The organism is Aminobacter niigataensis, assembly GCF_014200015.1.
GTDB classification, from domain to species: Bacteria; Pseudomonadota; Alphaproteobacteria; order Rhizobiales; family Rhizobiaceae; genus Aminobacter; species Aminobacter niigataensis.
The window spans coordinates 1-56167 of the sequence record NZ_JACHOT010000007.1 but is presented as its reverse complement, the minus strand read 5'-3'; the positions used below and the strand labels follow the sequence as shown (position 1 = coordinate 56167).

General features: G+C 63.9%; 55 protein-coding genes, 1 tRNA gene and 1 riboswitch (1 of these 57 cut by a window edge). Of the genes, 35 read left to right on the top strand and 21 right to left on the bottom strand.

Annotated elements, in window-relative coordinates; all coding sequences use genetic code 11:
• The 6 genes from GGQ99_RS20985 to GGQ99_RS20960 form a co-directional block, all read left to right on the top strand.
• Nucleotides 1-26 carry the final stretch of an acyl-CoA dehydrogenase family protein gene (locus tag GGQ99_RS20985; protein ID WP_183264056.1) on the top strand. 1147 nt of this gene lie to the left of the window's left edge, so only the last 26 of its 1173 coding nucleotides appear in the window; its start codon lies off the left edge, out of view; its stop codon occupies nt 24-26.
• A gap of 31 nt (nt 27-57) precedes the next feature.
• Nucleotides 58-1266: an acetyl-CoA C-acetyltransferase gene (locus GGQ99_RS20980; protein WP_183264055.1), complete on the top strand. Its 1209-nt coding sequence runs from the start codon at nt 58-60 to the stop codon at nt 1264-1266.
• 22 nt (nt 1267-1288) lie between these two features.
• On the top strand, nt 1289-3508 hold the full coding sequence (locus tag GGQ99_RS20975) for a 3-hydroxyacyl-CoA dehydrogenase NAD-binding domain-containing protein (RefSeq protein WP_183264054.1): 2220 nt from the start codon (nt 1289-1291) through the stop codon (nt 3506-3508).
• 6 nt (nt 3509-3514) lie between these two features.
• The gene (locus GGQ99_RS20970) at nt 3515-4063 is read left to right on the top strand and encodes a thioesterase family protein (protein WP_108609367.1); all 549 of its coding nucleotides are present in this window, start codon (nt 3515-3517) and stop codon (nt 4061-4063) included.
• Nucleotides 4064-4174: 111 nt separating this feature from the next.
• Nucleotides 4175-4825: a S24 family peptidase gene (locus tag GGQ99_RS20965; protein WP_183264053.1), complete on the top strand. Its 651-nt coding sequence runs from the start codon at nt 4175-4177 to the stop codon at nt 4823-4825.
• Nucleotides 4826-4831: 6 nt separating this feature from the next.
• Nucleotides 4832-5671 carry a thermonuclease family protein gene (locus GGQ99_RS20960; RefSeq protein ID WP_183264052.1) on the top strand — a complete coding sequence of 280 codons (840 nt, stop codon included), beginning with the start codon at nt 4832-4834 and terminating at the stop codon, nt 5669-5671.
• Nucleotides 5672-5707: 36 nt separating this feature from the next.
• Here GGQ99_RS20960 and GGQ99_RS20955 read toward each other — a convergent pair whose 3' ends face one another.
• Nucleotides 5708-7357, bottom strand: coding sequence for a lysine--tRNA ligase (locus GGQ99_RS20955; RefSeq protein WP_183264051.1), 1650 nt, complete (start codon nt 7355-7357; stop codon nt 5708-5710).
• Nucleotides 7358-7515: 158 nt separating this feature from the next.
• Between GGQ99_RS20955 and GGQ99_RS20950 the strand changes: the two genes are divergently transcribed.
• Nucleotides 7516-7929, top strand: a complete 414-nt coding sequence (locus GGQ99_RS20950; RefSeq protein WP_108610050.1) for a tellurite resistance TerB family protein — start codon at nt 7516-7518, stop codon at nt 7927-7929.
• 6 nt (nt 7930-7935) lie between these two features.
• Here the strand turns inward: GGQ99_RS20950 and GGQ99_RS20945 are convergent, their stop codons facing one another.
• A complete protein-coding gene (locus tag GGQ99_RS20945; protein WP_183264050.1) occupies nt 7936-8778 on the bottom strand; it encodes an ABC transporter substrate-binding protein in 843 nt (280 codons plus the stop codon).
• 432 nt (nt 8779-9210) lie between these two features.
• Between GGQ99_RS20945 and GGQ99_RS20940 the strand changes: the two genes are divergently transcribed.
• Nucleotides 9211-11154 (top strand): glycosyltransferase family 2 protein, encoded by a 1944-nt coding sequence (locus GGQ99_RS20940; protein ID WP_183264049.1) that lies wholly within the window; start codon nt 9211-9213, stop codon nt 11152-11154.
• A 3-nt stretch (nt 11155-11157) separates the two neighbouring features.
• Here the strand turns inward: GGQ99_RS20940 and ppk2 are convergent, their stop codons facing one another.
• Complete coding sequence (gene ppk2, locus GGQ99_RS20935; RefSeq protein ID WP_108609355.1) at nt 11158-12096, bottom strand: polyphosphate kinase 2; 939 nt, start codon at nt 12094-12096, stop codon at nt 11158-11160.
• 98 nt (nt 12097-12194) lie between these two features.
• On the opposite strand from ppk2, the gene GGQ99_RS20930 reads away from it, so the two are divergent.
• From GGQ99_RS20930 to GGQ99_RS20920, 3 genes are all read left to right on the top strand, one after another.
• The gene (locus GGQ99_RS20930) at nt 12195-13472 is read left to right on the top strand and encodes an ATP-binding protein (protein ID WP_108609354.1); all 1278 of its coding nucleotides are present in this window, start codon (nt 12195-12197) and stop codon (nt 13470-13472) included.
• Nucleotides 13473-13612: 140 nt separating this feature from the next.
• A complete protein-coding gene (gene phoU / locus GGQ99_RS20925) occupies nt 13613-14338 on the top strand; it encodes a phosphate signaling complex protein PhoU (protein WP_183264048.1) in 726 nt (241 codons plus the stop codon).
• A gap of 73 nt (nt 14339-14411) precedes the next feature.
• A complete protein-coding gene (locus GGQ99_RS20920; RefSeq protein ID WP_108609352.1) occupies nt 14412-15425 on the top strand; it encodes a magnesium and cobalt transport protein CorA in 1014 nt (337 codons plus the stop codon).
• 134 nt (nt 15426-15559) lie between these two features.
• On the opposite strand, the gene GGQ99_RS20915 is transcribed toward GGQ99_RS20920, so the two are convergent.
• Nucleotides 15560-16078 carry a GcrA family cell cycle regulator gene (locus GGQ99_RS20915; RefSeq protein ID WP_108609351.1) on the bottom strand — a complete coding sequence of 173 codons (519 nt, stop codon included), beginning with the start codon at nt 16076-16078 and terminating at the stop codon, nt 15560-15562.
• Nucleotides 16079-16431: 353 nt separating this feature from the next.
• On the opposite strand from GGQ99_RS20915, the gene GGQ99_RS20910 reads away from it, so the two are divergent.
• From GGQ99_RS20910 to GGQ99_RS20900, 3 genes are all read left to right on the top strand, one after another.
• Nucleotides 16432-17625 (top strand): aspartate aminotransferase family protein, encoded by a 1194-nt coding sequence (locus GGQ99_RS20910; protein WP_108609350.1) that lies wholly within the window; start codon nt 16432-16434, stop codon nt 17623-17625.
• A 14-nt stretch (nt 17626-17639) separates the two neighbouring features.
• Nucleotides 17640-18557, top strand: coding sequence for an ornithine carbamoyltransferase (gene argF / locus GGQ99_RS20905; RefSeq protein ID WP_183264047.1), 918 nt, complete (start codon nt 17640-17642; stop codon nt 18555-18557).
• A 116-nt stretch (nt 18558-18673) separates the two neighbouring features.
• On the top strand, nt 18674-19666 hold the full coding sequence (locus GGQ99_RS20900; protein ID WP_183264046.1) for an Hsp33 family molecular chaperone: 993 nt from the start codon (nt 18674-18676) through the stop codon (nt 19664-19666).
• Nucleotides 19667-19670: 4 nt separating this feature from the next.
• Here the strand turns inward: GGQ99_RS20900 and apaG are convergent, their stop codons facing one another.
• Together apaG and GGQ99_RS20890 are read right to left on the bottom strand one after the other, a co-directional pair.
• Nucleotides 19671-20063, bottom strand: a complete 393-nt coding sequence (gene apaG / locus GGQ99_RS20895) for a Co2+/Mg2+ efflux protein ApaG (RefSeq protein WP_183264045.1) — start codon at nt 20061-20063, stop codon at nt 19671-19673.
• A gap of 180 nt (nt 20064-20243) precedes the next feature.
• Nucleotides 20244-21437, bottom strand: coding sequence for an O-succinylhomoserine sulfhydrylase (locus GGQ99_RS20890; protein WP_183264044.1), 1194 nt, complete (start codon nt 21435-21437; stop codon nt 20244-20246).
• Nucleotides 21438-21482: 45 nt separating this feature from the next.
• Nucleotides 21483-21560, bottom strand: a riboswitch (SAM riboswitch).
• Nucleotides 21561-21703: 143 nt separating this feature from the next.
• Between GGQ99_RS20890 and GGQ99_RS20885 the strand changes: the two genes are divergently transcribed.
• A complete protein-coding gene (locus GGQ99_RS20885; protein WP_108609345.1) occupies nt 21704-22792 on the top strand; it encodes a 2'-deoxycytidine 5'-triphosphate deaminase in 1089 nt (362 codons plus the stop codon).
• Between the two features lie 107 nt (nt 22793-22899).
• The gene (locus GGQ99_RS20880) at nt 22900-23676 is read left to right on the top strand and encodes an ABC transporter substrate-binding protein (RefSeq protein ID WP_183264043.1); all 777 of its coding nucleotides are present in this window, start codon (nt 22900-22902) and stop codon (nt 23674-23676) included.
• A gap of 62 nt (nt 23677-23738) precedes the next feature.
• Here the strand turns inward: GGQ99_RS20880 and GGQ99_RS20875 are convergent.
• A tRNA-Gly gene (locus tag GGQ99_RS20875) sits at nt 23739-23812 on the bottom strand.
• A gap of 135 nt (nt 23813-23947) precedes the next feature.
• Between GGQ99_RS20875 and GGQ99_RS20870 the strand changes: the two genes are divergently transcribed.
• Complete coding sequence (locus GGQ99_RS20870) at nt 23948-24211, top strand: DUF6460 domain-containing protein (protein ID WP_108609343.1); 264 nt, start codon at nt 23948-23950, stop codon at nt 24209-24211.
• 2 nt (nt 24212-24213) lie between these two features.
• On the opposite strand, the gene GGQ99_RS20865 is transcribed toward GGQ99_RS20870, so the two are convergent.
• On the bottom strand, nt 24214-25110 hold the full coding sequence (locus tag GGQ99_RS20865; RefSeq protein ID WP_183264042.1) for a histone deacetylase family protein: 897 nt from the start codon (nt 25108-25110) through the stop codon (nt 24214-24216).
• 118 nt (nt 25111-25228) lie between these two features.
• On the opposite strand from GGQ99_RS20865, the gene GGQ99_RS20860 reads away from it, so the two are divergent.
• Nucleotides 25229-26587, top strand: coding sequence for an MATE family efflux transporter (locus GGQ99_RS20860; protein WP_425486846.1), 1359 nt, complete (start codon nt 25229-25231; stop codon nt 26585-26587).
• Here the strand turns inward: GGQ99_RS20860 and GGQ99_RS20855 are convergent.
• Both GGQ99_RS20855 and GGQ99_RS20850 read right to left on the bottom strand, forming a co-directional pair.
• Nucleotides 26563-27639, bottom strand: a complete 1077-nt coding sequence (locus tag GGQ99_RS20855) for a quinone-dependent dihydroorotate dehydrogenase (protein WP_183264040.1) — start codon at nt 27637-27639, stop codon at nt 26563-26565. The genes GGQ99_RS20860 and GGQ99_RS20855 overlap by 25 nt on opposite strands.
• Nucleotides 27636-27983, bottom strand: a complete 348-nt coding sequence (locus tag GGQ99_RS20850) for a DUF952 domain-containing protein (RefSeq protein WP_183264039.1) — start codon at nt 27981-27983, stop codon at nt 27636-27638. Before GGQ99_RS20850 ends, GGQ99_RS20855 begins: the two co-directional genes overlap by 4 nt.
• Before the next feature lie 112 nt (nt 27984-28095).
• On the opposite strand from GGQ99_RS20850, the gene GGQ99_RS20845 reads away from it, so the two are divergent.
• On the top strand, nt 28096-28530 hold the full coding sequence (locus GGQ99_RS20845; protein ID WP_183264038.1) for a hypothetical protein: 435 nt from the start codon (nt 28096-28098) through the stop codon (nt 28528-28530).
• A gap of 153 nt (nt 28531-28683) precedes the next feature.
• Nucleotides 28684-29340 (top strand): response regulator transcription factor, encoded by a 657-nt coding sequence (locus tag GGQ99_RS20840; RefSeq protein ID WP_108609338.1) that lies wholly within the window; start codon nt 28684-28686, stop codon nt 29338-29340.
• A 3-nt stretch (nt 29341-29343) separates the two neighbouring features.
• Here the strand turns inward: GGQ99_RS20840 and GGQ99_RS20835 are convergent, their stop codons facing one another.
• Entirely contained in the window at nt 29344-32838 is a 3495-nt protein-coding gene (locus tag GGQ99_RS20835; protein ID WP_183264037.1) for a NahK/ErcS family hybrid sensor histidine kinase/response regulator, read from the bottom strand.
• Nucleotides 32839-33048: 210 nt separating this feature from the next.
• On the opposite strand from GGQ99_RS20835, the gene mscL reads away from it, so the two are divergent.
• Together mscL and GGQ99_RS20825 are read left to right on the top strand one after the other, a co-directional pair.
• Nucleotides 33049-33471 carry a large conductance mechanosensitive channel protein MscL gene (gene mscL, locus GGQ99_RS20830; RefSeq protein ID WP_108609336.1) on the top strand — a complete coding sequence of 141 codons (423 nt, stop codon included), beginning with the start codon at nt 33049-33051 and terminating at the stop codon, nt 33469-33471.
• Between the two features lie 123 nt (nt 33472-33594).
• Nucleotides 33595-34761, top strand: coding sequence for a pyridoxal phosphate-dependent aminotransferase (locus GGQ99_RS20825; RefSeq protein WP_183264036.1), 1167 nt, complete (start codon nt 33595-33597; stop codon nt 34759-34761).
• 77 nt (nt 34762-34838) lie between these two features.
• Here GGQ99_RS20825 and hemA read toward each other — a convergent pair whose 3' ends face one another.
• Nucleotides 34839-36116: a 5-aminolevulinate synthase gene (hemA, locus tag GGQ99_RS20820; RefSeq protein WP_183264035.1), complete on the bottom strand. Its 1278-nt coding sequence runs from the start codon at nt 36114-36116 to the stop codon at nt 34839-34841.
• Nucleotides 36117-36353: 237 nt separating this feature from the next.
• Between hemA and galE the strand changes: the two genes are divergently transcribed.
• From galE to GGQ99_RS20805, 3 genes are all read left to right on the top strand, one after another.
• Nucleotides 36354-37349 carry a UDP-glucose 4-epimerase GalE gene (gene galE, locus GGQ99_RS20815; RefSeq protein ID WP_183264034.1) on the top strand — a complete coding sequence of 332 codons (996 nt, stop codon included), beginning with the start codon at nt 36354-36356 and terminating at the stop codon, nt 37347-37349.
• 134 nt (nt 37350-37483) lie between these two features.
• Nucleotides 37484-38734, top strand: a complete 1251-nt coding sequence (locus tag GGQ99_RS20810) for a D-amino acid dehydrogenase (protein WP_183264033.1) — start codon at nt 37484-37486, stop codon at nt 38732-38734.
• A 9-nt stretch (nt 38735-38743) separates the two neighbouring features.
• The gene (locus GGQ99_RS20805; RefSeq protein ID WP_183264032.1) at nt 38744-40570 is read left to right on the top strand and encodes an alanine racemase; all 1827 of its coding nucleotides are present in this window, start codon (nt 38744-38746) and stop codon (nt 40568-40570) included.
• A 9-nt stretch (nt 40571-40579) separates the two neighbouring features.
• On the opposite strand, the gene GGQ99_RS20800 is transcribed toward GGQ99_RS20805, so the two are convergent.
• From GGQ99_RS20800 to GGQ99_RS20790, 3 genes are read right to left on the bottom strand one after another with little or no spacing between them, the layout of a single operon-like run.
• Complete coding sequence (locus GGQ99_RS20800) at nt 40580-41233, bottom strand: amino acid ABC transporter permease (protein ID WP_183264031.1); 654 nt, start codon at nt 41231-41233, stop codon at nt 40580-40582.
• Entirely contained in the window at nt 41230-41874 is a 645-nt protein-coding gene (locus GGQ99_RS20795; protein WP_183264030.1) for an ABC transporter permease subunit, read from the bottom strand. The genes GGQ99_RS20800 and GGQ99_RS20795 overlap by 4 nt, the downstream gene beginning before the upstream one ends.
• A 27-nt stretch (nt 41875-41901) precedes the next feature.
• A complete protein-coding gene (locus tag GGQ99_RS20790; protein ID WP_183264029.1) occupies nt 41902-42705 on the bottom strand; it encodes a substrate-binding periplasmic protein in 804 nt (267 codons plus the stop codon).
• 154 nt (nt 42706-42859) lie between these two features.
• Here GGQ99_RS20790 and GGQ99_RS20785 point away from each other — a divergent pair, with 154 nt between their 5' ends.
• Together GGQ99_RS20785 and GGQ99_RS20780 are read left to right on the top strand one after the other, a co-directional pair.
• Complete coding sequence (locus GGQ99_RS20785; protein ID WP_183264028.1) at nt 42860-43774, top strand: ABC transporter substrate-binding protein; 915 nt, start codon at nt 42860-42862, stop codon at nt 43772-43774.
• A gap of 106 nt (nt 43775-43880) precedes the next feature.
• The gene (locus GGQ99_RS20780) at nt 43881-44330 is read left to right on the top strand and encodes a universal stress protein (RefSeq protein WP_183264027.1); all 450 of its coding nucleotides are present in this window, start codon (nt 43881-43883) and stop codon (nt 44328-44330) included.
• A gap of 74 nt (nt 44331-44404) precedes the next feature.
• Here the strand turns inward: GGQ99_RS20780 and GGQ99_RS20775 are convergent, their stop codons facing one another.
• Nucleotides 44405-45463: a D-TA family PLP-dependent enzyme gene (locus tag GGQ99_RS20775; RefSeq protein WP_183264026.1), complete on the bottom strand. Its 1059-nt coding sequence runs from the start codon at nt 45461-45463 to the stop codon at nt 44405-44407.
• A gap of 160 nt (nt 45464-45623) precedes the next feature.
• Here GGQ99_RS20775 and GGQ99_RS20770 point away from each other — a divergent pair, with 160 nt between their 5' ends.
• The 8 genes from GGQ99_RS20770 to GGQ99_RS20735 all read left to right on the top strand — a co-directional run bounded on the left by GGQ99_RS20770 (nt 45624) and on the right by GGQ99_RS20735 (nt 51771).
• The gene (locus GGQ99_RS20770) at nt 45624-46460 is read left to right on the top strand and encodes a transporter substrate-binding protein (RefSeq protein ID WP_183264025.1); all 837 of its coding nucleotides are present in this window, start codon (nt 45624-45626) and stop codon (nt 46458-46460) included.
• Between the two features lie 68 nt (nt 46461-46528).
• Nucleotides 46529-47191 (top strand): amino acid ABC transporter permease, encoded by a 663-nt coding sequence (locus GGQ99_RS20765; RefSeq protein WP_108609319.1) that lies wholly within the window; start codon nt 46529-46531, stop codon nt 47189-47191.
• 5 nt (nt 47192-47196) lie between these two features.
• Nucleotides 47197-47859 carry an amino acid ABC transporter permease gene (locus GGQ99_RS20760; protein ID WP_183264024.1) on the top strand — a complete coding sequence of 221 codons (663 nt, stop codon included), beginning with the start codon at nt 47197-47199 and terminating at the stop codon, nt 47857-47859.
• Nucleotides 47860-47869: 10 nt separating this feature from the next.
• Nucleotides 47870-48640 (top strand): amino acid ABC transporter ATP-binding protein, encoded by a 771-nt coding sequence (locus tag GGQ99_RS20755; protein ID WP_108609318.1) that lies wholly within the window; start codon nt 47870-47872, stop codon nt 48638-48640.
• Between the two features lie 16 nt (nt 48641-48656).
• Nucleotides 48657-49049: a RidA family protein gene (locus GGQ99_RS20750; RefSeq protein ID WP_108609317.1), complete on the top strand. Its 393-nt coding sequence runs from the start codon at nt 48657-48659 to the stop codon at nt 49047-49049.
• Nucleotides 49050-49083: 34 nt separating this feature from the next.
• Nucleotides 49084-49905 carry an IclR family transcriptional regulator gene (locus GGQ99_RS20745; RefSeq protein ID WP_108609316.1) on the top strand — a complete coding sequence of 274 codons (822 nt, stop codon included), beginning with the start codon at nt 49084-49086 and terminating at the stop codon, nt 49903-49905.
• A 42-nt stretch (nt 49906-49947) separates the two neighbouring features.
• Nucleotides 49948-50871, top strand: coding sequence for a sugar kinase (locus GGQ99_RS20740; protein ID WP_183264023.1), 924 nt, complete (start codon nt 49948-49950; stop codon nt 50869-50871).
• Between the two features lie 204 nt (nt 50872-51075).
• Complete coding sequence (locus tag GGQ99_RS20735; RefSeq protein WP_108610045.1) at nt 51076-51771, top strand: helix-turn-helix domain-containing protein; 696 nt, start codon at nt 51076-51078, stop codon at nt 51769-51771.
• Between the two features lie 110 nt (nt 51772-51881).
• On the opposite strand, the gene GGQ99_RS20730 is transcribed toward GGQ99_RS20735, so the two are convergent.
• The 5 genes from GGQ99_RS20730 to GGQ99_RS20710 all read right to left on the bottom strand — a co-directional run.
• On the bottom strand, nt 51882-52922 hold the full coding sequence (locus tag GGQ99_RS20730; protein WP_183264022.1) for a heme-dependent oxidative N-demethylase family protein: 1041 nt from the start codon (nt 52920-52922) through the stop codon (nt 51882-51884).
• A gap of 42 nt (nt 52923-52964) precedes the next feature.
• Nucleotides 52965-53930: a PDR/VanB family oxidoreductase gene (locus GGQ99_RS20725; protein WP_108609313.1), complete on the bottom strand. Its 966-nt coding sequence runs from the start codon at nt 53928-53930 to the stop codon at nt 52965-52967.
• Nucleotides 53927-54520 (bottom strand): dimethylamine monooxygenase subunit DmmA family protein, encoded by a 594-nt coding sequence (locus GGQ99_RS20720; protein ID WP_108609312.1) that lies wholly within the window; start codon nt 54518-54520, stop codon nt 53927-53929. The genes GGQ99_RS20725 and GGQ99_RS20720 overlap by 4 nt, the downstream gene beginning before the upstream one ends.
• A 19-nt stretch (nt 54521-54539) precedes the next feature.
• Complete coding sequence (locus GGQ99_RS20715) at nt 54540-55673, bottom strand: aminomethyl transferase family protein (RefSeq protein WP_183264021.1); 1134 nt, start codon at nt 55671-55673, stop codon at nt 54540-54542.
• 326 nt (nt 55674-55999) lie between these two features.
• The coding region (locus GGQ99_RS20710) for a formate--tetrahydrofolate ligase (RefSeq protein WP_183264020.1) at nt 56000-56167 on the bottom strand (168 nt) is incomplete at its 5' end.

Genomic DNA, 56167 nt, shown 5'->3' with positions numbered 1-56167 from the left:
AGTTGCTGATCGCGCGCTCGCTCTGAGCCGCCGGTCCGGAAACCAAGGAGCAGAAAAATGGCTGACGCTTTTGTCTATGACGCCGTGCGCACGCCGCGCGGCAAGGGCAAGAAGGATGGATCGCTGCACGAAGTGCCGGCGGTACGCCTCGGCGCCAAGGTGCTGGAAGCGCTGCGTGACCGCAACGGGCTCGACACCGCGCAGGTCGACGACATCATCTTCGGCTGCGTCGATCCTGTCGGCGAAGCCGGCTCGGTGATCCCGCGCTCGGCCGCCTTCGAAGCCGGCTACGACAACAAGGCACCGGGCATGCAGATCTCGCGCTTCTGCGCGTCGGGTCTCGACGCCATCAATTTCGGCGCTGCCAAGATCGCCCAGGGCGCCGACGAGATCGTCATTGCCGGTGGCGTGGAATCGATGTCGCGCGTCGGCATGGGCATGTCGGGCGGCGCCTGGTTCATGGACCCCTCGGTCGGCATTCCGGCCTGGTTCATGCCGCAGGGCGTTTCCGCCGACCTGATCGCCACCAAGTACGGCTTTTCCCGCGACGACGTCGACGGCTACGCGGTCGAGAGCCAGAAGCGCGCCGCCAAGGCCTGGGAGAAGGGCTACTTCAAGAAGTCGGTCGTGCCGGTCAAGGACCAGAACGGCCTGACCATCCTCGACCATGACGAGCACATGCGCCCGACCACCGACATGCAGTCGCTGGGCCAGCTCAACCCGTCCTTCGTCATCCCCGGCGAGATGGGCGGCTTCGACGCGATTGCCGTCCAGCGCTATCCCGAGTTGGAAGAAATCAACCACGTCCACCATGCCGGCAATTCGTCCGGTATCGTCGACGGTGCCGCCGCAGTGCTGCTCGGCTCGAAGAAGGCCGGCAAGACGCTTGGTCTCAAGCCGCGCGCCCGCATCCGCGCCTTCTCCAACATCGGCTCCGAGCCGGCGATGATGCTGACCGGCCCGGTCGACGTCACCGAGAAGCTGCTCAAGCGCGCCAAGATGAAGCTCTCGGACATCGACCTGTTCGAGCTGAACGAAGCCTTCGCCTCGGTGGTGCTGCGCTACATGCAGGCCTTCGACATCCCGCACGACAGGATCAACGTCAACGGCGGCGCGATCGCCATGGGCCACCCGCTGGGCGCCACCGGTGCGATGATCTTCGGCACCGTGCTCGACGAGCTCGAGCGCCGCGACCTTAACACCGCTCTCGTGACGCTGTGCATCGGCGCCGGCATGGGCACCGCAACGATCATCGAACGCGTTTGATTTCGCCCGGAAGGAGACAGACATGACCTACACCAACTTCACGGTCGAAACCGATGCCGATGGCATTGCGCTCGTGACCTGGAACATGCCCGACCGCTCGATGAACGTCTTCACCGAGGAGGTGATGAACGAGCTCGACAAGATCATCGACCAGGTCGTTGCCGACGCCGGCATCAAGGGCGCCGTCATCACCTCCGGCAAGGAGACTTTCTCGGGCGGTGCCGACCTCACGATGCTGCAGAAAATGCTGAAGCTCTACGCCAAGGAAAAGGCCAAGGACCCGGAAAAGGCGGCGAAGCTCTTGTTCGACAATGCCGGCCGCATGGGCGCGTTGTGGCGCAAGCTCGAGACCTCTGGAAAACCGTGGGTTTCGGCGATCAACGGCACCTGCATGGGCGGCGCCTTCGAGCTGTCGCTGGCCTGCCACGGCCGCGTCGCGGCGGACTCCGACAAGGTCAAGATGGCCCTGCCGGAAGTGAAGGTCGGCATCTTCCCGGGCGCCGGCGGCACCCAGCGCGTGCCCAGGCTCGCTGATCCGCAGTCGGCCCTGCAGATGCTGACCTCGGGCCAGACGCTGTCGCCGCAGAAGGCGAAGGGCATGGGCCTGATCCACGAGATTGCCGAGCCGAAGAAGCTGATCGAGACCGCCAAGGCGATGATCAGGAACGGCCTGAAGCCGGTCCAGCCGTGGGACGAGAAGGGCTTCAAGTTGCCGGGCGGTCCCGTCTATTCGGCGGCGGGCGCCAACCTCTGGCCGCCGGCAATCGCCATCCTGCGCCGGGAGACCTATGGCAACTATCCGGCCGCGACCGCGATCCTGAAATGCGTCTATGAAGGCCTGCTAGTGCCGTTCGACACCGGCCTGCGCATCGAGCAGCGCTACTTCACCGAGATCATGCAGACCAAGGAAGCTGCGGCGATGATCCGCTCGCTGTTCGTGTCGCTGCAGGAACTGAACAAGGGCGCCCGCCGCCCCGAGGGCATTGCCGACACCAAGTTCAAGAAGATCGGCATCATCGGCGCCGGCTTCATGGGCGCGGGCATTGCCTTTGTGACGGCCAAGGCCGGCATCCCGGTGGTGCTTGTCGACCGCGACCAGGAAGCGGCCGACAAGGGCAAGGCGCATTCCGACAGCCTGATCTCCGACCAGGTCAAGAAGGGCCGCGCCAAGGCCGAGGATCGCGAGAAGCTTCTGTCGCTGATCACGCCTTCCGCAGACTATGCCGATCTCGCCGGCTGCGACCTCGTGGTCGAGGCGGTATTCGAGGATTCGGAAGTCAAGAAAGCCACGACCGAGAAGGCGGAAGCCGTGATCAAGTCGTCGGCGGTGTTTGCCTCCAACACCTCGACCATCCCGATCACCTCGCTGGCCAAGAACTCGGCCAGGCCGAAGAACTTCATTGGCATCCACTTCTTCTCGCCGGTCGACAAGATGATGCTGGTCGAGATCATCATGGGCAAGAAGACGGGCGACAAGGCGCTTGCGGTTGCGATGGATTTCGTCCGTGCCATCAAGAAGACGCCGATCGTCGTCAACGACACGCGCGGCTTCTACGTCAACCGCTGCGTGCTGCGCTACATGTCGGAAGCCTTCAAGATGCTGATCGAAGGCGTGCCGGCGGCGATGATCGAAAACGCCGCCAAGGCTGCCGGGATGCCGGTCGGCCCGCTGGCGCTGACCGACGAGACGGCGGTCGACCTCGCCCAGAAGATCATGAAGCAGACCATCAGGGACCTCGGCGAAAAAGCCGTTGATCCGCGCCAGATGGCGCTGATCAACACCATGGTCGATACCCATGGCCGCCTCGGCCGCAAGAACACCAAGGGCTTCTACGACTATCCGGCAAAGCCCGCCAAGAAGAAGCTGTGGCCCGGCCTCAAGGACCTCTATCCGCAGCTCGCCCCCGAGAAGGTCGACGTCGAGGAACTCAAGCTGCGCCTGCTTTCGGTCATCGCGCTCGAAGCAGCACGCGTGATGGAAGAAGGCATCGTCACCGACCCGCGCGAAGCGGATGTCGGCTCGATCCTCGCCTTCGGCTTCGCGCCCTACACCGGCGGTGCGCTGTCCTACATCGACGGCATCGGCGCCAAGAAGTTCGTCAAGATCGCCAAGGACCTGCAGAAGAAATACGGCGCCGAGTTCAAGGCCCCGAAACTTCTCATCGAGATGGCCGAGAAGGGCGAGAGCTTCTACCAGCGCTTCGATCCCTACGCCAAGGCCGAGGAAAAGAAGGCGGCCTGACGCAGCATGTACGTCTGGGCAAGACTGGCACGCATGGCCGCGACGGCATCCCGTCGCGGCCCTTACCGTTTTGGCGATGAGGGCCGGTTGTCATTCCGCTGCCTGCCGACCGACATCGACTTCAACATGCATCTCAACAATGCGCGCTACATGATGCTGGCCGATGTCGGCCGCATCGACATCTTCATGCGCTCGGGCCTGATCGAGCTCGCCCGCAAGCGCGGCTGGGCGCCGATGCTCGGTGGGCTGCAGACGGTGTTCGTGCGCGAGATCAGGCTCTGGCGCAGCTTCGAGGTGGTGTCCTCGATCGAAACCTGGAGCGGTTCCGAAGTCATCGGCAAGCACCGCTTCGTGCTCGACAACGGCGAGACGGCGGCCCTCATCATGACCAGTGCCGGGGTCTATGACCGCGGCAATAGGCGCTTCGTGCAGATCGACGACCTGGTCGCCGAACTGGGCTACGACGGGGCAGCGCCGCGCGACGTGAGCGAGGAAGAGCGGATATTCATCGCTTCGCACAAGGGGTTGAGGACGTTGGCGAAGTCCGAGCGCTGACGCCTGTTCTGATGGGCTGATCGTTGTCTGTTTGCCTGCTTTGCCGGTGGACAATTGCAACTGGCGTGGTTAAATGCCGAAAGGTATTTTTTCCTGTCTTGAGGGGGCGCCATGCTCTCGCACGAACGTGTCTGGGCCGCGATCGATGCTCTCGCCGAGCGTTATTCGCTTTCGGCGTCGGGCCTCGCCAAGAAGGCCGGGCTCGACTCGACCGCGTTCAACAAATCCAAGCGCCAGTCCGTCGATGGCAGGCCGCGCTGGCCCTCGACGGAGTCGCTCGCCAAGATCATCGACGCCACCAATTCCTCGCTCGAGGAGTTTTTGGGTTTCGTCGAGCCGGTGAAGGCTGCCGGCAAGGCGAGGGGCCGCGAACAGGCGGCGGGCGTGCCGCTGCTCGGCTTCGCCCAGGCGGGCGCGGGCGGCTTCTTCGACGATGCCGGCTTTCCGGCCGGCCAGGGCTGGGAACTGATAGAGCTTCCGGCGCGCGCCACCGACAACTCCTACGCGCTCGAAGTGCAGGGCGACTCGATGCTGCCGCTCTACCGCAACGGAGACGTGCTGATCGTCGAGCCCGGTGCTGCCGTGCGCAAGGGCGACCGCGTCGTGGTCAAGACGATCTCGGGCGAAGTCATGGCCAAGGTGCTGGAGCGGCAGACGCAAAGCGTGATCGAACTGCTTTCGCTGAACCCCGAGCACCCCAACAGGCGTTTCCAGACGGCCGAGGTCGAGTGGGTGGCCCGCATCGTCTGGGCGAGCCAGTAGGGATCCATGCGCCCCGCAGCCATAGCCATCGCAGCCGCCGCTTTCGGCATCGCCACCTTGCTCGTCTCGCTGGGCGGGCAGAGGCTGGCCGCCATCGAGGCGCCGTCCGTCGACGTCATCGACGAGGCCGACATCCAGCAGGCACTTCCGCCTGAAGATGGAGGTGAGGCGCTTCCACCTGAAGACGGCAATACGGCTGCCGTTGCGCCGTCCGCGCCGCAGGCCGAGCCTGAAGCCATCTCGCGCGCCGTGGCGCCAGATGAAATCGTGCCGCCCGCGCTTGAGCAGGGCGGGCTGGTGCGCGAGGCGCCGCGGGCGCCATTGAGCGAGTTGAGCCTGGCCCTGCCGCCGAAGCCGAAGATGCCTGACGACTGGGACGGCACGACCTTGTTCCGGCCAGTCGCTTCTGCCGCCGGCCTGATCGAGGCCAAGGGTTTCAGCGTGGCGATATCGGGCGTGACGGCTGTCGAAACGAGCGAGAAATGTTCGTTCGAGGGCAAGGAGTGGAACTGCGGCGTGCGTGCCCGCACGGCGTTCCGCAGTTTCCTGCGCTCGCGTGCCGTGGTCTGCGATGTGCCGCCCGATGCCGAGCGCGGCGTGATCGTCGCCAGGTGCCGCGTCGGCAAGCAGGATGTCGGCGAATGGCTGGTGGCCAATGGCTGGGTCAGGGCGGACGCCAACGGCCCCTATGCCGAGGCCGGCGCCAAGGCCGAGGCGGAGAAGAAGGGCATTTTCGGGGCGGCACCCGAGCGCATCGAAATGACGCTGTCGCCGAGCGGAACCAGCCTGCCCGAGGTCGAGGCGCCGCCTGCGACGGAGCCGGATACCAATAGCTCGCCGCAATGAAAAAGGCCGGCTGCGACAGCCGGCCTTTTTTCGATCCTACGCTGCCAGCTTGCCTTCCAGCGCGCTGCGGATCAGCGCCCGGGTCTCGGCGATGCCGTAAAGCGCTGCGAAGGAGCCGAAGCGCGGGCCGCGCTCCTGGCCGATCAGAACCTGGTAGATCATCTGGAAGAAGGCGCCGGATACGCCGGGGCCGCCTTCCGGGCTCTGCTTGGTGTGGTCCTGGTAGCGCTCGATCTGGCGGGCGACATTGAGCGAGGCGTTCTGGATGGCTTCACCGTCGGCACCAGCCGGCAGCGCGCTGAGCGCCTTCTCCAGCGCTTCCAGTGCCGCACGTTCGACGTCGTCGGCCGCCCTGAAGGTCTTCGTCGGCTTCACGAAATCGTCGAAGTAACGGACGGCATAGCCGGTCAGCTTGTCGAGTTCCGGATGCGTCTCAGGCGTCACGCCGGGCGCATGGCGCGAGATGAAGCCCCACAACACGCCCTTGTCGTGCGCGTTGGAGGCGCTGACGAGGTTGAGCAGCATCGAGAACGGCACCGGCATGTCGACGACGGGCGGGTTGCCCGAGTGCATGTGCCAGACCGGATTGCCCAGCCGTTCCTTCCACGCCTGCCGGGGATAGGCGGAGAGGAAGCTGTAGTACTCGTCCACCGCCTTCGGGATGACGTCGAAATAGAGCTTCTTGGCCTGGCGCGGCCGCTGGTACATGTAGAGGCCGAGGCTTTCGGTCGGCGCGTAGGTCAGCCATTCGTCAATGGTCAGCCCGTTGCCCTTGGACTTGGAGATCTTCTGGCCGTTCTCGTCGAGGAACAGCTCGTAGACGAAATGCTCCGGCGCCCGCCCGCCGAGCAGGTTGCAGATGCGGTCGTAGATCACCGCATTGGTCTGGTGATCCTTGCCGAACATCTCGAAATCGACGTTGAGAGCTGCCCAGCGCATGCCGAAATCCGGCTTCCACTGCAGCTTGACCTTGCCGCCGGTGACCGACAGCGTGGTTTCGGTGCCTTCGTCGTCGAAGGTGATGGTGCCGGCCTTGGCGTCGACGTGCTTCATCGGCACGTAGAGCACGCGGCCGCTCTTCGGCGAGATCGGCAGGAACGGGCTATAGGTCGCCTGACGCTCCTCGCCGAGCGTCGGCAGCATCACGGCCATGATCTGGTCGTAGCGCTCGGCGGCCCGCAGCAGCATCGCGTCGAACTTGCCTGCCCTGTAGTACTCGGTCGCGCTGGCGAACTCGTAGTCGAAGCCGAAGGTGTCCAGGAAGCGGCGCAGCATCGCGTTGTTGTGATCGCCGAAGCTGGCATAGTCGCCGCCGAACGGGTTGGGTACGGCAGTCAGCGGCTTGTGCAGGTGCGGCTCGAGGAAGGCGCGGTCCGGCACGTTCTCCGGGATCTTGCGCATGCCGTCCATGTCGTCGGAGAAGCACAGGAGCCTGGTCTTGACCTTGTTTTCGGTCAGCACATGAAAGGCATGGCGTACCATCGTGGTGCGCGCTACCTCGCCGAACGTGCCGATATGCGGCAGGCCCGAAGGGCCGTAGCCGGTCTCGAACAGGACGGTCTCGGGAAGGCCGGTTTTCTTGTAGCGCTCGACGATTTTCTTGGCTTCCTCGAACGGCCAGGCTTTGCTTTCGGCAGCCGCCGCGAGGATTTCCGGGTTGAGATCTATTGAGTTTGATCTCGTCATGTCGAGAGCCCTTTTTATTTGGGCGGAAATTCCGCCGAAGACGGCCATGCTCTATGCGTGCATGCTGCGGGCGTCAACGATTCCGCCCATTTTTCGTTGCGGGAGGGCCGCGGCGTTCCTAAGTTCTGGTGGCATTCAACCCCGTTCTGGAGAATTTCATGCCCATGCCGACCGCCCACGAGGCGCTGATCTACCTGATGGTCGTCACCTCCGCATCGGACCGCGACATGACCGATGTCGAGCTGGCGCGGATCGGCGAGGTGGTCAGGACATGGCCGATCTTCCTGGATTTCGACGCCAAGCGCCTGATTGCGGTGGCGCAGGATTGCCAGATGATGCTGCATGCCGACAACGGCCTCGACGATATCCTCGACACGGCAAGGCGGGTGATCCCCGAACGGCTGCACGAGACCGCCTATGCGGCCGCCTTCGAGGTCGCCTCGGTCGATCTCGAGATGCGCATGGAGGAGGTGCGGGTGCTGCAGCTTCTGCGCAAGCACCTTAGCGTCGACGCCCTGACGCTTGCAGCGATCGAACGCGCCACCAAGGCGCGCCATCGCACGCTGACCTGACGGCGGCTAGAAGAAGCTGACCGGGAAATACCTGAGATAGAGCTCGGCGAAGGTGCCCTTGGCCGAGATCTCGTGCAGCGCGTAGTCGAAGGCGGTCGCAAGGGCCGCGTTGTCCGGCTTGGCAGCGATCGCCAGGCCGGTGCCGAGATATTCCGGCGCCAGGTAAGGACCGCCGGCAAAGCGGCAGCAGCCGGCGGCATCCGTTCCGGCAAGCCAGAACGACAGGCGCATGCCGTCGCCAAAGACAGCATCCAGCTTGCCGTCCTTGAGGTCGGCATTGAGCCAATCCGGCTTGGTGTAGGTCACAACCTTCACACTGCCGAAATAGTCGCGGAGCACGCGCTCATGCGCCGAGCCGGCAAGCACGCCGACGCGCTTGCCTTGCAGCTTGTCGACGAGCGGCTCGCTGACGGCTTGCGCCTTGCGCATGATAAAGCGCGCCGGGAACTGGAGGTAGGGCCGCGAGAAGGCGTATTTCTCCCGCGTCGCCGCGGTCGCCGGCACACCGGCGATGATGGCCTCGCCTTCGCCCGAATTCAGCGCGCCGTCGAGTTCGGCCCAGGGCAGGGCCTGGATCTGGCATTTCTCGGCAATGCCGAGTTCGGCGCAGACCGCGCGAGCGAGGTCGATATGGAACCCCGACAGCCTGCCGCTCTTGTCGATGAAGTTGAAGGGCGGAAAATCGGTAGTGGTCAGGAAGCGCAGCCGTGGCAGCGTCGACAGGTCGGGCTTCTGCAGGCGCTCCTTGCTGTCCCACAACACCGGCACTTGCGGTTCGGCTGCCTTGGCCGGGCCAAGCAATGCTGCGAGCGAAAACGCGAACGCAAGCAACTGCGGTGCGGGTTTCATGAGTGCGCTCCGGCCCTGGCTGACGCGTCGCTCCTGCAAGCGACGATGTGGTTCGACGTCTCTCACAGAGCGTTTCCGCATCCGGGTGGATGCGCTGGACTGTGAATGGTTGGCAAGAGCTTTAGCGCGTGAAGGCGGCCAGGAAAAGCAATTGTGCAGCAGGGCAATCCGAAGCAGCTGAATTTCGCAAGAGATATATCATGATATATTGAGCGAGGGGAGTCTCACCCGTTTGGAGCATAGCGTCCGGGGTGGCGATATGCACTATTGCCGCGGGGTTAGTTGCAGCACTGGGGATGTTGCAATGAGACTGGACCGGTCGCCGCGGGGGGGATGCACGCGAACGTGCAGGCTGCGTCAAGCAGTCGGTGCGGCATGGTTCGATGACTATCGAAGTATCCAAATTTGCGGCTCGCAGGCCGTGGGTGCGTGATGGTTGCGACGGACTCCAGTCACGCAGCCATCCGCCCCTCTTTTTCTGTCGGCTCTCCCGAACAGACTTTCCTTACAGAAGCCAACGACAACAGCCACGGTGTCTACGAACTTGCGCTGGCGAACTTGCCGGAGTTGCAGCCAGCACTTGATCGGCTCGGACTTCCGCTCGCAAAACGCCTCGCATTCGCTTCGCGCGCGGCCTTCCATGGCACGACCTTCCAGACGGAATTGCTGGCATCCGGCGAGGTCCCGGAGCAGGCCTTTTTTGCGGCGATGGCCGACGAGATCGAGATCGAATGCCTGACCTCGATCGATCCGCAACGGCTGCTGATGACCGACGAGGCCTGTTGGGCGCAATTCCACCGCACCGGCCGGGCAATATTTGCCAGACTGTGCGAGGCACCGGGACGCCACACGGGGATTGTTGCGCCGGACCAGGCGGGCTGGCGCCTGCTGAAGCAGCGTTGCCAAGCCAGCCCGGATCTCCGGCTGCGCATCAAGGTGGCGGCACCATCGCTACTGCGGGAAGCCTTGCTGGAGCGCTCTCGCCCGATGCTGACGCGATTTGCGGTGGGCAATCTCCACGACAACAGGCCCGACTGTTCGGCACGCAACGTGTTCTGGCCGTGGCAGACCTACAGCCTCGGCATGCTGACGGTGTTGTTGCCTTTCGCCGTCGCCACCGTGCCGATGCTGGCACTTTTTGCCCTGCACCTGTTGCTGGTTTCCTTTTTCATCGCCTGCTCCGCATTGCGCGCCATCGCCGCGATCGCGCGTCCGCCCGTTGTGCAGATGCCGATCTCGCTGCCGCTTTCGCCCGACCTGCCGGTTTATTCGGTGCTGGTTGCACTCTACCGCGAGGCCGACGTGGTGCCCGACCTGCTCGTCGGGCTCGGCATGCTGCAGTGGCCGCGCAGCAAGATCGAGATCAAGCTGGTGTGCGAGGCGGACGATACAGAGACCATCGCGGCGATCAGGGCCCACCCTTTGCGCGCCTGCGTCGAAGTCGTGCTGGTGCCGCCATCGCTGCCACGCACCAAGCCCAAGGCCCTGTCCTATGCCCTGCCGCTGGCGCGCGGTGAACTGGTCGTGCTCTACGACGCCGAAGACAGGCCTCACCCGATGCAGCTCGCCGAGGCCTGGCGGCGCTTCGAGGCATCCGGCCGCGAACTGGCGTGCCTGCAGGCGCCGCTCGAAATCGCAAACCGGCGTGCCGGCCTGATCGCCAACATGTTCGGTTTCGAATATGCGGCGCTGTTTCGCGGCCTTTTGCCCTGGCTCGCCCACAACCGGATCATGCTGCCGCTGGGCGGCACGTCGAACCACTTCCGTCGCGAAGTGCTCGACGAGGTCGGTGGCTGGGACCCCTACAACGTCACCGAGGACGCCGACCTCGCGCTGCGCCTGGCCCGCCATGGCTACCGCTGCGAGACGCTGTCCTGCGCGACCCGCGAGGATGGCCCCGAGGACCTTGTCGCGTGGCACAATCAGCGCGTCCGCTGGTTCAAGGGCTGGATACAGACCTGGCTGGTGCATATGCGCGAGCCAAGCGCCTTGGCCTCTGAACTGCCGCTCGTTTCTTTCGTCGTCACGCAGATCCTGTTTGCCGGCATGGTGCTGTCGTCGCTGCTGCATCTGGTGCTGATCGCGATGCTGCTGGGCCTGGCCGTACAGGTGCTGTTCGACGTGCCGATGAGCCTGTGGCAGTCCTATCTCGTCGCCTTCGACGTCATCAGCATCCTGCTCGGCTATGGCGCCTTCCTGTTCCTCGGCTGGCTAGTGCTCAAGCCCAGGGACCGGCGCGGCTTCTGGAAGCTGTGCCTGTTCACGCCGGTCTATTGGACGATGCTGTCATGGGCGGCATGGTGCGCGCTCTACGAGCTCTGGCGGCGTCCGCACCATTGGGCGAAGACGCCGCATCGCAAGGCTCGTGCGTTCTGAGCTTCAATCCTTCAGGAATTTCAGGCCCTCGGCGATGATCTTGCCGTCGGGCCGACCGACCTCGTCGAGGTCGCGGCCGTCATAGGCCAGCGCGCGCAGGATGTGGCGGATGACGGCGATCCGTCCGCGCCGCTTGTCGTTGGCCTGCACGACGATCCATGGCGCGTGTTTGGTGTGGGTCTTGTCGACCATCAGTTCGACCGCCCTGGTGTAGTCGTCCCACTTGCTGATGCCGGCGATGTCCATCGGCGAGAACTTCCAGCTCTTCAGTGCGCTGTGGCGCCGGTCATGGAAACGCTTGAGCTGCATCTCCTGGCTGATGTCGAGCCAGAACTTGAAGAAGTGGATGCCCTCGTTGACGATCATCTGTTCGAAATGGGGCGTCTCGTCGAGAAACTGCCGGTGCTGTTCGGGGGTGCAGAACCCCATCACCGGCTCGACGCCTGCCCGGTTGTACCAGGAGCGGTCGAAGGTGACGAATTCGCCGGCCGTCGGGAACTGTGCGACATAGCGCTGGAAGTACCATTGGCCGCGTTCGGTCTCGGTGGGCTTGGTCAGCGCGACGTTGCGCGCCGTGCGCGGGTTCATGTATTCGCGCACCGCGGAGATGGTGCCGCCCTTGCCGGCCGCGTCGCGCCCCTCGAACAGCACCAGCACCCGCTTGCCGGTGGCTTGCAGCCAGGCCTGCAGCTTGACCAGTTCGACCTGCAAATGCTCGAGCGTCTGCTCGTATTCCTTTTGCGGCAGCTTGTCGTCGTAGGGGTAGTTCCCTGATTTAAGCGCCTTCTTGTCGATCCAGTCGGGAAGGTTGGGGTCGTTGATGTCGAAGGTGCGCTCGTCCTTGCCGATCTTGATCTCGACCGGGCCGGCTTTCGGTGCCGCATCCGCGGTCGGAGCCGCATGGCCGGCTTCAGCCTTCTTGCTTTCCTTGTCTTTTTTCATGGTCACGGCACCTTTCCAGCTTGGCAAGTCATGCTATTGGGTGGCTAGGAAGCGGTCCAGAGGCTTCTTGAGGGCGCGCGCGCCGCGGAAAAGTTCGTATGGCTGAGACCAGCACCCAGACGAGGACAAGGCGCACGGCGAAGCTCACCGCCGGTCGGCTCTACCAGAACCGCTGGATGCTTGCCGCGGCGATCCTTGCCGTCCTTGCCGTCCGCCTTTTTGGGGGAGCCTCGGGTGGGTTCACTGCCGCAACTATCGTCGCGCTCGTGCTGGTCGCGCTCATAGCACCGCGCACCCCGGCTGCCCGTCGCATGGCTGAAGCGAGCGCCCGCGTCGAACGCTCGCCGCTCGACAGGCTGTCGGGCGAAAAACTCGCCGCGGCGGTCGCCGAGCCGCTGATCATCTTCGGCCGCGACGGCACCGTGGTCCACGCCAACGAGGCGGCTGAAACCGCCTTCGGCGCCATCAGGCCCCCACTGCCCGTGCTGCTGAAATTCCGCGCTCCCGAGATGCAGGCGCTGATCGAGGCGGTACTTGGCGGCGAGGGAACGGCGCAGACGGCCGACTATGTCGAGCGGGTGCCGTTCGAGCGCGTCTATCGCGTCACGGCTTCGGCGGTTGGCCGCGGTACCGGCCTTTTCGTGCTTGCCTTCAAGGATCAGAGCGAGGCGCGCCGGATCGACCGCATGCGCGCCGACTTCATCGCCAATGCCAGCCATGAACTGCGCACGCCGCTGGCCTCCATCGCCGGTTTCGTCGAGACGCTGCGCGGACCGGCCCGCAACGATCCCAACGCACGCGACCAGTTCCTGCAGATCATGCAGAACCAGACCGGGCGCATGGCGCGCCTGATCGACGACTTGCTTTCGCTGTCGCGGCTGGAAATGAAGCCCTATCTCAAGCCCGGCGTGCGCGTCGACCTGCGCCAGACAGTCGAGGCGGTCATCGACTCGCTTGCGCCCCTGGCAGCCGGGACCGGCGTGGTGATCGAACGCGATTTCGCCGAAGGTCCGCTCGAGGTTCACGGCGATCGCGACGAGCTGTTCCAGGTGTTCCAGAACCTTCTGGAAAATGCCTGCAAATACGGCCAGTCGGGTGGTCGTGTGGTGGTGTCGATGAAGCGGTTGGCGGAAGGAACGCAGCCGGAGATCGAGGTGACGGTCCGCGATTTCGGACCGGGCATCCCCGACGAGCATATTCCGCGCGTGACCGAGCGCTTCTATCGGGTCGACGTCGAGACGAGCCGCGCCCACAAAGGTACGGGGCTGGGCCTCTCGATCGTCAAGCATATCCTGACCAGGCATGGCGCGCGCCTGTCGATCCGCTCGAAGCTGGGCGAGGGCTCGGCCTTCACCGTCCATTTCCCCGTCGCCTGACTGCGATCTGCCCGCTTCTTGCTGGTCCGGCGGCAACTCGCAAGTTGCTATCCTTGCCCATTTCTTTTTTCCGTCATGTCGTTAGCCTATGAGTGCGGATTCAGGATCACGATTCCGCGCACATTCCAGGAAGTTCGCCGATGCTTACGCAACACACTGTCCGGGCCTATGACGAAGAACTGCAATTTCTGGCGAGGAAAATTGCTGCAATGGGCGGGCAGGCCGAGCGCATGGTCGATCAGGCGATCAATGCGCTCGTCAATGCCGACCACACCCTGGCCCAGAAGGTCGTCCAGGACGATCTGCTGCTCGACGAGGCCGAGCGCGAGATCGACGACAAGGCGATCCTGGTCATCGCCCGGCGCCAGCCGATGGCGACCGACCTGCGCGAGATCATCGGCGCGATCCGCATCTCGGCCGATCTCGAACGCGTCGGCGACCTCGGCAAGAACATCGCCAAGCGTGTGGCAGCGGTGGCCGAGGGCCGGCAACCGAACAGCCTGTTCCGCGGCCTGGAGGCGCTGGCCGAACTGGCGCTGACCCAGCTCAAGGACGTGCTCGACGTCTACGCGTCGCGCTCGGTCGAGCGCATTGGCATTGTGCGCGACCGCGACGAACAGATCGACGCCATGTACACCTCGCTGTTCCGCGAGCTTCTGACCTACATGATGGAAGATCCGCGCAACATCACGCCCTGCACGCACCTTCTGTTCGTGGCCAAGAACATCGAGCGCATCGGCGATCATGCCACCAACATCGCCGAGACGATCTACTACATCGTGACCGGCGACCAGATGCCGCCGGAACGGCCCAAGGAAGACAGGAGCCACGGCGTGACGCTCACCGACGATGGCAAGTCCGGCTGAGGCAGGCCCTTCTTCCCGGCGTGCGGAAGGTCTAGACTAGGAACGTGATCAGGCGGCCTCGCAGGGGTGCAGCATGACCGAATTTGCCAGGAAGTTCGACAAGAGCGCTGAACTGGAGGACGGGGTCGTCGCCTCCAGCGTCTATCTTGGCGGGCGCCGCATCGCCGACATCGCCATCGAGGAGGCAGGCGACTGGGCTGCAAGGGAAGGGCACGTCGTCTGGATCGGCCTGCTCGAACCCAGCCGCGAACTGCTCTTGCGCGTGCAGCAGCAGTTCCACCTCCACGACCTCGCCATCGAGGATGCCGAGCATCCGCACCAGCGGCCGAAGATCGAGCAGTATGGCGACGCGCTGTTCATCGTCGCGCGCACGGCGCAGTTGGTCGAGGGGCGGGTGAACTTCGGCGAAACGCACATGTTTGTCGGCAAGGGCTACATCGTCAGCGTTCGCCACGGCGTATCGACGTCCTATGCCGCCGTGCGCCAGCACTGGGAGAGTTGCCCCAGTGCGCTCGCCAAGGGCGAGGACTTCATCCTCTATGCCATCCTCGACTTCATCGTCGACAACTACATGCCGGTGCTCGAGCAGATCGAGGAAGAGGTCGACCGCATCGAGGACGGCGTCTTGGCGCGGCCGATGACATCAAAGGACATCGAGCGGCTCTACATGCTGCGCCGCGACCTCTTGCGCCTGCGCAATGCCGCCGGCCCGCTGGTCGAGGTCTGCCGCAGGCTCACCAGCGCCGACCTGCCGCAGTTGCGCCCGGCCATGCATCCGCTGTTTCGGGACGTCACCGATCACATCCGCACCGTGCTGGAGAAGGTCGACAATTTGCGCGAGGTGCTGGCATTCGCCTTCGAGGCGAGCCTTCTCGTCGGCCAGAGCCAGGAAACGGCGATTGCCAAGAAGCTCGCCTCGTGGGCGGCCATCCTCGCCGTTCCGACCGCCCTTGCCGGCATCTACGGCATGAACTTCGCCGACATGCCGGAGTTGCAGTTCAGTTACGGCTATCCCACCGTGCTTGTCGCCATCGCAACGATCTGCTCGGTGCTCTATTGGCGCTTCAAGAAGAACGGTTGGCTGTGAAAGAAGAGCGAATAGCGAATAGGGAGTAGCGAATAGAAAAAGGGCCTCGGGTCGCCTTGACGCCCCGAAGCCCTGAAACTTGTTTTATTCGCTATTCGCTATTCGCTATTCGCTATTCGCTATTCGCTATTCGCTCACCGCGACCTGCGGCGCTCGGAAGCTGGCTGGAAGGCGATCTTCGAGTGATAGCCGCAATAGGGGCCGCTCTCGCCGGCTTCGTTGCCGCAGAAGTTGAAGTCTTCGCTCAGCGGGTCGCCGTTCGGCCACTTGCAGGTGCGCTCGTTGAGCTGCACCAGCTGGAGCCGGCGCGAGATCGGCACGACGACGTTTTCCACCGGGCGGAGATAATGGCGGGCAACCGGCTCGACGTCGAACTGCGCCTGGAGCGCGGTGGCGCCGATGCTGGCGGTAACCGTGCGTGTCACGGTTGCCGTGCGCTGCACCGTCTTGGTCGCGGTGGTCGCCGTGGTCGTCTTCTTCTGGCGCGCCGGGGCAGCCGTCGCGCGGCCGCGGCTCGACAGCTTCAGCCGGTGAACCTTGCCGATGACGGCATTGCGGCTGACGCCGCCCAATTGTGCCGCGATCTGGCTTGCGCTCAGACCTTCCGACCAAAGCTTTCTGAGAAGTTCGACCCGCTCGTCAGTCCAATTCATGAGACCGTGCTCCTGATTTAACGCGCAGAATCCGGAATCCTTTTCCGCCCCGGCAAGCCGGGTGGGCACCACATCTATTCGATGGATATGTCCGCCGCACGAAATCTAGTTATTTCTCAATTACAGTTATCGATGCGCTGACTCTGTGACAAGAGTCCCAGGGGTCTTCACGATTCGGTTTTTACGGTTTTCCCCAACTTGCCGAGTTCGACCTCGCTGCAGCGGCAGGGGAGAGATGGAACGCACGCGTCTATGCGACGTTTTCGTTGACTTTGTGGCCGAAAAACCTGATATAGCCCGCAGGGCCGCCGCTGAGGCGGCTTTTTGATTTTCCGGTTCCGGAGAGGCATATAATGAGCGGATCGGCGCTTTACGAGACGTTTGCTCGCGTACCCCTGGCTTTCGAGCGAGGCGAGGGTTCTTGGCTGATCACCGAGACCGGCGAGCGATATCTCGATTTCGCTGGTGGCATTGCTGTCAATTCGTTGGGCCACAGCCATCCGCATCTTGTTGCAGCGCTGACCGAGCAGGCCGCCAAGCTGTGGCACGTCTCCAACCTCTACCAGATCCCCGGCCAGAGCCGGCTGGGCGAGCGGCTGGCCGAAACTTCGTTTGCCGACCGCGTGTTCTTCACCAACTCGGGCGCGGAAGCGCTTGAGTGCGCGATCAAGACCGCGCGCCGCTACCAGTATGTGAACGGCCATCCCGAACGGTTCCGCGTCATCACTTTCGAGGGCGCGTTCCACGGTCGCACGCTGGCAACCATCGCCGCCGGCGGACAGGCGAAGTATCTCGAAGGTTTCGGTCCGAAGGTCGAGGGTTTCGACCAGGTCGCCTTCGACGACATCGATGCCGCCGAAAAGCTGATCGGACCCGAGACGGCGGCGATCCTGCTCGAGCCGGTGCAGGGCGAGGGCGGTATCCGTCCGTTCCCCACGCAGTCGCTGAAGCGCCTGCGCCAGCTGTGCGACAAGCATGGCCTGCTGCTCATTTTTGATGAAGTCCAGTGCGGCGTTGGTCGAACGGGCAAGCTCTACGCCTATGAGTGGGCGGGTGTATCGCCGGACCTGATGGCGATCGCCAAGGGTATCGGCGGCGGCTTCCCGGTCGGTGCCTGCCTTGCCACCGAAGAGGCGGCAAAAGGCATGACGGCTGGCGTGCACGGCACCACCTTCGGTGGCAATCCGCTTGCCATGGCGGTCGGCAACGCCGTGCTTGACGTGCTGCTCGAAGAAGGCTTCCTCGAAGAGGTCAGCCGCAAGGCGTTGCTGATGAAGCAGGGCCTTGCCGCGGTCGCCGACGAGTTCCCCGATGTAATCTCGGAAATCCGCGGCACAGGGCTGATGCTTGGCGTCAAATGCACCATGCCCAATACCAAGGTGAACATGGCGCTGCGCGACCAGAAGCTGCTCGCGGTGCCGGCAGGCGAAAATGTGCTGCGTCTTCTGCCGCCGCTGACGACCACCGACGCAGAGATCCAAGAGGCGCTGGCGCGCATTCGCGCCGGAGCTGCCAGCCTCTCCAAGGCCGCCGCCAACGGCGGGTAAACCAAGGACGTTACATGACCAGCGGAATTCGTCATTTCACCGACCTCTCGGCACTTTCCGGGAGCGACCTTCGCGGGATTCTGGACGATGCGGCTGCGCGAAAGGCGCGGCTGAAAGCTGGCGAACGATCCAAGCCCCTCGAGGGCAAGGTGCTGGCGATGATCTTCGACAAGCCGTCGACGCGCACGCGCATCTCGTTCGATGTCGGCATGCGCCAGCTCGGCGGCGAGACCATCATGCTGACCGGCACCGAAATGCAGCTCGGCCGCTCGGAGTCGATCGCCGACACCGCCAAGGTGCTGTCGCGTTATGTCGACGCGATCATGATTCGCACGACGGCGCATGAGCGGCTGATCGAGCTGACCGAAAACGCCACCATCCCCGTCATCAACGGCCTGACCGACGACACCCATCCGTGTCAGCTGATGGCCGATATCCTGACCTTTGAGGAACATCGCGGCCCGGTGGGCGGCAAGACCTTTGCCTGGACCGGCGACGGCAACAACGTGCTGCATTCGCTGCTCGAGGCCTCGGCCCGCTTCAGCTTCAACGTCAATGTGGCGGTGCCGGAAGGCAGCGAGCCGGAGCAGAAGTACATCGACTGGGCCGACGCCAACGGCGGCAAGGTGACGCTGACGCGCTCGGCCGAGGACGCGGTTCGCGGCGTCGACGCCATTGTCACCGACTGTTGGGTTTCGATGGGGCAGGAGCACCGCGCGCGCGGCCACAATGTCTTCCTGCCGTACCAGGTCAATGCCGACCTGATGAAGCTCGCCAAGCCCGACGCATTGTTCATGCACTGCCTGCCCGCCCATCGCGGCGAGGAAGTGACCGACGAGGTGATCGACGGCCCGCATTCGGTGGTCTTCGACGAGGCGGAAAACCGGCTCCACGCCCAGAAGGCGGTGCTCGCCTGGTGCCTGGGCGCTTGAATGGCTGATCCCGCGACCCTATCTGGGGCGGGATCAATCTATTGTCATCAAAGCCATGTTCTGCGACCGTCGGAGGGCCGATTGGTCGCGGAATTGTTTATACGGGATGAGTTCCAGTGACTGAGACCGAACGCAAGCTCGGCGAATTCGGATTCGCAGGCGACGACCATGTTGTTCCATTCGCGGTGGAGCCGCTCGACGTGCGCGGCCGCACCGTGCAGCTTGGGCCGCTGCTCGACCAGATTCTCGAGCGGCACGACTATCCGGAGCCCGTGGCCCGGCTTCTTGCCGAGGCCTGCGTGGTGACCGTTCTGCTCGGTACCTCGCTGAAGTTCGAGGGCAAGTTCATCCTGCAGACCCGCACCGACGGGCCGGTGGACATGCTGGTTGCCGACTTCACCACGCCGCATTCGCTGCGCGCCTATGCCCGCTTCGACGCCGACCGCGTCGATGCGGCGATCGAGGCGGGCATGACCGCGCCCGAGGACCTACTCGGCAACGGCGTTCTGGCGCTGACCATCGACCAGGGCGAGCACACCCAGCGCTATCAGGGCATCGTCGAACTCAACGGCATTACGCTCGAAGAGGCAGCCCGTGCCTATTTCCGCCAGTCGGAGCAGATCCCGACAGATGTGCGCCTGTCGGTGGCAAAGCTCGTCCTGCCCGCCGAGGGCGGCCCGCGCGAACATTGGCGCGCCGGCGGCCTTCTGGCCCAGTTCCTTCCGGACTCGCCGGAGCGCCGGCGCATCCAGGACATGCATGGCGGCGACGGTGACGAGCGCGACGTCAGCGTGCATCCCGACGACAATTCCTGGCAGGAATTGCTGGCGCTGGTTGCCACCATCGAACCGACCGAACTGATCGACCCGACTGTCGGCACCGAAAGGCTGCTGTACCGGCTGTTTCACGAGCACGGCGCGCGCGTTTATGAAGGCGTGCGCGTTGTCGATGAATGCTCGTGCTCGAGCCAGAAGATCAAGGGCATCCTGCAAGGCTTCACGGCCGAGGAGATCAACGACAGCGTCGAGGACGGCGTCATCCGGGTGGCCTGTGAATTTTGCTCCAAGTCATACGAGTTCGACCCGGCCGAGTTCGCACCGGCCCAATAGCCGGTCAGTTCAGCCTGTGCCGGGCGTCGGGAAGGTCGAGCGAGAAGGCGGGGATGGCGATTTCGAACGTCTCGCCGGCTTCGTTGCGCATGGTGTAGCGCCCGACCATGATGCCCGATGGTGTCGAGAGCGGGCAGCCTGAAGCGTACTGGTAGCTGTCGCCGGGATTGAGCTCGGGCTGGTCGCCGACCACGCCCGGGCCCCTGACTTCCTCGACCTTGCCGCTGGCATCGGTGATATGCCAGTAGCGCGACAACAGCTGGACGAATTCGTCCGAATTGTTCTCGATCGTCACGCGATAACCCCAGACATACCGGTTCTCCGAGGGCTCGGACCGGTCCTCCAGGTAAAACGGCTCGACCTCGACCGCGATGTTGCGGGTGACCGCGCGATACATATGCTGCGCTCCTTGGCCTGCACGACGACAGGGTCGGCCGCTTGGCGCGGCGGGTCAACTCTCGTTTGACGCATTCACGCTGATTGTGATGCGGGTGTGGCGGATTTCACCCTGCCGACGCCTCGCGGCATTAGCCGTGAGGTACGGACTGCGCTCCGCCTTGCGGAGCGCAGCACTCGTTCAGCGGGCTGCCTTAAGCGCATCGCCGATGTCGTTGAGCAGGTCGTCGGCGTCTTCGAGGCCGACCGACAGGCGCAGCGTGCCGTCGTCGATGCCGAGTTCGGCGCGCGCCTCGTCGGTCAGGTTCTTGTGCGTCGTCGTCGCCGGATGCGTGATCAGGCTCTTGGAGTCGCCGAGATTGTTCGAGATCAGGATGATGCGCAACGCGTTTTCGAAGGCGAAGGCCGCCTTCTTGCCGCCCTTGACGTCGAAGCAGATCAGCGTCGAGCCGCCCTTCATCTGCCGCTTGATGATGTCGGCCTGCGGGTGGTCGGCACGGCCCGGATAGATCAGGCGCGACACTTCCGGCCGCTCTGCGAGGAAGTCGGCGATCTTGCCGGCGGTCTCGGTCTGCTGGCGCACGCGCAGCGGCAGCGTCTCCAGGCCCTTGAGCAGCGTCCAGGCATTGAACGGCGACAGGCTCGGGCCGGTATGGCGGAAATAGTCGTGCAGGTTCTCGTCGATCCACTTCTTGTCGGAGAGGATGACGCCGCCGAGGCAGCGGCCCTGGCCGTCGATGTGCTTGGTCGCCGAATAGACGACGATGTGGGCGCCGAGTTCGAGCGGCTTCTGCTGCATCGGCGTGGCGAAGACGTTGTCGACGACGACACGGGCGCCGATCGAGTTGGCGAGTGTTGCGACCGCCTCGATGTCGATCACTTCGAGCGTCGGGTTGGTCGGGCTTTCCAGGAAGAACAGCTTGGTGTTGGGTTGGACGGCCTTTTCCCAGTTCTCGATGACGGTGCCGTCGACCAGCGTCGCCTCGATACCATAGCGTGGTGCCAGGGTCTCGACGATCCAGCGGCACGAGCCGAACAGGGCGCGGGCGGCGACGATGTGGTCGCCGGCCTTCAGGCTGCACAGGATGGCGGCGGCGACAGCGGCCATGCCGGATGCCGTGGCGCGGGCGTCTTCCGCGCCTTCCAGCATGCACATGCGCTTTTCGAACATGTCGACGGTCGGGTTGGCATAGCGCGAATAGATGAAACCGGGGGTCTCGCCCTTGAAGCGCGCCTCGGCACTTTCGGCGCTGTCATAGACATAGCCCTGGGTGAGGTAGATCGCCTCGGAGGTTTCGCCGAATTCGGAGCGGAGCGTTCCGCCGTGAACTAGGGTGGTCTGCGGGTTCCAGTTGCGCTGCTTGTCGGAGGTCATGAGCCAAAATCCAGATACAAAAAAACCGGTCGCGAAAAGTCGCAAACCGGTCCAAACGCGGCCCTTTAGCGACTTGTTTAACGTGGCTGCAAGCCGACCGGCCAAATCACCACGGGATAAAGGTCCTTTAGACCCATGGCTGGCTTGCGTCAATCGCGGGGCCGACTAAACGTCTTGGGCCACGCATATGACCCTTGACGAGGTCCTGGGTCCAGCGATCCTCGACTGTCCGTTCGGATCGGCGGCGCTGTAAAGGAGTGAGGCAAATGCGGCAGTCGGGCATTCTTCCGGATCAGGATATCGCGGCACTGTTTGCCTCGGGTGCGCTCAAGGCGCCGCCGCTCGATGCCGACCAGATCCAGCCGGCCAGCCTCGATCTGCGCCTCGGCGCCAAGGCTTTTCGCGTTCGCGCCAGCTTCCTGCCCGGTCCCAATTCGCTGGTCTCGGCCAAGCTCGACCGCCTCAAGCTGCATGAGATCGACCTGAGCGACGGTGCGGTGCTGGAGACCGGTTGCGTCTACATCGTGCCGCTGCTCGAAAGCCTGGCCCTGCCGGCCGAAATCTCGGCCTCGGCCAACCCCAAGAGCTCGACCGGCCGCCTCGACATCTTCACCCGCGTGATGACCGACCGTGGCCAGGAGTTCGACAAGATCCCCGCCGGCTATACCGGCCCGCTCTATCTCGAAGTCAGCCCGCGCACCTTTCCGATCGTCGTGCGCAAGGGTTCGCGCCTGTCGCAGATCCGCTTCCGCAAGGGCAATGCCTTGCTGTCGGAGGCAGAACTGCACGCGCTGCATCTGTCCGACCGGCTTGTCGCCATGGATCCACCCAACATTTCCGGCGGCGGCATAGCACTTTCCATCGATCTCGCCGGCACACCGGGCAGCATCGTCGGCTATCGCGGCAAGCACCACACCGGCCTTGTCGACGTCGACAAGCGCGCCGCCCAGGACGTCGTCGATTTCTGGGAGCCGATCTACGACCACGGTGCCGGCGAACTGGTGCTCGATCCCGACGAGTTCTACATCCTGGTGTCGCGCGAGGCGGTGCATGTGCCGCCGCTCTATGCCGCCGAGATGACGCCCTTCGATCCGCTGGTCGGCGAATTCCGCGTCCACTATGCCGGCTTCTTCGATCCCGGCTTCGGCCATTCCAGTGCCGGCGGCACCGGCAGCCGCGCCGTGCTCGAAGTGCGCAGCCACGAAGTGCCGTTCATCCTGGAGCATGGCCAGGTTGTCGGCCGCCTGGTCTACGAGCACATGCTGTCGCGCCCCAAGGCGCTCTACGGCACCGACCTCGGCTCCAACTACCAGGCGCAGGGCCTGAAACTCTCCAAGCATTTCCGCATGGGTTGACCTTCGGTCACCGCAGCATAGCCTTTGGTTTGCTTGTCCATTTACGGCCGTTGTGCTTGGCTGGAGGCGGGACGCTCGGAAAGAGTGCCCGTCAAATGGAGAGGATCATGCAGATTACCCGGAAGTTCGCTTGCGCAGCCTCGCTCGCAGCGCTCTTGTTGACCCTTGGCGGAGCTTCGGCACAGGAGAAGCTCAAGATTGGTACCGAGGGCGCATATCCGCCCTTCAACACCGTGACCGCAGACGGCAAGCTGGCCGGCTTCGACGTCGACATCGCCAATGCGCTGTGCGCCCAGATGAAGGTCGAGTGCGAAATCGTCGCCCAGGATTGGGACGGCATCATCCCGGCGCTCCAGGGCCGCAAGTTCGACGCCATCGTCGCCTCGATGACGATCACCGACGAGCGCAAGCAGCAGGTCGATTTCACCAACAAGTACTACACCACGCCCCTGGCGCTGATTGCGCCGAAGGATTCCGCCCTGACCTCGGCGGAACCGGACGCACTGAAGGGCAAGACCGTCGGTGCGCAGGCTTCGACGACCCAGAGCATCTATGCCGAGGACCATTATGCCAAGGCAGGCGCCGAGGTGAAGCTTTATCCGACGCAGGACGAGGCCGTCGCCGACCTGACCAACGGCCGTCTCGACGCCGTCGTCGCCGACAAGTTCGTGCTGGTCGACTGGATCAAGACCACCGGACAGGACTGCTGCAAGATGATCGGCGATCTCGACGGCACCGACTCGCTGACCGGCATCGCCGTGCGCAAGGGCGACCCGTTGCGCGAGAAGCTGAACGCGGCCATCGACGCCATCGTCAAGGACGGCACCTACGCCAAGATCAACGCCAAATATTTCGATTTCGACATCTACGGCGCGCAGGACTGACGCCCTGAAATGCGAACAGGCCGGGCGTCGATCGAACGCCCGGCCTGTTTCGTCTGAAATCCTGGAGCGGGTAGCGGGAATCGAACCCGCGCGTTCAGCTTGGGAAGCTGACAAGCTACCATTACATCATACCCGCGCGGGCACTTGGTTAGCATCGCAGATGCGGTTGGGCAATCGGGAAACGGAGCAGTGCGCAATGGGTGCAGCCGACCTTGATGTCCGCTCCGCAAACGCGATATTCCAGTGAGGCTAGAATCGCAGGAGACTGAGCTTGTCCGGATTGGCGCGTTTTCTCGGGGACACCCCCTTCCGGGTGTTCATCAAGCTCTTGGTCATCTCCTTCCTCGTCGGCATCGTCATGAGCGCCTTCGGCTGGTCGCCCTACGACGTACTCTACGGCATTCGAAACTTCTTCCTCGACATCTGGCACATGGGCTTTCGTGCCATCGACCGCTTCCTCGGCTATTTCCTGCTGGGCGCGGCGATCGTCATCCCGGCCTTCATCATTCTCAGGTTGTTCAGCTACCGCAAATAGGCTCAGGCGAAGGCGGCGGCCGTCTCGAACAGGATGGCGTGGCGGCGGGCCAGGGCCTCGATGTCGTGCGAATAGCCGCCTCCGATTACGCCGCACAGCGGGATGCCGGCCGCGCGGAAATGCGCAATGACCATGCGTTCGCGACGGCGCAGGCCTTCGTCGCTCATCGAAAGGCGGCCGAGCCGGTCTTCCCGGTGAGGATCGACGCCGGCGTTGAAGAACACGATGTCCCATGGCGCGCGACGTGAGAGGTGCGGCAGAGCGTCGGCCAACATGTCCAGATAGGCATCGTCGCCGGTGCCGTCGGGCAGGCCGATGTCGAGGCTGGAGGTGACCTTGCGCACCGGGTAGTTTTTCTCGGCATGCATCGAGAAGGTGAAGACACCGGGATGACCGGCGAGGATTTCCGCCGTGCCGTCGCCTTGATGGACGTCGAGGTCAACTACCAGGATGTTTTCCACCAGCCTGTCCGCGAGCAGCGCCAGCGATGCCACGGCGACGTCGTTGAAGGTGCAGAAGCCGGCACCCTGGGCGCGCCTGGCATGGTGGCTGCCGCCGGCGGCGTTGCAGGCGATGCCATGGCGCAGCGCAAGCCGCGCTGCAAGCAGCGTGCCGCCTGCGGCAAGCTGGGCGCGGCGTGAAACCCGCTCGCCGACGGGGAAGCCGATTTCGCGTTCGATGCGAGCCGGCACGGTACAGCTCAGCACCTGATCGACATAGCCGGCCTCATGCGCGAGGCGTAGCCAGTGCGGCGAAATCGGTTCCGGCCGATTGAGCCCGGCCGTCAGTTCCAGGGCATCCAGTCGGTCCATGAGCAGCCGGTACTTGCCCATCGGAAAGCGGTGGTCCGGGGCGAAGCCGGCGTCATAGTCGGGGTGGCTGACGATCTGAAGCGGCATGGAAGGGGCTGAACCAGCGGGGCGAAATCGGTTGGACCCGATACATAAACGGTTGCCGGTGCTGGGGAAACCGGGGCATGTGCCCGAGCGGGAGATTAGGGCCGGAGGAGGATTTTCGTTGGACAGCGCATCGCCAGAGGGCCGCGTGACGCCTTTTTCCGTCACCAACCGCTCGGTATTGGCGATTGCCGTGCCAATGACCCTTGCCTATCTGACGACGCCCTTCATCGGCTTGGTGGGCACCGGCGTGGTCGGCCAGTTCGGCGATGCCGCGCTTCTCGGCGGGCTCGCCGCTGGCGCCGTCGCCTTCGATGTCGTCTTCACCAGCTTCAATTTCCTGCGCGCCGGCACCACCGCACTGGTGGCGCAGGCATTTGGCCGCAACGATGCATCCGAAGAACAGGCCGTATTCTGGCGCGCGGTGGTGATCGCCATCATTGCCGGCATCGTGCTGGCGCTGACGGCGCCGCTGACGTCGCTTGCCGGGCAGTGGTTCATGTCGGCCGAGCCACGCGTCAACGAGACGCTCGACGCCTATGTCCGCATCCGCATGCTGGGTGCGCCCTTCGCGCTCGTCAACTACGCGATCCTTGGCTATGTGCTCGGGCGCGGCGAGGGCAGCTTTGCGCTCTTCCTGCAGGCGAGCCTGAACGGCGTCAACATCGCGCTGTCGCTCCTGCTCGGCCTCACCCTCGGCTGGGGCGTCGAGGGCGTCGCCTGGGCCGCCGTCGCCGGCGAGGCGGCGGGCATGGCGATCGGGTTTGTCGTGCTGTTGCGGCGCTTTGCGCGGCAACCGCGGCTGGCGCGTGGGCGCATCTTCGACGCAGGCGCCTTCCGGCACTTGTTCGTGCTCAACCGCGACATCATGATCCGGTCGCTTTCGCTGCTCGTCGCCTTTGCCCTATTTACCCGCCAGGGCGCGCAGTTCGGCACGGTCACGCTTGCCGCCAATGCGGTGCTGATGAACTTCTTCATCGCCGCAGGCTTCTTCCTCGACGGCTTTGCCGCTGCCGCCGAACAGCTTGCCGGCCGCGCCGTCGGTGCGCGCTACGAGCCGGCGTTCCGCAAGGCGGTCTACCTCTGCTCGATCTGGGGCTTTGCGTTGGCAGGCACCATGACGACGGTCCTGATGGTCTTCGGCGCTGACCTGATAGCGCTGATTGCGACCGCCGAAGACGTGCGGGCCGCAGCCATCGCCTTCCTGCCCTGGGCGGCATTTACGGCCTTGAGCGGCGTGCTTGCCTTCCAGATGGACGGCATCTTCATCGGCGCCGCATGGTCGCGCGACATGCGCAACATGATGGTGCTGTCGCTGGTCGTGTTCGTCGTGGCGCTGATGACGCTGGCGCCGGCCTTCGGCAACCACGGCCTATGGGCGGCACTGCATCTGTTGCTGATCGTCCGTGGCGTCTGCCTGCTGGCGATCCTCGGGCCGCGGGCGCGGGCGACGTTTCAGAGCGGTGCCGCTGCCCACTGATCGAGCCTGCTGTCGCGCAATTCGGAAATGCTGTTGAGCCCTTCGCGAGCGGCGAAGTCCGACATGCCGCGCACGATGCGTGCCGGCAACGACGGACCGGCATAGACCATGCCGGTGTAGAGCTGGACGAGATCGGCGCCGGCTCGGATCTTTTCGAGCGCCGTCTCGGTTGAGTCGACGCCGCCGACGCCGATGATGGCGCTCTGTGGGCCCATAAGCTTGCGCATCCTGGCCAGCACCGCCGTCGAGCGGGCAAACAGCGGCTTGCCCGACAGGCCTCCCGTTTCGCCGGTGTGGGTCGGGCTGCGCAGGGCCGGGCGCGTGATCGTGGTGTTGGAGACGATGACGCCGTCGATCGCCTTATCGGTCACCTCGGCGGCGATGTCCTCCAACTCTGCCTCGTGCAGATCGGGCGCGATCTTGAGGAAGATAGGGACCGGATGACCCGCTTCGGCGCGGGCGATCATGACGCTCGCCAGCAACTCGGCCAGTTGCTCGCGCGCCTGCATGTTGCGCAGGCCCGGCGTATTGGGCGAGGAGATGTTGACAGTGAGGTAGGAGGCATGGCGGGCGAAGCGCTTTACGCCGCTGATGTAGTCGCCGATGCGGTTGGTGCTGTCCTTGTTGGCGCCGATGTTGACGCCGACGATGCCGGGCCGTCCGGCACGGGCGACAAGACGCTTTTCGGCAGCGTCATGGCCTTCGTTGTTGAAGCCGAGCCGGTTGATCACCGCATCGTCCTCGACGAGGCGGAAGATGCGTGGCTTGGGATTGCCGGCCTGGGGCAGGGGCGTGACGGTGCCCACCTCGGCGAAGCCGAAGCCGAGACCGAGCAGGGCGTCGGGCACCTCGGCATTCTTGTCGTAGCCGGCGGCCATGCCGAGCGGATTGGGAAAATCGAGACCCGCAACCTTCACATGCAGGCGCTTGTCCCGCGGCGCGCGGCCACCGACCGGCAAACCGCAGCGCAGCGCCTTGATCGACAGGCCGTGGGCGGCCTCGGCGTCGAAGCTGAAAAGCAGGTGGCGGCCGAGCCGGTCGAATGCGCTCATGCTTCAAGCTCCGGGAAATCGTGGCTGCCGTCGGCCTTCAGAGGCAGGGGGCGGACCCATTTGGCCGCGGCGGTTTCGAGCGGCGCGTAAAGATGCGGAAACAGGGCTCCGCCGCGCGAGATTTCGAATTTCAGCGCTGGACCGAGCCTGTCGGCGTCGAAGGCCACCAGGAGCAGGTTGTCCTGCCCGGCAAAGTGTTTCGCCGCCGTCTCGACGACCTGGTCGGCGGTCGAGAAGTGGATGAAACCGTCGGCGAGGTCCACCGGCGCGCCACTGAAAATCCCGCTCCGCTCGGCCTCACGCCACATCGGTTCGGGACAGATCTTGTAGATGGTTTTCGTCATATGGGCGCTATAGGCTGAAAGCATGATGCGGGAAAGGGCGGCATAACTTGCCCACCGCAATTTGGGCCCAATGCGGCGCGACAATTCGCATCGTTTGCCAATGGAGACAGCCATGCGTGCCGTACTGATGCTTGTTCCGCTGCTTGCCGGCCTTGGTGGCGGATCGGCATTCGCTGCCGAAGCGCAGCGCTACCAGATGGAAAAGACCGACAAGGGTTATGTCAGAATGGACACGCAGACCGGCGAGATGTCGATCTGCGAGGAGCGCGACAACCAGCTGGTGTGCAAGCTCGCAGCCGACGAACGCTCGGCGCTGCAGGACGAGATCGGCCGCCTGCAGGGCGAGGTCAAGGCCATCGAGGAGCGCGTGGTGAAGCTCGAGAACTCGCTGACCCAGAAGCTCGAATCGACTTTGCCCAGCGAGGAAGAGTTCGAAAAGACCATGGGCTACATGGAGCGGTTTTTCCGCAGCTTCATGGGCATGGTCAAGGACATGGAAAAGGAAGACAAGGCGCAGCAGCCCGAGCTTGCGCCCAACAAGACCTGAGCGCCAATCCGCCCGCCTGCGCCTGAAAATTGAGCATGACCGGTGCTTCCGCTGTCGTTTTGACTTTAACTGCTTGAAAAGCCGGCACCGGGCCGCATAATCGCGCCCGACGGTCCAAGGCGCACAGAACGGTCGGGACCTCGGGAGGGATATTTGCCAGCAGGCCACAAGTTCGTCATCGCGGATGACCATCCGCTTTTTCGCGGTGCTCTCAAGCAGGCCATTGCCGGTCTTGGCGACGTGTCGAGCGTGCTCGAGGCTGGCGACTTCGAAAGCGTCAAGGCGCTGGTCGCGGCCCATGACGATATCGACATCGTGCTGCTCGATCTTTCGATGCCTGGCGCCAGCGGACTGTCGGGCCTGATCTCGCTGCGCGGCATCCACGCCACGGTTCCCGTCGTCATCGTGTCGGCGCACGACGATCCGGAGACCATCCGCCGTGCGCTCGAACTCGGGGCGTCCGGTTTCATCTCCAAGTCGGCGAGCATGGACGACATCCGCAGCGCCATCGAAGCGGTTCTGTCAGGCGAGATCACGGCACCCGGCGACATCGACCTCGGCGTCGAGCGTGACCCGGAAATTTCCGACCTCATCAAGCGCCTGCAGTCGCTGACGCCGCAGCAGACGCGGGTGCTCGGCATGTTGGCCGAGGGGCTGCTCAACAAGCAGATCGCCTATGAGCTTGGCGTGTCGGAGGCGACCATCAAGGCGCATGTCTCGGCGATCCTGCAGAAGCTCGGCGTCGACAGCCGCACGCAGGCCGTGATCCTGCTCTCCAAGATCGGCGGCGAGCCGCGCCCGGCTGGGTAATCATTATTCGGCGGCGTGCGCCATGCGCCGCATCCGGTTCATCATCGAACGCAGCACGGCCGGCTTCAGCGGCTTGTTGAGCACGGCGACGTCGATCTGGTCGGCCGCCGCACGCACCTCGTTTGAACGGTCAGCCGTGATCAGCACCGCAGGCGTCGCTTCGCCATAGGCGCCGCGCAAGGTGCGGATGACGTCGAGGCCGTTTTCGCCATCGAGATGATAGTCGGCCAGGATGATCTCGGGTGCCGGTCCGACGCTCCGGTCGGCCTCGAACGCCTCCGTGCCGGAATAGGTCCTGACCTGGCAGCCCCAGCCTTCGAGCAGCAGTCGCATGCCTTCGAGGATGCGGGCGTCGTTGTCGATACAGATGACGTTCAAGCCGTTGAGAGCGGTGGCCGCCTCGATGCGCGGCCGGGCGGACGCTGTGGCAGGCTGTTCCTCGGCGGTGGTGACCCGCAGGATCACCGAAAAACGCGTGCCCTGGCCCTTGTGCGACTCGATCTGGATTTCGAGCTTCAGGACGCGCGCGATGCGGTCGACGATCGACAGGCCGAGGCCAAGCCCCTGTGCCTCGCGCATGCCGTCGTCGAGGCGGGTGAATTCGTGGAAGACGGTGCCGAGCTTGTCGGCGGCAATGCCGATGCCGGTGTCGATCACCTGTATTTCGGCGAGTTCGCCGCGCCGCCTGACGCCGACGACGATGCGACCGCTGCGGGTGTACTTGATGGCGTTGGAAACCAGGTTCTGGATCAGACGGCGCAGAAGGTTCCGGTCGGTGTTCACGGCAAGCGTCGACGGCACGATCACCAGTTCGAGGTCCTTGGCCCGCGCCATGGGCAGGAAGTCGGTGCCGATCTGGCGCAGCAGCCCGTCGAGGCGGAACACGGTTTCGGCGGGCTTCATCGCGCCTGCGTCGAGCCGCGAGATGTCGAGCACGGCGCCGAGGATGGTTTCGACCGATTCCAGCGAGGATTCGATGTTGCGCGCGGCCTGGCCGGCGTTGCCCTTGCCGGCCTTCTCGATCAGCGACGAGCAATAGAGCCGCGCGGCATTGAGCGGCTGCAGGATGTCGTGGCCGGCTGCCGCAAGGAAGCGCGTCTTGCCGAGATTGGCTTCCTCGGCGAGCATCTGTGCCTGGGCCAGTTCCTCGTTGACGCGGGTCAGTTCGGCGGTGCGGCTCTTCACCCGCTGTTCCAGCGACTCGTTGGCCCGTTTCAGCGCAAGGTCGGCGGCGACGCGCGCCGAGATGTCGGTGTAGGTGGCGACGATGCCGCCGTCAGGCATCGGGTTGGATCGCATCTCGATGATCCTGCCGCTGGTCTGCAACTCAACCTGCCAAGGGCCGCCGAAGCTGGTCAAGCGATTGAGCGTGGTCAGTCGCGAGGTATGGGCAATGTCGCCGCGCGCCACCAGATAAGCGAGGACGCGGTCGATCGACACGCCGACCTGGCCCATGTCGTCGGGTAGGTCGAACAGCGAGCGGTATTGCCGGTTCCAGCAGATCAGGCGGAAATCCTGGTCGAAGACGGTGATGCCCTGTTCCATCTGGTCGAGTGCGATCTGCAGCAGGTCGCGATTGTGCTGCAGCGCTTCAGTGGCGTCGTCGAGCAGGCGGAACGTGTCCCTGGCGGAGTTGTCGCCGCGCTTGAACAGCAGCGACAGGATCAGCCGGGCCGAGGACGAGCCGACGGCGCTCGCCATCAGCTGTTCGGAGAAGCGGATGACGTCCATGCCGGCGGGATCGTTGCCGTTCAGCTTGCTGCCGCTCTCGCTCTGGAAGGTCTGGAATGAGCGCTCGGTGCGCTCGACACCGAGATAGCGGGCGATGGTGTCCTTCAGGTCGTTGACGGTGATGGTGGTGCGGAAGCGGCGCAGGGACGGCATCGGGCTCGAATCGCGCGGCACGAAGATCGAGGCCTGGATGCGTTCGAGCGGCACAGATGCGCGCGACAGCGAACCGAAGACGAAGAACAGCGTGTTGATCGCCAGGCTCCACAGCACGCCGTGATTGAGCGGCTCGGCAGCGGTGCCGAACAGCGCCTGGGGCCGCAGCGCGTCGATGCCGAAAAGCCCGTCGGCGAGGATCGAGGTGTCGGGCGCCGCCAGCGTCGGCAGCATCAGCGTGTAGCCCCAGGCGGCGATGCCGGCGGCCATGCCGAGTGCTGCACCCCGCGCATTGGCGCGGCGCCAGATCAGCCCGCCGATGAAGGATGGCGCGAACTGCGCGATCGCCGCAAAGGACATCAGCCCGATCGAGGCGAGTCGCGTGTTATTGGTGCTCTCGCGATAGTAGAGGAAGGCGGCCAGCAGGATGATGAAGATCGAGGCACGGCGGATGTTCAGGATGATCGCCGACCAGTCCTCGGTGTCGCCGGCCTTGGTCTTGATCAGGCGGCGCACGAAGATCGGAATGACGAGATCGTTGGAGATCATGATCGACAGCGCCACGCTCGCCACGATGACCATCGCGGTCGCAGCCGAAAGGCCGCCGATGAAAGCGACCATGGCCAGCAGGTCGTGGCCCCGGAACAACGGCAGCGACAGCACGTAGAGGTCGCTGGTCGTGGCCGTGCCGACGGTCGACAGGCCGGCGAATGCGATGGGCAGCACGAAGAGGTTGATCGCCACCAGATAGGCCGGGAAAACCCAGGTCGCGGTGCGCAGTTCGCTCTCGCTACGGTTCTCGACGATCATCACGTAGAACTGGCGCGGCAGCATGATGATGGCAAAGCCGCTGATGACGGTCACCACCAGCCAGGTACCGAGCGAGGTGCGGTAGCCCATGGCATCGCCGACCTGCTCGGTTGCGGCGAAGCTCCGCAACATGTCGCCGGGGCCGTCGAACAGCGAGAAGGTGACGAACAGGCCGACGGCGAGGAAGGCGACCAGCTTGACGATGGATTCAACCGCGACCGCCAGCACCAGGCCGTTCTGGTGCTCGGTGGCGTCGGCATGGCGCGTGCCGAACAGGGTGGCAAACAGCGCCAAAAGCAGCGCCACGACCAGCGAGATGTCGCTGACGAACGGATCGAAGGAGGGCGGCGAGCCGGTGTAGTGCTCGACCATCAGGCTGACCGAGCCGGAGATCGCCTTGAGCTGGAGCGCGATATAGGGGATGGCGCCGACAGTGGCGATCAGGGTGGCGATCGAGGCGACGGCGAAACTCTTGCCGTAGCGCGCGCCCAGGAAGTCGGCGATCGAGGTGATCTTCTCGGCCTTGGCCAGCTTGATGATGCGGCTGAGCAGCGGGAAGCCGAACATGAAGACCAGCACCGGGCCGATGTAGATGGCAAGGAATTCGAGTCCGCGCTCCGAGGCAAGCCCAACCGAGCCGAAGAAGGTCCACGACGTACAATAGATGGCGAGGCTGAGCGCATAGATGAACGGCCGCGGCCGCCCCGGTCCCCAGTTCGCAGCCCTTCGATCGCCGATGCTCGCGATGGCGAACAGCAGCGTCACATAGGCGATGGCGATGAGGACGACGGCCAGGCCCTGCACTCTAAGTTCTCACTCCCGGATAGGTCTGTTGCCTTTGCGGTGAGGCAATCACAGCTGCGCCGACAAGTCTATTATCCTTGTCTCCTAGGGCAGCGGATGGCGATTTGCATTCGCGGGTTTTGCAACCGGCGGTTTTTGCTATGGTGGCGGCGTTTAGCGACGAATGCTGGGAACGATTCGCCTTTCCGCAGATCGTACATGGAGGGTTCTATGCTCAGGGAATTCCAGGAGTTTATTGCCAAGGGCAATGTGATGGATCTCGCCGTCGGCGTGATCATCGGCGGTGCCTTTGGCCTGATTGTTTCGTCGTTGGTCGGAGACATCATCATGCCGATCGTCGGGGCGATCTTCGGCGGCTTCGACTTCTCCAATTACTTCCTGCCGCTGTCGTCGTCAGTGACGGCCGTTTCGCTTGAAGAAGCCAAGAAGCAGGGCGCGGTGTTCGCCTATGGCAACTTCTTCACCGTGATCATCAACTTCCTGATCCTCGCCTGGATCATCTTCCTGATGGTCAAGGGCGTGAACACGATGCGCAAGCGCCTGGAAAAGGAAAAGGCAGCCGAACCGGCAGGGCCGCCGCCGGCCGACGTGGCACTTCTTACCGAAATCCGCGACCTGCTCGCCAAGAAGTAGACGCAAGCGCTGGCATCTCGAAAACCCCCGGCTGGCTGGACCACCGGGGGTTCTTTCGTTTGCGCCGGCGCGCTAGGCTCCCCGCCACTGCCGTCAGTCAACATCAGTCAACCCGGGATGATCATGAGCCTTATCGATATGGTTCGCACCGAGGCCCGCCTTGCGCCGGTCAGCGGCATCGAGGCGGTGGCAAACTATGGCCGCGACCGTGCCGGCCTCATCCCGCTGTGGTCCGGCGAAGGTGACATGCCGACGCCCGACTTCATCAGTTCGGCGGCGGCGCGCGGCCTCGCCAATGGCGAAACCTTCTATACATGGCAGGCCGGCATTCCCGAACTGCGCCAGGCGATATCGCGCTACCATAAGCGCCATTTCGGCATGGACTTCTCCGAGGACGAATTCCTCGTCACCATTGGCGGCATGCAAGCGATCACCATGGCGCTGGAGGCGACGGCAGGGGCGGGCGACGAGGCACTTTATCTCGCGCCGGCCTGGCCGAATTTCGCCGGCGCAGCAGGTGTTGCCGGCGTCAAGCCGGTGCCGGTCCTGCTCGACATGACCGACAATGGCTGGTCCTGCGACGTCGAGAAGATCGCTGCGGCGATCACGCCAAGGACCAGGGTGATCTTCGTCAATTCGCCGTCCAACCCGACCGGCTGGACCGCCGACCGCGAGACGCTGCAGGCAATCCTGGACCTCGCGCGCAAGCATGATCTGTGGATCGTCGCCGACGAAATCTATGCACTGTTCTACTATGGCGGCGGCCGCGCGGCGTCGTTCATGGACATCATGGATCCCGAGGACAAGATCCTGTTCGTCAACACCTTCTCCAAGAACTGGGCGATGACCGGCTGGCGCGTCGGCTGGCTGAAGACGCACCCGTCGCTCAGCCGCATGTTCGAGAACCTGATCCAGTATTCGAGCTCCGGCGTGGCGCAGTTCCTGCAGCGCGGCGCGATCGCCGCCCTCGACGAAGGCGACAGTTTCATCGCCTCGCAGGTCGAGCGGGCTCAGAAGGCGAGGGATATCGTCTGCAAGGTGCTGGGCGACACCGGCAAGGTCCGCTTCAGCGTGCCGCCGGGCGCCTTCTACCTGTTCTTCTCCGTCGACGGCATGAAGGATGCAGAGCGCGCCGCCTTCGACATCGTCGACAAGGCGGCTGTCGGGGTGGCTCCGGGCACGGCGTTCTGCGCCGGTGGCGAAGGTTTCCTGCGGCTCTGCTTCCACCGCCGCCTCGACCAGGTCGAGGAAGCCGCGCACCGGCTGGCGAAGTGGATCAACGCGCAATAGCCACCGTGTGAAACCCAAAAAGAAAGGCCCGAAACCGGCATGGTTTCGGGCCTTTCTTTTGGAATGGGTCGGCGGCCTCAGCCGCCGGACTTGGGCACCAGAAGCGGGATGATGCGGTCGCTCTGCGCAACCTCGGTATGGCCGGCGCCGCGATAGGGAATGCCGAGTGCATTCCACGTCTCGACCAGCGCAAGCTTGAGTTCGGCGATCAGCTCGTCGGTATGGAACGGCGTCGGCGTGATGCGCAGCCGCTCGGTGCCGCGCGGCACCGTCGGGTAGTTGATCGGCTGGATGTAGAGGCCGTGGACGCCGAGCAGGCGGTCGCTGGCCATCTTGCACAGTTCCGGATCGCCGACGAGGATCGGCACAATATGCGTTGGCGACTCCATGACCGGCAATCCGGCGTCGGCAAGCACCTGCTTGGCGTGCGTCGCCTGGCGCTGCTGGGCGTCGCGCTCGGCCTGCGAGTTCTTGAGATGGCGGATCGACGCAGTGGTCGCGGCGGCGATCGCCGGCGGCAGCGCGGTGGTGAAGATGAAGCCCGGTGCGTAGGAGCGCACGGCGTCGATGACTTCGCGGGTGCCGGTGATGTAGCCGCCGAGCGTGCCGAATGCCTTGGCCAGCGTGCCCTCGATGATGTCGATGCGATGGGCGAGCCCCTCGCGCTCGGTGATGCCGCCGCCGCGCGGACCGTACATGCCGACCGCATGGACCTCGTCGATATAGGTCATGGCGTTGTACTTTTCGGCGAGGTCGGCGATCGCCTCGATCGGCGCGATGTCGCCGTCCATCGAATAGACGCTCTCGAACACGATCAGCTTGGCGCGCTCGCGGCCCGCCGCCTGCAGCAGGCTTTCGAGATGGGCGACGTCGTTGTGGCGGAAGATCTTCTTTTCGGCGCCCGAGCGGCGCACGCCTTCGATCATCGAGGCGTGGTTGAGTTCGTCCGACAGGATCAGGCAGTTCGGCAGCAGCCGGGCGATGGTCGAGATCGCGGCCTCGTTGGAGACGAAGCCCGAGGTGAAGACCAGGCCGGCTTCCTTGCCGTGCAGGTCGGCGAGTTCAAGCTCGAGCTCGACCAGCGGATGGTTGTTGCCGGAGATGTTGCGCGTGCCGCCGGCACCGGTGCCCATGTTGCCGGCCGCCTTCTGCATGGCATCGACCACGTCGGGATGCTGGCCCATGCCGAGATAGTCGTTCGAGCACCAGACGGTGATTTCCTCGGCCTTGCCGTTGGCTCTCCAGATGGCGCGCGGGAACTTGCCGACGATGCGCTCCAGATCCGCAAACACGCGATAACGGCGCTCGGCGTGGATTTGGTCGATCGCTTCTTCGAAAAACCGCTGGTAGTTCATCTGGACGTCCCAATTTTTCAGCCGTGAGCATAATCAACGGCTGCTTCGGCGTCCATCGACCGTTTTTGGTCAAAATGCCACGCCCTCGACACCCTCAAACGACCACAGAACTCCGAAAAGTCCCTTGATGTGGATCAAATTCCGCTGCGACGGAATGGCCGGGCACGCCGCACCTCGCCTTGTGCGTTTGTTTTGCGCTAGACAAGGTCAGGCGGCAATTGACGGGGAGAGTTGCAAATGGCGGTCCTGGTGACGGGCGGTGCGGGCTATATCGGCAGCCACATGGTGTGGGAATTGCTCGATGCGGGCGAACAGGTGGTCGTGCTCGACCGGCTGTCGACCGGTTTCGAATGGGCCGTGGCGCCGGAAGCGACGTTGGTGCGAGGCGACGTCGCCGACAAGGAATTGCTCGGCCAGCTGATCCGGGATCACGGTATCGACGCCATCATCCACTTCGCCGGTTCGATCGTGGTGCCGGAATCGGTCGCCGATCCGCTCGGCTACTACGAGAACAACACCTGCAAGACTCGCAGCCTGATCGAGACGGCGGTGCGCGAGGGGGTGAAGCACTTCATCTTTTCCTCTACCGCCGCGGTCTATGGCGCAGCCGGCATGGAACCGGTGGTCGAGGACGCCCGGTTGGCGCCGGAATCGCCCTACGGCCTGTCCAAGCTGATGAGCGAGTGGATGTTGCGCGACGCCGCCGCCGCGCACCCGCTGCGCTATACCGCACTTCGCTATTTCAACGTCGCCGGCGCCGACCCCAAGGGGCGCACCGGACAGTCGACCAAGGGCGCTACCCACCTGATCAAGGTCGCCTGCGAGACCGCACTCGGCAAGCGGGCGTCGATGCAGGTCTTCGGCGACGACTATGCCACGCCCGACGGCACCTGCGTGCGCGACTACATCCACGTCTCCGATCTCGTCGCCGCGCATCGACTGGCGCTTGCCCGTCTGCGCGCCGGCGGCGGCAATCTCGTCGCCAATTGCGGCTATGGCCACGGCTATTCGGTGCTCGAGGTCATCGACAGCGTGCGACGCGTCCATGGCGCGGATTTCGCGGTGGAGATGGGTGCGCGCCGCCCTGGCGATGCCGCCTCGGTGGTCGCCAATTCCGACCTGGCACGTGGCGAACTCGGCTGGAACCCGCAGCGCGACGATCTCGATGCGATCGTCCACGACGCACTCAACTGGGAGCAGCAGCTGTCGCGCAAGAACTCCGCCGGGGGCTGACCAGGCCCAAGTGGTGGATTTCTGCGCCGCTCTCTCGAAATCTGCCGCGACAGGCGCTAAAAGGTGGCCAGGAGGAGCCAGGCTCCCGACGGTAAAGGGTTCCCGACAGAGCCTGATGTCGACCAGGGTGCGACATGAAAATCCTCGTTCTCGGGGCGGGCGTGGTGGGAACTGCGGCCGCCTTCTATCTGTCCCGCGACGGCCATGACGTCACGGTCGTCGAGCGCCATCCGGCGGCGGCGCGCGGCACCAGCTACTCCAATGCCGGCCTGGTGTCTCCAGGCGACGCCACCGCGTGGGCCTCGCCGGCAGCGCTCAAGACCTTCATCAAATCACTCTACACGCCCGACCTCGGCATCAAGGTCCGGCTCGGGCTCGATCCGTATTTCTATGCCTGGAGTTTCCGTTTCCTGTTCCAGTGCACCAATGCCCGGATGAGGATCAACACCGAAGCCAAGCTCAGGCTCGCACTCTATTCGCGCCTGTGCATCAACGAGATCTCGACCGAGACAGGCATCGGCTACGACAAGCGCGCCCGCGGCATCATGTATTTCTTCCGCTCGCAGGAAAGCCTCGAACATGGTGCCAGGATGTACGGCTTCCTCGCCGAGCACGGGCTCGATATCGAGGTTGTCGACCGCAGCAGGATGGCCGAGCTCGAACCCGGGCTGGCCGCAGCCAGGGGCAGCATCGCCGGCGCCGTCTATTCGCCGATGGACCAGACAGGCGATTCCCGCATGTTCGTCGAAGCGCTCGCCGCTTATGCCGAACAGAAGCTCGGCGCGAAGTTCATGTTCGACACCACGGTCGAGGACCTGATCGTCGAAGGCGACCGCGTGACCGGCGTGAAGACCTCGGCCGGACGTCTCGATGCCGACGCCGTGGTCATCGCCATGGGACCGGAGAGCGGCCTGCTCGGCCGCCGCAACGGCATCGACCTGCCGGTCTATCCGGTCAAGGGCTACACCGCGACCGTCACCATGGACGACCCGTCGAAAGGCCCGACCATGGGCGGCGTCGATGAGGACCGGATGGTCGCCTATTCGCGCCTCGGCGACCGTCTGCGCATGGCCTCGACGGCCGAATTCACCGGCTTCGACCGCAGCCACAAGCCGTCGGACTTCAAGCGGATGTTCGAGACGGGCCAGGAACTGTTCCCCGGTGCCTTCGACCCGGCCAAGGCCGAGGTCTGGTCCGGCTTGCGGCCGATGATGCCGGGCTCGGTGCCGGTTATCGGCCCCGCCCGCTACAAGGGGCTCTATCTCGACACCGGCCACGGCCATGTCGGCTGGACCATGGCTTGCGGTTCCGGCAAATTCCTTGCCGACCTAGTGGCGGGGCGCAAACCCGACATCGACCCCACGGGACTGGTCTACAAGGGCTAAGGTGCTGCCATGTCGGGACCGCAAGTCGCCATTGATCTCGGTCGCATCGAGCGCAACGCCCGCGCAGTCGTGGAACGCAGCGCGCAATCCGGCATAAAGGTGTTCGGCGTTACCAAGGGCAGCTGCGGCATGCCGCAGGTGGCGCGTGCCATGCTGCGTGGCGGTGTGGCGGGGCTTGCCGAGTCGCGCTTCGAAAACATCCGCCGCCTGCGCGAAAGCGGCATCGGCTGCCCGATCATGCTGCTGCGCAGCCCGCCGATCTCGCGTGTCGAGGAGGTGGTGCGCACCGTCGACATCAGCCTGCAGTCGGAACTGGAGATCATCCGCGAGATCTCGCGCATCGCCCAGCGCATAGGCCGGGTCCACGACATCATGCTGATGGTCGACCTCGGCGACCTGCGCGAGGGTATCTGGCCGAACGACCTTTTGCCGACGGTCGAGCGCGTGCTCGAACTGCCAGGCGTGCGCATCGCCGGCCTAGGCACCAACCTGACCTGCTTCGGCGCCATCATGCCGAGCGAGGAAAACCTCAGCCAGCTCGTCGCCTATGCCTACAAGGTCGAGCGGCTTGCCGGCATCAGCCTCGACTGGGTGTCGGGCGGCAACTCGTCGTCGCTGCCGCTCCTGCTCGAAGGCAAGATGCCTGCCGGCATCAACAATCTGCGCATCGGCGAGGCGATCCTGCAGGGCGGCTACGAAACCTTCCGCGAAGAGCCGTGGAGGGAGCTGGAATTCAACGCCTTCAGGCTCGCCGGCGACCTGATCGAGGTCAAGACCAAGCCGTCGCTGCCGATCGGCGAATCCGGCTACGACGCCTTCGGCAATCAGCCGGTTTTCGTCGACGAGGGCGACAGGCTGCGTGGCATCGCCAATATCGGGCGCGAGGACACGATGATCGAGGGGCTGGTGCCGATCAATCCGGGCGTGCGCGTGCTTGGCGCGTCGAGCGACCATCTGGTGCTCGACATCACAGATGCCGAGCCGCCGCTCTCCGTCGGCGACCGTGTCAGCTTCCACATGAACTACGGCGCGCTGCTGACGGCGATGACCTCGGAATATGTCGAGAAGGCGCCGATGCACGACATCGCGGATTTCACCGGCCGCCGCATGGTCTCGATCATTGCCGACGCAGAGGCCGGACCCGTGTTCGCACGGCACTCAGCCGGTGCCCGGCTCGAGCAGATGCAGTTCGACGTGGTCGAGATCGCCGATGCCGAGCACCCGCCGGCCGGCCTTCTCAGGCTGCATGCCGGCGCCGACAGGCACACTGCGTCCGAAGCGTTGGCCGCTGCAGCCGAGGCGACGCATTCCTTTGGCTTGATCTGGATCGATTCCATCGCCGCCCTGATGCCCGAAGGCGAAGACGGCGACGACGTACCGGAAAGCTCGGTGCTGGCACGGGCGCTTGGCCTCGACCACAAGCCCGGTGCGCTGCAGCCGCAGCTGTCGCCCGAAAATGTCGTGCTGGTCGGCCTGCGCGAGGCCGACCCGGCTGAGGTGCGCATCCTCAAGGATTCGCGCGTGAGCGCTTTCACCATGGCCGAGATCGACGGTTCCGGCATGCGCGAGGTGATGCGCGAGGCGATCCGCATCGCCTCCGCGGGAACGACCGGGTTCCACGTCAGCTATTCGCCGTCGGCAACCGAAATCGCCGGATGGAGCGGCGGATCGGGCGGCATGACCGTGCGCGAAACGCACCAGGCGATGGAAACGATAGCGCTCTCGGGCGGCATGCTGTCGATGGATGTTTCCGGTCTTGGCGGTGACACCGAGCCGCGCGTCGCCGCCGAAGCGGTCAACTTCGTCATGTCCGCCTTTGGCAAGCGTATTCTCTGAAACCCGCTCTTATCGCCGGCTCAGGCGCTGGCGGGATTCGTAGAGATACTGCAGGCCGATGATGACGGCTGCGATCAGCAGGTAGAACACCGATACGACCAGCAACACTTCGATCGCCTTGTAGGTCTCGGCGATGATCGTGGTCGAGGCAGCGGTCAGTTCGTCGATGGCGACCAGGCTGGCGAGCGAACTGCCCTTGACCATCTGGATGGCATTGGAAAACAGCGACGGTGCCGCCAGCCGGTAGGCCTGCGGGATCATCACCTTCCAATAGATGGCGAAGGGCTTCAGCCCGAGCGCCCTTGCGGCATCGAGCTGGCCTTGGGGCACGCTTTCGAAGCCCGAACGCAGGAATTCGAGATTGTAGGCGGTCGAGGCGAAGATCAGGCCGATCAGCGCCGAGGGCACCGGCTCTAGGTAGATGCCGAGCCGCGGCAGGCCGTAATAGAGCGCAAACAGCAGCGCCAGGACAGGAGCCGCCCGGGCAAAGAAGCTGTAGGCGATGATCAGGCGCCGGAAGGCTCCATCGGGCCGCTGCATGTAGATGGCAAGCGGCAGCGCCAGAAGGTTCGACACGATGATGACGATCACCGAGATCAGCAGCGTCATGCCGAGCCCGTCAAGCAGCATGCGCTGGTAGGTCGGATCGAGCAGGATGTTCATCGTGCCACCGCTTGCTTGGGCTTGCGCTCGTTGAACACAAGCAGCGGCGTGACGATCAGGATGTAGAGCCCGACGGCCAGCGTCAGGAAGGTGAAGGGCGCGTTGGTGGCGGCGATGCCCTGTTTGGTGACATAGAGGATCTCGCTGACCGACACTGCCGACGCGATCGACATGCGCTTGACGGTGCCGATGGCATAGGTGATCCAACCCTTGCGCGCCAACGGCAGGATCTGCGGGACCAGCACGCGCAGGAACACCACCGGTTTGGGCAGGCCGAGCGCGAGCCCGGCTTCATATTGCCCGAATGGAATGGCCTTCAGCGCGCCCTTGAACACCTGGTAGTCGAAGGCGATACCGACCAGGGTGAAGGCGATGATTGTCGAGCCGATGGGGCCGAAGTCGACACCGATCTGAGGCCCGCCGAAAAAGAACAGGAACAGCACGACCAGTTCCGGCACCGAGCGGAAGAAGGCGCTGAACGCCTCGATGCCTGCGCGCGGCAGCGATTTCTCGCGGCCGTAATGGACCAGCGAAAGCAGGAGGCCGACCGCTGCCGACAGGGTGAAGATCACCGCCGACAGCGCAATCGTAAGAACTGCCGCAACCAGCAGCCGCGGCAGCCACGCAATCGCAATTTCCATGTCCGGCCGCCCCTCCGGGAACGCTGTTTACTGCGCCTTCGACCAGTCGATCGACGCGCCGAACCACTTGTCGGCGAGGCCCTGCAGCGTGCCGTCCTTGCGCCATGTCTCGAACTGGGCGTCGATGGCGTCGGCCAGCGGCTTGTTCTTGTTGCTGACGGCAACGCTCTGGGTGATGGTCGTCAGCAGGTCGTCGAGCGTGACCGTGCCGGTCAGCTTGCCCGACTTGGTCAGATATTTCGGTCCGAGGAAGTCATGCGCGGCGAAGTCGATGCGGCGGTTCTCGAGGTCGAGGAACAGCTCGGTCGCACCGGGATATTCGCGGCTTTCGGTGACGCAGTCGGCCGGCAGCTTTTCCTTGGCGACCTTCTGGAAGACGCCGCCGCGCACCGCGCCCATGGTCTTGCCGCAGACGTCCTTCCAGCTGGCGATGCCGGTGTCGGCCTCGCGGCGGGTGATGGCGGCACCGTTGACGATGTAGGGCGACAGCAGGAAGAAGTCCTTCGACGCCAGGCGCTCTGGTGTGCGCGTCACGCCCGAGGCGATGAGGTCGAAGCGGCCGGCGCTCAGGCCCGGCAGCAGGCCGGCGAAGTCGAGCTTCTCGAACTTGGCGGTGAGGCCAAACTGCTTGGCGACGAGATTGACGACGTCGATGTCGAAGCCTTCGAGTTCGCCCGCGGCATTGGTCATGCTGAAAGGCGGAGCCGAGCCCGACGTGCCGACCGTGATGGTGTCGGCTGTCACGAGGGCGGCCTTGTAATCCTGCGCACTTGCCGCGCTCACGCCGAAGACCGCAATGAGGCCCAGCAGGGCTGTCCGCACAATTCCCATGATCACTCCTTGAATGGGCTGCTTGAAAACTGAATGTTTGGGTTATATCGCAAATTGCTAAAGCCACCAAGGACGGCAATCGCTTTGGATACAATAGTTTCTGGAGAATCTGATTCTCAAGAACGGCCGTTCCGAAAGTTCGAGGTTTTGTGGAATGGAACTGCGTTTCAAGCTTAACTACCTGTTTCAGGGACAGAATTCGCCATTTCTGCACGCCGTCGACGCCGGCTATTTCGGTGACCATGGCCTGTCTTGTACCTTCGTCGAGGGCTTCAGCTCATCGCTGGTGACGCGCGCCTTGGTGGACGGCGAGGCAGATATTGGATTCGGTGATGTATCCTCGGTGTTCGAGCGCGCGCTGCGCACTGGCGAGACCGACATTTCGTGCCTCGTGCCGATCTATGAGCACACGCCCTGCTGCCTCGGCTATCTTTCCGACGGCAAGCGCCTGACACTGGCCGACGTTCCCGGCAGCACCCTGTGCGGGCCGAACGGCGACACCTCGGCGCGGCTGCTGCCGCTGCTGCTCAAGCGCAACGGCTATGCCCCCGACAGCTACACCTATCTCGGCGTCCAGCCGGAGGAGCGCGATCGGATGGTGGCGTCACGCTCGGTGCTGGCTGCGACCTGCTTCGATGCGACGCTGAAGTTTGCCATGCAGATGCGCGGCCATGACACCACCGCCCTCGATTTCCTCTACTTCGCCGACAACGGGCTAGACATCTATTCAGGCGCGCTTGTGGCGCTCAATTCGGTGCTGGAGCACGAGCCGGGCCTGGCCGGCAAGCTGCACGCGATCACCCGCCAGGCCTGGCACGACTGCCTGGCGAACCCTCAGTTCGGCGTCGACGCGGTGATCAGGCGTTCGCCTGACATGGATCCTGAAATCGTTCGCAACCAGCTGACCTGGATTCTGGGGCGTCAGGTTTTCCCAGGTGGCGCGCAGCCGATGGAGTTCGACCTCAACGGCGCCAAAATGGCCGACACACTGGAATGCGCGACCTTCTCCGTCGGCGCGGAGGCAAAACGCAGTCCCGAAGGCTTGCCGGCCGAAATCTGCCGGAACTGATCAGCCAGTCTCGGCATGGGGGGCGTCCGGCTTGGCCTTGACCCGACCGTGACGTCCGGGCGAGGTTCGCAGCCTGGATTGACACGAAGCTTATGGAGAGAGCCTGATGTACACCCACATTCTCATCGCCACCGACGGTTCGGAACTGGCGCAGAAGGGCCTCGACCATGGCCTGAGCCTCGCCAAGGGCATCGGTGCCAAGGTGACGATCATGAACGTGACCGAGCCCGCGCCGATCTTTGCCTCCGCCGGCATGTACGGCCCGGTAGCCACGGCAGAGGACATCGTGTCCTACCAGAAGGCCGGCGAGGAATATGGCGCCAAAGTGCTGAATGCCGCCAAGGCCCAGGCTGAAAAGCTTGGCGTCAATGCCGAGGCGGTGCATGTCGAGGAGATGTGGGCGGCGGAAGCGATCAACCAGATTGCTAGCGATCGTGGCTGCGACCTTATCGTCATGGCCTCGCATGGCCGCCGCGGCCTCGGCCGCCTGATCCTCGGCAGCCAGACGGTGGAAGTGGTGACCAACAGCAAGGTGCCGGTGCTGGTCGTTCGCTAAACGCAGGTCAGCCTCAAATCAAAAAGGCCTCCCGGGTGCAGCACCCCGGAGGCCTTTTCTTTGGATGGTGCGGTTCAGATGATCTTGCCGCGTGCCGGCACCGGCCACAGTTCGGGGGCGCGGTCCTCGCCGAAGACATGGACCCCGTCGACCATGTTGGTGACGACGCAGGCATGGTTGGGCACGACGCGGATACGCTGGCCGACCTTGAGGCCGATGTCGCCCTCGCAGCGCAGGCGGCCGTGTTCCTCCGACAACTGGTCGATTGCTATGTCGGGGCGGCCGAGGACATGGCCGTGGCCGGTGAGGCCAAGCAGGTCGGAGGTCAGCGTCTTTGAACCGGCATCAATGATGGCGCGGTTGGGCGCGGGCACCGAGACCACGGTGGCAAGCACCGTCAGCGCGCAATCGTCCCAGCTACAGACGCCGCCGGCGACCAGCGAGCGGTCGTTGTAGACATAGGTGCCGGGGCGGAACTCGGTGGTGGCGGGCGCCAGATGCGCCAGCATCATGTCGGGCGAACCGCCCGAGGTGATGGCGGGAACCGCGATGCCTTTGGCCTCGATCAGCGCCTTGGCCTCGGTCATGAAGGTCTGGACCTTGGCCGCGCCGCCGACCGGCGGATAGGTCATCAGCCCGGCGAAATGCAGGCCCGGCGCTGAGGCGATGCGCGAGGCGAACTCGGCGGCCGCCTCGGGCGAGCCGACGCCGCAGCGGTCGGCGCCGGTGTTGCATTCGACGAAGACATCGAGCGTGACGCCTGCATCCGCAAATGCCGCAGACAGCCCGTCGATCACGGTCGCATTGTCGGCCACCACGGCGAGCCTGACCTTGCGCGCGAGTGCGACGAGCGCGGCGAGCTTGTCATCGCCCAGGATGTTGTAGGTGATCAGCACGTCGTTCAGCCGGTCGCTGCCGGCGACCATGGCTTCCGCTTCCGAGATCTTCTGGCAGGTGATGCCGACAGCGCCCGCGTCGAGCTGCATTTCAGCGATGGCCGGCAGCTTGTGCGTCTTGATGTGCGGCCGGACCTTCAGACCGTGGCTGTCGGCATAGGCCTGGAAGCGTTCGATGTTCCGCTTCGCCACATCGATGTCCACCAATACGGCGGGCGTCTGGATCTTGTCGAACATGCCTGGCTTTGCCTCCAAATCGGAACGTCGGGGACCTTGCCTCCGAACCGCTTGACAAACAATGCCGTGTGCATTTTGATACGTCAATCCATTATTCAGGACAGATGTCCACAATAATGGACATTGTTTTAGAGAAATTTTCCCCGGGAGGATTGGTGAGATGAAGGCTTATCTCTTGGCGGCCGCAGCCGCCGCCGCGCTGACGGCCGCTGTGCCTGCAGGCGCGCAGGAAAAAAGCAGGCTCGATGAGGTTCTGGCGCGTGGCCACCTGGTCTTGGGCACCGGCAGCACGAACGCGCCGTGGCACTTCAAGAGCGCCGACGACAAGCTCCAGGGCTTCGACGTCGACATGGGGCGCATCGTCGCCAAGGCGCTGTTCGGCGACCCCGACAAGATCGAATACGTCAACCAGTCGTCGGATGCGCGCATCCCCAACATCACCACCGACAAGGTCGACCTGACCTGCCAGTTCATGACGGTGACCGGCGAGCGCGCCCAGCAGATCGCCTTCACCATTCCCTACTACCGCGAAGGCGTTGGCCTGATGTTGAAGGGCGACAGCAAGCATGCCGACTATGCGGCGCTGAAGGCTGCCGGCTCGGGCGTGACCGTGTCTGTGCTGCAGAACGTCTATGCCGAGGCGATGGTGCATGCGGCACTGCCGGAGGCGAAGGTCGACCAGTACGAGTCCGTCGACCTGATCTACCAGGCGCTGGAATCGGGCCGTTCCGATGCGGTTGCCACCGACCAGTCGTCGCTCGCCTGGTACATGAAGCAGAACCCGGACCGCTACAAGGACGCCGGCTACGGCTGGAACCCGCAGACCTATGCCTGCGGCGTCAAGCGCGGCGACCAGGACTGGCTGAACTTCGTCAACACCGCCCTGCATGAGGCGATGACCGGTGTCGAGTTCGACTTCTACGCCAACTCCTACAAGACCTGGTTCGGCAAGGAGATTGCCCCGCCGCAGATCGGTTTCCCGGTCGAGTACAAGTAAGCTCGATGATGGCGCGGCCCCTGTCTCACCGGCCGCGCCATTCCTTTTGATCGGAACCTGACGGCACCATGGGTTACACCCTCAATTTTTCGGCGGTCTGGCGCAGCTTCGACCAACTGCTCCTGGGCCTGGCGCTCAGCCTGGGGCTTGCTTTCGTGGCGATCGCCATCGGCTGCGTGCTCGGCCTGATCACCGCCTTCGGCCTGTTGTCGAAGCGTGGAATGCTGCGCCATCCCGCGCGCATCTACGTCACCATCATCCGCAACACGCCGATCCTCGTGCTGGTGCTGTTCACCTTCTTCGCATTGCCCCAACTCGGCATCCGCCTCGGCAAGATCGAGAGCTTCGTCGCCACGCTGGCGCTCTATTCGGGCGCCTATCTCGCCGAGGTCTTTCGCGGCGGCCTCCTTGCGGTGCCGAACGGGCTGAAGGAAGCCGGGCTGGCCATCGGCCTGACGCAGTCGCAGATCCGCAATTCGATCGTCATGCCGCTGATGCTGCGCAACGTGCTGCCGTCTCTTTCAAGCACCCTGATTTCGCTGTTCAAGGACACGTCCCTGGCCGCGGCCATCGCGGTGCCGGAACTCACCTTCGAGGCACGCAAGATCAACGTCGAGACCTTCCGCGTCATCGAAACGTGGATCGTCGCAAGCTGCCTCTATGTCGCCACCTGCTCGGTGCTCGCAGCCCTGCTGCGCCAGCTCGAGCGGCGCATGTCCATTCCGAGGTGATCGACATGGATCTCGTTGCATTCCTCGAAACGCTGTGGCTTGCCCGTATCCCGATCCTCAAGGGCATCGGCGTCACCGTCTCCATCTCGGTCCTGGCGATCCTCGTCGGCACGGTCCTGGGCGTCGGCGTCGGCCTGGCGCTGACCTACGGCGCCAAGCCGCTGCGCTGGCTGGTGCGCGGCTACACCGATTTCATTCGCGGTACGCCGGTGCTGGTGCTGGTTCTGGCGAGCTATTACGTGCTCGGCACCATAGGCATCGATCTCGGACCGTTCCAGGCCGGCGTGCTGGCACTTGCAGTGTTCTGCTCGTCGCATGTCGGCGAGATCGTGCGCGGCGCGCTGCAGTCGATCCCCAAGGGCCAGACGGAAGCCGCCAAGGCGATCGGGCTGACTTTCCCGCAGACCTTCGCCTATGTGCTTGGGCCGCAGGCGCTGCGCCAGGTGCTGCCCGCCTGGGTCAACACCGCTGCCGAGATGGTCAAGGCCTCGACGCTGCTGTCGATCATCGGCGTGGCCGAGCTGCTGCTCAGGACGCAGGAACTGATCTCGCGCACCTTCATGAGCCTCGAGTTCTATTTCTTCGCGGGCTTCCTCTATTTCGCCGTCAACTACGGCATCGAGCGTTTCGGCCGCTACGTCGAACGCAAAACCTCCATTCCATCTTGAGGCCGACCCCATGACCGGCAACCTTCTCGAAATCCGCGATCTGCATAAGCGCTACGGCGACGTCGAAGTGCTCAAGGGCGTCGACTGCACCATGGCGCAAGGCGACGTCATCTCGATCATCGGCTCGTCCGGTTCCGGCAAGACGACGATGCTCCGCTGCATCAACATGCTGGAGGAATTCCAGGGCGGCTCGATCCGCATCGACGGCGAGGAGATCGGCTACGAGACTTCGGGCGGCACACGGCGCCGCAAGAAGGAAAAGGAAATCGCCCGTCAGCGCGCGATGACCGGCATGGCCTTCCAGCAGTTCAACCTGTTCCCCCACATGAGCGCGGCCGAAAACGTCATGCTCGGCCTGGTCAAGGTCAAGGGCATGCGCCGCGACGAGGCACGCGCCCTGGCGGAGAAGTGGCTCGACCGCGTCGGCCTCGCCGAACGCCGCGACCGCTACCCCGGCCAGCTTTCCGGCGGCCAGCAGCAGCGCGTGGCGATCGCCCGCGCCATTGCCATGAACCCCAAGCTGATGCTGTTCGACGAGGTCACCTCGGCGCTCGACCCCGAACTGGTCAACGAGGTGCTGCAGGTCATCAAGGACCTCGCCCGCGACGGCATGAGCATGCTGCTCGTCACCCACGAGATGCGATTTGCCTATGAAGTGTCCTCGCGCGTCATCTTCATGAACCAGGGCCGTATCGGCGAAGAGGGCAACCCGCGCGAGATGTTCCACAAGCCGCAGACCGAGCGGCTGGCGGAGTTCCTCAAGACCTCAACTTTCAACTGACATTCGGAGAATTAGCATGACGATCAAGCGCTACGGCACCGGCCAGACCGGGGCAGGCAAGCAGGCGTTGCCTTTCGCCCGTGCCGTCGAGGCCAATGGCTGGCTCCACGTGTCCGGTCAGGTCGCCATGGAAAACGGCGAGATCGTCGGCGGCGGGGTCATTGCCGAGACGCGCAAGACGATGGAAAATCTGATCGCCATCCTCGACGAAGCCGGCTACGGCCTGGAGGACGTCGTGCGCGTCGGCGTCTGGCTCGACGACCCCCGGGACTTCTGGTCGTTCAACGGCGTCTACGCCGAGTATTTCGGCGCCAACCCGCCGGCTCGCGCTTGCGTGCAGTCGAGTATGATGGTCGATTGCAAGGTCGAGATCGATTGCGTCGCCTACAAGGCACCCGTGACGGCATAAGGTTTTTTGCTCGGCGTTCCCGGGGAGGCGGTACATGGACGAAGTTTCGGACGACATGACCAACAGGCGGGCGCGCGGTCTCGACCGCGCCTTCGAGATCCTGAATTTCCTGCGCCTGAAGCGTCAGCCGTTGCGCCCCAACGAGATCGCCTCGGGCATCGGCGCGCCGCGCTCCTCGATCTACGAACTGGTCAACCTGCTGGTGCGGCAGGGTGTTCTGGAGTACCGCGGCGACGACGGCCGCGTATTCCTCGGCCGCAAGCTCTATTTCCTCGGCATGGCCTATGCCGAGCAGTTCGACCTCATGCGCGAGTGCGACAAGCTGCTGACCCACATCGCCGAGGAGACGCGCGAAACGGCGCAGATGTGCCTGCTCGAGGGCAACAAATACACCGTCGCCCAGATGAAGGAGGGCTCCCGCCCGTTCCGCATCTCGTCCAATGTCGGCGACCCGGTGGCGATCCCGTGGACGGCGTCCGGCCGTCTGCTGGTTGCGCATATGAGCGACCAGGAAATTCTCGATTTCATCCCGAAGGAGGATTTCCGCTTGCCCAATGGCCAGTGGCTCGACCCGGCGGTCTTCATCGCCGAAGTGCGCGAGGCGTCCCGCGTCGGCTACTACACCTTCGACAGTGCGGTCGAGACCTTCACCCACTGCTTTGCCGTGCCGGTCTATCAGGCAGGCCGCATCTGCGTGGCGACTCTGTGCCTGGTGGCGCCGCGCGAGGACGGGCTGAAGAACCACGCCAGCTATCTCAAGAGCCTGCAGGATGCGGCAGTTGACCTGTCGAGCCGTCTCGGGCACACGGCGGACGAGGACGGGCAAGGCGCCGTCCGTGCCGCGGGCCGCGGTTGACCAACCCGACCCTGACCTGAACTCACTGGATAGGCTTACCGCATGTCGCAACGCGCTCTCTTGATCGGGGAATGCATGGTCGAACTCAGGCAGGCCGAGGGCGGCCTGTTGCGCAAGGGTTTTGCCGGCGATACCTTCAACACCGCCTATTACATGCGTGCCTTCCTGCCTGCGGCGTGGCCGGTCGACTATTTCACCGCCGTCGGCACCGATACGATCTCGGACGAGCTTCTGGCCTTCATCGAGAGCACGGGGGTCGGCACCGGCTTCGTCAGGCGCGTGCCCGAGCGCACGCCCGGCCTCTACATGATCCACCTCAAGGATGGCGAGCGCAGCTTCTCCTACTGGCGCTCGGTATCCGCCGCTCGGTTGCTCGCCGATGATCCCGCAGCCCTTCGCATGGCTATCGACGCTTCGGACGTGATCCTGTTCTCCGGCATCACGCTGGCGATCCTTTCGCCTGGCGCAGTCGAAACGCTGCTATCGGAGATCCGGCGGGGCAGGGCTGCCGGCAAGATGGTCGCATTCGACCCCAACATCCGCCCGCGGCTGTGGGACGATGCCGACACGATGCGCCGGACGATCTCGGCCGGCGCTGCGGCGGCGACTATCGTCATGCCGAGCTTCGAAGACGAGGCGACGCATTTCGGCGACGCCTCGATCGATGCGACCATCGCTCGCTATGGCAGCCTCGGCGTCGAGAACCTCGTGGTCAAGGATGGCGCGGAGGGCATTACGTTGCGCTTCGGCGGCGAGACGGTCTTCGTGCCTTCGGTCGCCGCCCGGAATGTCCTCGACACCACGGGTGCCGGCGACAGCTTCAACGGCGCGTTCCTGGCGAAGTATCTCGTTTCAGGTGATCACTGCCTTGCCGCGGAATTTGCAGCCCGTGTCGCCGCAACCGTCATCGGCCATCACGGCGCCCTGCTGCCGCCCGCCGAGTTTCAGGCTTTGATGCGCGGCTGAGCCGCAAGCCAAGACGATCGGCACCCCACACATCCGCTGCATGTCGTGCTGCATTTTCCGCCGGAAATGCAGTCAATGAGAGGCATATTGCCTGCATTTCGATCAGCGCCACTTGATATCGTTGGAAAAAAATTTTACCACTAGTGAAAAGGTCGATTTCAAGAGTTGCCATCGCAGGGGATTATCAGGGTGAAAGAAGACCGCATGTCAGCCGTCGCTGTCGCCGAGGGCAAGAACATATCGGCTGCGGTCGCCGCAAAGGCGCGCCCGACACCGCTGCTTCAGGATCCGCACGCGGTACGCGATACCCCGGAGAAGGTTTTGGAGGTGGCACTCGGCCACGAGGTCCGCGCCTTCCGCAAGAAGCTCGGCATCACCGTTGCCGATCTCGCGGCGATGACCAACATTTCGCTAGGCATGCTGTCGAAGATCGAGAACGGCATCACCTCGCCGTCGCTGACCACTTTGCAATCGCTGTCGCGGGCGCTCGGCGTGCCGCTGACCGCCTTTTTCCGCCGCTTCGAGGAGGAGCGGAACGCCGTCTTCGTCAAGGCGAACGAAGGGGTCGACGTCGAACGCCGCGGCACTCGCGCAGGGCACCAGTACAACCTCCTGGGTCATATCGGCTCCAATACCGCGGGTGTGGTGGTCGAGCCCTATCTCATCACACTGTCGGAACACACGGACGTGTTTCCGATGTTCCAGCATGAGGGCATGGAGTTCCTCTACATGCTGGAAGGCGAGGTCGTTTACCGCCACAGCAACAAACTCTACCGGATGACGCCGGGCGACAGCCTGTTCTTCGACGCCGATGCACCGCATGGCCCGGAAGAACTGACCACTTTGCCGATCCGCTATCTCTCGATCATCTCCTACCCGCAGGGCAGTGGCAGCGAATAGGCTGCCTGGAACGACCGGCTACAGAGAGGCCGCAAATGAAAAAGGAGGCGAAATCGCCTCCTTTTTCATTTGCGGGGCATGGGCCGAAGCCCATGCCGATCATTCTGTGCCTACTCCGGGCCGAAGCCGGGCGAGGTCGGGGCGCCGTCGTCGTATTTCGACAGCCACTCGACGACGGTCTGGCGGTAACGCGTCAGGCCCTTGTACTCGGCGAGTTCATCCGGCAGGTCGCGCAGCACGCGATGGAAGCGACGTCCCCATTTCGCCACGCTCACCAATTCGTCCATCTTGAGCAGGTAGCAGCGGATCGGGAAGACCAAAGCGTTGGAGCGCGGCAGCCGGAAGAAGGTCTGCAGCTCGACGCGCAGATGCACTTTCTGGCCGACATTCTCAGCCGTGACCGACAGTCGGTCGCTGCCCCACTTGTGGAAGTTTTCCGGGCTGGTATCGAGCCGCGGGTTGATCGTCATGGTCCAGTTCAGGCGCCGCGCCGGCTGGCCCTGCTGGATGTTGGTCAGGAACTTCAGCGCACGGGTGAAGACACCCATTTCATGCGCCAGCGGCACCGGGGCATGCCATTCGAAGAAGTTCATGCCGATGTCGAAATCGAGCGACCAGTCGGCCTGTGTGGTGATCATGCCGGCATCCATCCACAGGTTGCCGTCACGCTGGTCGAGAATGGCGAAGTCGCCCTGGCTCTGGCGGGTGATGTATTCCATCGGTCCGTAGGGCAGGGTGGAAACGTCGCCGAAGGTGAAGGTGTCGTCGATGCCGAGCGGTCGGTTGATCCAGCGCCAGCGGTCGCCGTCCTGGGTCAAGGTGAAGTGCTCGGGATAGCCCTTGGCCATTTCGGTCATCAAGAGTTCGAGCAGGTCCCAGCCGGCGAGTGTCATGTGCGGCAGCGACTGGCAGCGCAGCGGATCCTCCGCAAGCACCATGGCGCGGTCCTGCATTTCGGATACGTAGTGCTCGTCGACATCGATCAGATGTTCGAACACGCTGTTCTTCGGCCCGGCGACATGCGGCTCGATGTTGACCGAGTACATGTAGGCGTCTTCATGATAGGGAAACGGAAACCGTTTGACCTGTTCCGGACTGTTCCTGAAGGTAAAATCGTCGCGGAACGTTTCTTTCCTGAAGTTTATTCCCATCAATTCCTCCCTCTTCCAGAGCGTCGGGCGCCCCGGGATCTGCTACCGTTCGAGAACCAGCGAGCGGCCCTCGAAACGCGAGACGCATGGCATGATCTTCTTGCCCGAGCAGTGCTCCTCATCGCTCAGCCAATGGTCGTTGTGCTTGAATGTACCGTCATAGGAAATGACGTTGGTCTCGCACTGGCCGCAGACACCGCCGCGGCAGAGATAGGGCGGATCGACGCCCGCAGCCTCGATCGCTTCGAGCAGGCTCTGCTGCTCGCCGACCCGGATCTCCAGGCCGCTCACCGCCAGCTTGACGTCGAACGGCGTACCCGGCTGCGGCGCCGCGAAATGTTCGTAGTGCACGGAATCGTCCGGCCAGCCATGGGTGGCCGCCGTGTCGCGCACCCATTTGATCATGCCGGCAGGGCCGCAGACATAGATATGCGTGCCGAGCGGCTGGGTGGCGAGCAGGCGCTCGAGCGGGATGCGTTCGTTGCGCTCGTCGAGATAGAGGCTGACCCGGTTGCCGTAGCGTTCGCGCAGCACCTCGGAATAGCTGCCGAGCGCTTCGGAGCGGCAGGTGTAGTGCAGCTCGAAATTGCCGCCGGTCGACGCCAGTTGCGCCGTCTGGGCGAGGAACGGCGTGATGCCGATGCCACCGGCGATCATCAGGTGCTTCTTGGCACGCAGATCCAGCGAAAACAGGTTCACCGGATAGCTGATCACCATTTCCATGCCGCGCTTGACGCGGTTGTGCATGAACAGCGAGCCGCCGCGGCCGACATCGTCGCGGCGCACCGAGATGGTGTAGTCGCGCGTGTTGAGCGGCGAACTCATCAGCGAGTAGGGGTTGAGGCGGGTCGTGCCATTGTCGCGCATTTCGATGACGACATGGGCACCGCCGGAGAACGTCGGCAGATTGCCGCCGTCCGTCCGTTCGAAATGGAACCGCTTGACCAGTTCGTTGACCGCGACCACTTCGGTCACGGTGACGTTAATCTTGTTTGTTCCTGCGCTCACCGGAAAATCTCCTCTGTCTGAGGGATCTCGGTCGGATCCTCGGCGTTGATGCAGACGCCCTGGAAGGCGGCATGGCGCTTGGAATAGTGGTCACGCACCAGAAGCAGCAGGCCGCAATGCGAGCAGGTTGCCGGCTGGGTGGTGACGTTTTCGGTAATGCCCTTGCAGTGCACGCACTGCACCCGGCGTGCCCAGGAGCCGCGATGTTCGGTCTGGATCGAGGCCGGGTCGATGCCGGCTTCGATTGCAGCCTGCATCATCTGGCCGATCAGGCCTTCCGTGCCGGCGAGATAGACACGCAAGCCCATGTGGGCGTTGGCAAGTGTCCATGTCAGGCGCGGCAATGCCGCCGCGATCGAGGGGCCTTCATAATACTGGGCCGGCTTCAACGCCTTCAGGGATGCCTGAAAGCTGTCTCCGGTCCGGCCCGGTATGAACATAATGTGTGCACTGGCGAAGAAGTCCGCGGGAGCCTGCTTCGCCAGGTCCAGGATCGCGGACGCCCCTTCGGCGTCCGCAATGAGAAGGTGGCTCTTGCCGGCCTGCGGTGACAATGTTCCGTAGACCGGGCGACTAAGGATCGTCTTCACCGGTGCACTGTCCAAGGTCTCAGCCCTTTGCCGTCCGCTTGAGCTTCTTCGGATCGTCGAACGGCAGCGACTGTGCGGTTGCCTTGACGGTGCCGCTGGCGTTGCGGATCTCGAGCGGCGTTCCGACGATGGCGCAGTCGACGTCGAGACGGGCGATGCCCATCGACTTCTTCACCAGCGGCGAATACATCGCACAGGTCACGACACCGACCTTCTTGCCATCGCGCCAGATCTCGGCACCTTCGTCAGCTGCCTTGTCGCTGTCGAGCAGCACGCCGAAGATCTTGAAGCGCTCCTTGCCCTTCAGGCGATAGTGCTCTTCGGCACCGCGGAAGCCGGTCTTGCCGGGGCTGACGGTGAAGTCGAGGCCAAGCTCCCACAACGTATCGCCAGGGCCTTCGTTTGCGAACGGGTACTTCTGCGAATTGTCGTACGGGTAGAACAGAAGGTAGCTCTCGACGCGCAGCATGTCGAGCGTGGTGAAGCGGGTCGGGATGATGCCCATTTCCTTGCCTTCGGCAACGATGGTGTCCCAGATCGTGCCGGCGTCCTGGCCGCGGCAGAAGATTTCGTAGCCGCGCTCGCCGGTGTAGCCGGTGCGCGAGATCATCACCGGGAAGCCGAACAGCTGGGTCTGCATGTGGTGGAAGTAGTTGAGGTCGCGGATGCCCGGCACGTGCTTGGCGAGATAGTCGACCGCCAGCGGGCCCTGCAGCGAAAGGTCGTGCAGATTGTCGTCGAAGCGGACCGACACGTCGCGGCCGATCGAGGCGCGGGTCAGTTCTTCATGGCCGGTACCGGCGCCATGGACGACCATCCAGGAGTTCGGGCCCATGCGGTAGATGACGCAGTCGTCGGTAAACTTGCCGGCGTCGTTGAGCATGCAGGCATAGACCGACTTGCCGGGGTAGATCTTCTCGACATTGCGGGTGGTGCACAGGTCAATGACATGCCCGGCGTGGGCGCCGGTGATGTGGACCTTCTTGAGGCCCGAAACGTCCATCAGGCCGGCCTTGGTGCGGATCGCGACATATTCCTCGTTCGCGTCCTTGTCGTACGACCAGGCCGTGCCCATGCCGCTCCAGTCTTCGAGATTGGAACCAAGGGCGCGGTGGCGATCGGCCAACGTCGAAAAACGCCATGAAGCTGTCATCGGTAGTACTCCTCCAGTTAGTTCCTCCCGCCTCGTTCCGGCGACCCGGCCTTGAGGCGGACGTTGTTGGGGACATATTGACTCGAAACTTGCCCGAAGAGCAATATCCAAGTGCAAGAATTTTTACTGATAGGCAACTTTTAATAGGCCTTTCAGCATGCGCCGGATGGTGGTCCGGCATGGCCCGCCCTGGCTTGGGCGTTTCTTACCGGCTCCCATCCGCGATTGAAAAAAAAGGCCCGGCACGTTGTGCCAGGCCTTGAAGGGCGCTCCGGGCCTGGGGGACAGGAGGGGTGGAAAGGAGCGCCTTGGGAGAGAGTTTTATCTCAGAACAGGCCTTCGATCTGACCTGCCTCGTTGAGGAAGATCTTTTCCGACGACGGCGCCTTGGGCAGGCCCGGCATGGTCATGATCTCACCGCAGATGGCGACGATGAAGCCGGCACCGGCCGACAGCCTGACCTCGCGCACCGACACGACATGGCCGGTGGGCGC

Coding starts and splice junctions, on each gene's coding strand:
- GGQ99_RS20960 (WP_183264052.1), top strand. CDS start 4,832: ATGCGCCCCGCAGCCATAGCCATCGCAGCCGCCGCTTTCGGCATCGCC.
- GGQ99_RS20775 (WP_183264026.1), bottom strand. CDS start 45,463: ATGTTCGACAAGATCCAGACGCCCGCCGTATTGGTGGACATCGATGTG.
- GGQ99_RS20845 (WP_183264038.1), top strand. CDS start 28,096: ATGCGTGCCGTACTGATGCTTGTTCCGCTGCTTGCCGGCCTTGGTGGC.
- GGQ99_RS20790 (WP_183264029.1), bottom strand. CDS start 42,705: ATGGGAATTGTGCGGACAGCCCTGCTGGGCCTCATTGCGGTCTTCGGC.
- GGQ99_RS20745 (WP_108609316.1), top strand. CDS start 49,084: ATGGACGAAGTTTCGGACGACATGACCAACAGGCGGGCGCGCGGTCTC.
- GGQ99_RS20755 (WP_108609318.1), top strand. CDS start 47,870: ATGACCGGCAACCTTCTCGAAATCCGCGATCTGCATAAGCGCTACGGC.
- GGQ99_RS20850 (WP_183264039.1), bottom strand. CDS start 27,983: ATGACGAAAACCATCTACAAGATCTGTCCCGAACCGATGTGGCGTGAG.
- GGQ99_RS20955 (WP_183264051.1), bottom strand. CDS start 7,357: ATGACGAGATCAAACTCAATAGATCTCAACCCGGAAATCCTCGCGGCG.
- GGQ99_RS20930 (WP_108609354.1), top strand. CDS start 12,195: ATGGCTGAGACCAGCACCCAGACGAGGACAAGGCGCACGGCGAAGCTC.
- GGQ99_RS20785 (WP_183264028.1), top strand. CDS start 42,860: ATGGAACTGCGTTTCAAGCTTAACTACCTGTTTCAGGGACAGAATTCG.
- GGQ99_RS20825 (WP_183264036.1), top strand. CDS start 33,595: ATGAGCCTTATCGATATGGTTCGCACCGAGGCCCGCCTTGCGCCGGTC.
- GGQ99_RS20940 (WP_183264049.1), top strand. CDS start 9,211: ATGGTTGCGACGGACTCCAGTCACGCAGCCATCCGCCCCTCTTTTTCT.
- galE (WP_183264034.1), top strand. CDS start 36,354: ATGGCGGTCCTGGTGACGGGCGGTGCGGGCTATATCGGCAGCCACATG.
- GGQ99_RS20880 (WP_183264043.1), top strand. CDS start 22,900: ATGCAGATTACCCGGAAGTTCGCTTGCGCAGCCTCGCTCGCAGCGCTC.
- GGQ99_RS20945 (WP_183264050.1), bottom strand. CDS start 8,778: ATGAAACCCGCACCGCAGTTGCTTGCGTTCGCGTTTTCGCTCGCAGCA.
- GGQ99_RS20920 (WP_108609352.1), top strand. CDS start 14,412: ATGACCGAATTTGCCAGGAAGTTCGACAAGAGCGCTGAACTGGAGGAC.
- phoU (WP_183264048.1), top strand. CDS start 13,613: ATGCTTACGCAACACACTGTCCGGGCCTATGACGAAGAACTGCAATTT.
- GGQ99_RS20760 (WP_183264024.1), top strand. CDS start 47,197: ATGGATCTCGTTGCATTCCTCGAAACGCTGTGGCTTGCCCGTATCCCG.
- GGQ99_RS20750 (WP_108609317.1), top strand. CDS start 48,657: ATGACGATCAAGCGCTACGGCACCGGCCAGACCGGGGCAGGCAAGCAG.
- GGQ99_RS20805 (WP_183264032.1), top strand. CDS start 38,744: ATGTCGGGACCGCAAGTCGCCATTGATCTCGGTCGCATCGAGCGCAAC.
- GGQ99_RS20975 (WP_183264054.1), top strand. CDS start 1,289: ATGACCTACACCAACTTCACGGTCGAAACCGATGCCGATGGCATTGCG.
- GGQ99_RS20770 (WP_183264025.1), top strand. CDS start 45,624: ATGAAGGCTTATCTCTTGGCGGCCGCAGCCGCCGCCGCGCTGACGGCC.
- GGQ99_RS20715 (WP_183264021.1), bottom strand. CDS start 55,673: ATGACAGCTTCATGGCGTTTTTCGACGTTGGCCGATCGCCACCGCGCC.
- GGQ99_RS20910 (WP_108609350.1), top strand. CDS start 16,432: ATGAGCGGATCGGCGCTTTACGAGACGTTTGCTCGCGTACCCCTGGCT.
- GGQ99_RS20765 (WP_108609319.1), top strand. CDS start 46,529: ATGGGTTACACCCTCAATTTTTCGGCGGTCTGGCGCAGCTTCGACCAA.
- GGQ99_RS20800 (WP_183264031.1), bottom strand. CDS start 41,233: ATGAACATCCTGCTCGATCCGACCTACCAGCGCATGCTGCTTGACGGG.
- GGQ99_RS20735 (WP_108610045.1), top strand. CDS start 51,076: ATGTCAGCCGTCGCTGTCGCCGAGGGCAAGAACATATCGGCTGCGGTC.
- GGQ99_RS20970 (WP_108609367.1), top strand. CDS start 3,515: ATGTACGTCTGGGCAAGACTGGCACGCATGGCCGCGACGGCATCCCGT.
- GGQ99_RS20980 (WP_183264055.1), top strand. CDS start 58: ATGGCTGACGCTTTTGTCTATGACGCCGTGCGCACGCCGCGCGGCAAG.
- GGQ99_RS20740 (WP_183264023.1), top strand. CDS start 49,948: ATGTCGCAACGCGCTCTCTTGATCGGGGAATGCATGGTCGAACTCAGG.
- argF (WP_183264047.1), top strand. CDS start 17,640: ATGACCAGCGGAATTCGTCATTTCACCGACCTCTCGGCACTTTCCGGG.
- GGQ99_RS20965 (WP_183264053.1), top strand. CDS start 4,175: ATGCTCTCGCACGAACGTGTCTGGGCCGCGATCGATGCTCTCGCCGAG.
- GGQ99_RS20795 (WP_183264030.1), bottom strand. CDS start 41,874: ATGGAAATTGCGATTGCGTGGCTGCCGCGGCTGCTGGTTGCGGCAGTT.
- GGQ99_RS20885 (WP_108609345.1), top strand. CDS start 21,704: ATGCGGCAGTCGGGCATTCTTCCGGATCAGGATATCGCGGCACTGTTT.
- GGQ99_RS20810 (WP_183264033.1), top strand. CDS start 37,484: ATGAAAATCCTCGTTCTCGGGGCGGGCGTGGTGGGAACTGCGGCCGCC.
- GGQ99_RS20890 (WP_183264044.1), bottom strand. CDS start 21,437: ATGACCTCCGACAAGCAGCGCAACTGGAACCCGCAGACCACCCTAGTT.
- mscL (WP_108609336.1), top strand. CDS start 33,049: ATGCTCAGGGAATTCCAGGAGTTTATTGCCAAGGGCAATGTGATGGAT.
- apaG (WP_183264045.1), bottom strand. CDS start 20,063: ATGTATCGCGCGGTCACCCGCAACATCGCGGTCGAGGTCGAGCCGTTT.
- GGQ99_RS20865 (WP_183264042.1), bottom strand. CDS start 25,110: ATGCCGCTTCAGATCGTCAGCCACCCCGACTATGACGCCGGCTTCGCC.
- GGQ99_RS20855 (WP_183264040.1), bottom strand. CDS start 27,639: ATGAGCGCATTCGACCGGCTCGGCCGCCACCTGCTTTTCAGCTTCGAC.
- hemA (WP_183264035.1), bottom strand. CDS start 36,116: ATGAACTACCAGCGGTTTTTCGAAGAAGCGATCGACCAAATCCACGCC.
- GGQ99_RS20950 (WP_108610050.1), top strand. CDS start 7,516: ATGCCCATGCCGACCGCCCACGAGGCGCTGATCTACCTGATGGTCGTC.
- GGQ99_RS20780 (WP_183264027.1), top strand. CDS start 43,881: ATGTACACCCACATTCTCATCGCCACCGACGGTTCGGAACTGGCGCAG.
- GGQ99_RS20915 (WP_108609351.1), bottom strand. CDS start 16,078: ATGAATTGGACTGACGAGCGGGTCGAACTTCTCAGAAAGCTTTGGTCG.
- GGQ99_RS20730 (WP_183264022.1), bottom strand. CDS start 52,922: ATGGGAATAAACTTCAGGAAAGAAACGTTCCGCGACGATTTTACCTTC.
- ppk2 (WP_108609355.1), bottom strand. CDS start 12,096: ATGAAAAAAGACAAGGAAAGCAAGAAGGCTGAAGCCGGCCATGCGGCT.